Genomic DNA, 47,840 nt, shown 5'->3' on the forward strand with positions numbered 1-47,840 from the left:
CACGGCTGGGGCAAGCGGCCTATGCCGTCGCCCCTGCTCTCACCGAGCATTCGGTCGGGGCGGTCTTTCGTTGGCTGTTGGGAGGAGCAAAGCCGGCGCCCACCACCGACGGCTCCCTGCTGGTCCCGATCCCAGAAGGCGTGGACACCAGCGGTCACTGGCTGGCCAGGAAGAAGCTGCCTTCGGCCCATGTTATCAGCGGCGGCCTTGCGGCGATGGCTTTGGCGGGGCTGGCCGGGCTCACAGTGCGCCAACTCGCCAAGCGCGCGTCGCCCCATGACCCTCGATGACGTCGGGAGACCCAGCGGCCTCCCGAGCTCAACTCAGCGATTGTCCCGGCCGCGCTGGTCCGGATTAGCGCCGCCACCCAACCCGGAGTCGTTCTTAACATCGCCTTCGACGGTGTTGTCGCCTTCAAGAGGCGCCAGCCCCTCGCGGCGGTTCAGGCCAGACGATTGCCCAATGCCAGGATTGCGCTCCAGGTCGTCCGGCGGATTGACGGGCTGGTTGTCAGGGTCAGGGTGCTTGCTCATCTCCAGGGCCTCCGTTCAGGTTCTGCTCTCGTCTGACGTGAACCAGACAGCCGCAGCGAGGTTCCAGCTTCGGCTCCCTCGGCCGCCCTGGACGAGGAACTAGCCTTGAACGATCGGAGGAAGCACCGATGCCGAACGCTTTGTGATCGGCGGGCTGGTCGATGTGAAAGAGCGCTAGCGCGTGCTGGACCAGATTCCGTCACCCTATGCCACGGCCTTGGCCACCACCTCACATTGAAAGTCGGCGCCACAGCGGAAGAAGGCGCGCCTTTCGCCTCCAATCAGGCGGCGTGGGCCGCTGCGCCGCCTTCGATGTCAGTGGGTGCTCGGTTGACTTTAGGGGACGCTAACTGCCGTCCCCCGGACGAGATCTCACCCCTGGGGGGCGTGATCCTGGCAGCGGCGACCGGCCCGCAGTGCGCGTCAAAGGGTCGATTGCTATTGGCGCCGATCGGGCGTCTGATGACGGGCCCACATATGGCGTGACGGAGGCGCTCATGTCGCCTGCTGACCTCAAAAGGCTGAATGTCGAGCACTTCGAGCGCGTTCTTGCGCGGACCACAGACCTGACAGAGCGCGCGAAAATCGCCAGGTTCATTGTTGAAGAACTCGCCGAGCCAGATCGCGCCTACCCCGTCCCTCGTCCCTGACATCCAGCCGTTCAGGTTCATGCATATGTTCAGCGGCGGCCTTTCGTAAGCACGGGCAATCCTGGGCTCTTGCGATCTACAAGACCGCCGCGAGGCACGCCTCAAAGTGCAAGGCGCGCGCACGGCTAGAAAGGCGCGGGCCCGCGCTTATTATTCAGGGAACGCCAGCAATATCATGTATTGCGGACTTCATTTTTTTTCGGAGAGCCGAATTTTATTTAAATAAGAAATCCGTATTTGAATTTTCACCCGTCTACCCGGGGCTCACCCGTCGCTTAATATTGGTGAGAAACGAAATTATCAGGATCCTTCCGCCCGTTTTTTCAGGGCACGATCTATACGATTACTTGCAAATAAACCTGCTGGTGGGCCCGGCAGGACTCGAAACGTCTGGAAATTATGTATTCCACACAGATAGTTAGGGCCTGCGCCCAGTAGACATACCCACACCTCTACCAACCGGGCCAAGAAGGTCGAATCTCGTGGAGCAGAAAACCCTGCCGGCGGCCACCACGAACGGAAGGTCCGCAGCGGGCTCAATGGCGACCTTGGGAGAGTCCGCTTTTCGGCAGTCTGCGCAGTCGCTCCGAGAGGAGGCCAATCGATCCACAGCTCAGGGCGATGGTGACCGTCTGGCCTCGTGGTGAAGAAGCTCGGCCACCGTCGGCGTGGCTTCACCCACTCAGCACGAGAGATTTAGGCGCTTTCAACCTTTGCGAGCGACATCATCCGCGCTGACCTTATCAGATATGGAGGCCGAACATGCACTTCGGCAAACGCGTTACCCGTCCGGAAACAATCGCGCCCAATTTGACCAAGAACCGAATGTCGCTGCTGTCCTGCTTAGCGGGTACCGCCGTTTGTTGCGCAAGCTATATTGGGTTCTCGCCAGCAGTACTTGGCCTTGAAGCCCTCACAGCCGACACGGTCGAAAGTTACAACCTTGGGCGGTTAATCTTATCCATGGCGGGTAGCCTGCCTATAATGGCGGTTGTATTTTTCGTTTCTATGCTCACCTCACAACTGCTACATATAAAATCACGCAACAGTACGGTGATTGTTTTTATCGCATTTCCCGCTCTTGTTGCTGTTCTAATTGTCTCAGCGATGCTGACAATTCTGACGGGCAACCCTCCCGATGATCCATGGCTACCCATATTGGTCGCTATAGCTGCATCATCAGGCGGGTTGGCGATGAAGGTCACCCTCCTTCTTCGCGACACTCGCGGGTGAAACCCAATTTCCGGAAGGTTGCCAAGAGGCGGTGCCTGGAAATGGCGCGAGATCGACCAAACGCCCAGTACTCCGAGCAGATTCGATGAAATGGGGAGCCCGCGTTGACATGTGTGCTGATTGGCCAAAGCGGCTGCGTGTTTGACTCATCCGCTACGGCTGCGTGGGCGCAAGCTTTCCTGAGCTTCGTGGCCATCGTCGTTTCGGGATATCTCGCCGCAAAGGTCGCGGGACGGCCAACGCTTACGGCCCGACACCAACGGCTTGCAGCGCTCTCTGGCTTGGTTGGCGTGGCCCGGCAGATAATTAAGGCAGCACAGGCGGAAGCAAGCGCTGTGGGCAATAGCACGTCGTCAAGCCCAGCCTTTGATCTCAACCGCTTCGACCGTACGATCGACGCGCTGAAGACGATCCCTATCCTCGAGGTTTCGCCGGGCATTCTCGTAGAAGACCTGATCGAGCTCCAGGAAAACCTGACGTCAGCGCGCGACGAGATGGCAAAGCTGCTCCGTGACGCGCCTTCCGGCATAGGCGTCTACAACACCGCATTGTTCTACGAAGGGGCAAGGCGGCACGCCGAAGAACTTGAGCGCAAACTGATTATCGAAGCGATGGCGGCAGCAAGGGCTGAACGCCGTTGGTGGCAACCCTGAGCAGGTGCGGCGCCAATGCCGGGTTCCTGGAAAGGCCCGAACTTCCGCTAGGGGCGCATCCTTGCTGCCCGGTGCCCACCCCCACCCTCAACGGTAGCGAGGCTTAGGGATCGAGACGACCCTCTATGGCTTACCTCTGGCAATGCCCGTGCACACTATCCCCCCAGAGCGGCCGTCACGAGGTAGCGCGCTGCTGACCCAGGACGGCAGCGGTCGAGCTCTGGGAAGGGGCCGACCCGCAGCACCCGAAATCCCGCACGCCCGAGCATGGCGGCCACCGGCTGCGCGCTGGACAGGGCGGCGAACGGCTGCCGTTGCAGAGCCTCGGAACTCCAGGCCGCTTCGGGCCAAAACCCATCGACGAGCATGAGGCGTCCGTCCGGCGCAATCCACCGCCGCCAAGTTGAGAATGTCTCGAGGGGTTCAGTCAGGTGACACAACACCTGACGGCAGACAATCCAGTCGAACGTGCCCGGCGCGAAGAGATCCGTCGCGTCCGCTGAGCCGGCGACAAAGTCCTCGCGCGCCAAGTCTGGGTGGCTTGCGAGACCCTGTTTGATCATCGCCGATGATGGCTCAAGCCCCGTCACCAGAAGGCCTGCGGCCTTGAGGACACGGGTCAGCAATCCTGTGCCCGCGCCTATGTCGAGTACGCGGCCGGTGAGGTCTGCGTTGGCGAGCCGCCGCAGCTCAGCCAGCCAAAGCGTCCCCTCGCCTTCCGGCAGGGCGTGCTCATCTTCAGCCTCATACTGGGAGGCGACGGCTTGATCATAGCCCATCGCTTGGCCTCGTCTGGATCGTCAAACCGCGTCCCGCCTCACGGAGCGGACGCGGGGGAACGGCTTCGCCACGGCAGGGGTTTGAGCGCCGCCGGATGGCCAGTCGTACCGATGGATCAGCCAAGTCGGCAATAGTCGACGGATCGTTGCCAACTATGGCGGATGACGGTGCACAGCCCATCGGACGTGCTTGTGATTTATATCATAATAAAAAAACAGCCGAGCTTCAGGTCGTCGAGTTGTCTCGCCAGGGTGCGGACCTCGCCAGGACCTGTCTGGCGAACGGTGGCCTAGAACTTCCCGCTTATGGTCAGGCTGATGAACGCGGGCTTCCTTGTGCTCCGCCTCTCTATCCGCAGGGGGGGCCCTGATCGTTCCTCAACGAAGAAGCTTCGCTTGCGCTTTGAACGCTGAACGTCGGCGTTCTTCAGCGCTAAGCGGAGACGAACAGGTTGGACGGCCGTCGTCTCAATGAAACCACCGAAATACCCGTAGGTGGTCGCCTCATCGATCTGGTCAAGAAAGTAGATCGCGCCTTCATTGATCGCCTTGTAGGTGAGGCCCCAGGCAAAGGGCCGGCCCGGCGGGTCATGACGGAACTCCAGGTCGATGTTTGGGGAGTAGACTTCTGACAGGGGACGGATCGCGCCTGTCAGCGGATCATCGAACTCGCTGTCGAATACGGAGCCTGAGCCGGTCAGGCGGGCGCCGGCCAGCAAAGGAGTCAGCGGCACGGTGAAGTTAAACTTGGCGCCGGTGACGACCGCATCGCCGGCATTGGCCAGACCAGGCGCGCCTGAGGGGAGCAAGATGATCTCCAGCACGTCGGAGCGGTGTTCGCGAAAGAGCTCTAGATTGACGGCCGTATCACCAGGCCCTCGCCAGTCCACCGAACCATACCAGCGCGTCGTCTGATCCGGCCCAAGATCTGGATTGCCGGCGTTCGCCGTCTGGTCATTCAGGTCGGCTGAGGCTGCAAAATCGCGGAAGTCGAGCTGTCCCACCGTGCGCCGGACGCCTGCCCTGACGAGGGTACGAGGCTGCGCCCGCCAGGCAATCGCCGCCGAAGGCTTGACGAAAGTGAAGCGCTGACGGCCTGTCGCGTCACCTCTGAGTGAGATCTCGGAGGTTTCCGCCGCCAGTCCGGCCTCGAACGACCAGCGGCGCGAAAGCGTCCAGTTCAGATTGGCGAAGACCTCACCTCGCAACTCTTCAACGACGACATTTGCGGCGGGCAAGGCGATAGGCGTCAGGCCTCCACCGTCGTCGAAAGCCAGATCGAGCTCGCTGTTAAGCCGGTTGTAGGCCAGCTCCCCACCGACTTCGGGCCGCAAGGCGCGAGCTTCGGCGGGCGTCGCCGTTGTCCGAATGATCGCCTCGAAGGCCTTGGTCTCGGCGGCAAGCGTACTCGCTGTCAGGCGGGTCCCGTCCGCAAGGTAGCGACCGTCGAACTGCGCCTCGGAGTCGCCCTGCCCTGACGCCAGGCTGACGAGCTTCCAGTTCCAGCCAGAGACGTCCCTGGCATAGTCTGCGCCGACCTCAAAGGAGAGCCTGTCCCGGCCCAAGGTGGACATGAGCGCTTGGTCGGGGCCGCCCGTCGCCGGGCGGCCAAGCCACACCTCGCCTGGCTGCTCGAAGTGATAGTCATACCACCCGAGCCGCCCGTTGAGGGTCAGGTCACCCGCGGCGAAGGGCCGACGCGCTTCGCCCGCGACATAGGCCTCGGCAAGGGTCGAGGGTAGATTGGTTTTTACTACGGAGGTGAGCTGTCCCGCCGCATCACGCAGCACGCGCTCTCCTCGGAAGGGAAACTCCTCCCAATAGGCCCGCGCGCGAACCGAGGTCTCCCAACCAGCGATACTGCGGGCATAACTGACCTCCCCCCGGGGATAGATCACGTTGTTGCCGTTCCGCTCCAGCTCGAGCGACCAGGTTCCGGAGGCCCCGCCCCGGACACGAACCACGTTCAGGATCAATGACTGCCCCTGCGCCTCGGCGGTAGCGGCGTTGCGGACGACATCGATGCGCTCCACCTGCGCAGCCGGAATGCGGGACAAGGCTTCGGAGATGCTTGACTTGGACGAGGGCCGGGCGCCATCGACCAGGACGTTCCCCCCGCCGGCTCCGAAGCCCCGCAATTCCTGGTCGCCGTCGTCTAGCGCGAAACCCGGGGTCCGCAACACCATGTCGAGCGCGCTCTGCGGACGGAACTGATCGTAGTAGTCATTGGGATAGCCCACCACATCCCGCGACGGGGCCTGGGCCTCTACGGCCGTGCCGTAGTTCATGAGCCCCAGGACAACGGCTGAGACGCCCAGACGACGCATCAGGCCATCTCGCCCAGATAGAGCGCCTCAAGTTCAGTGGCGCTGATTTCGGAGGCCGGGAGCTCTCGGCGCAACACGCCGCCCCGCATGATACCGACCCGGCTGGCTACGTCTCTGGCGCGGAAGATGTCGTGGGTCGCCATCAGCACCGCCACACCCCCTAGCGCCAGTTTCTCGAGGAGGCGGCTGAACTCGTAACTGGCGCTCGGGTCCAAACCACTGGTCGGCTCATCAAGGAGCAGGCCGCGCGCATGTTTGGCGAGGGCGATCGCCACACCGACCTTTTGCCGCATACCTTTGGAGTAGCCGGAGATGCGCTGATCGAAGGCCTGTTCCTGCAAGCCAGCCTCGGTCAGCAGCGAGCGCCTCTCCGCGGCGGTCGTTCTGCGTCCGCCCAGCTCGGCGAAATAGGCAAGATTCTCGTCGCCACTGAGCTGAGGATAAAGGTTCACCTGTTCGGGGATATAGGCGAGCAGGGCGCGCGCGCCCTGAGGGTCAATGGCTGGATCGACGCCATCGACCAGCACACGTCCACCGTCCGGCGTGACGAAACCTAGAAAGCAGTTGACGGTCGTCGTCTTGCCCGCCCCGTTGGGACCCAACAGGGCATAGACCTCACCGGCATCGACCCTGAGATCCAAGGACTGCAGAGCGACGTGGTCGCCGAACCGCTTGTGCAGCTTTTCCGCTATCAGCATCTGTATTCCCCTAAGGCCCCGCCCTGCGAAGGCGCATCCACGCAAGAGCCGCCGCCAACAGGAAGCCGGCCAACAGCCCACCTAAGGGCGTGATCGCCCGCACAAGGCGAACCGCCCCGGCCTCAGACACCGGGCTGGCCGTTGGGAGATCGTCATAGTCAGCCAAGGTGAGCGATCGACGGCTGGCGAGTTTCACATCAAAGCGCTCGCGCCAGGCCGCCTGAAATTGCTCGGTCGCGTCGAAGGCGGCTAGCCGGCGCTCCGGGGCGAATCCTGCAAGATCATCGGTCAACCGTTTGATCATCAGCGGCGGGCTGAGAAAGGCCGCCAACCGGAGGCGGCGCGCCTGGGCTACCTGCCTGACGTGAATCTCCCTGGCGTGTGGGAAGAAGACTTGGTCCAACACCACCTGACGCGGGTAATAGGTCTCTACGAAATACTCCTCGTACTCGCTGAACGGGCCACGGACGGGCCGTCGCTCAGGATTCGCCCCGTAGTAGGTCTCGCGAACCTCGGCGCTGCGTTCGGCGAGGTCGTTCTGTAGGGCGCGGTACTGGAGCACATAGGTTAGGCGGTCTGGAGCCGCCGCCCCGACCGCAACCCATTGGGCCGCCAAAACGGGCGTCACGAGCGAGAGGGTGATCCAGATCGTCAGGAGGGCGACGCCGGCGGCTGCGGCATGCCGCAGCCGCGCATTCAAGCTTGCCGACAGGGCCAGCCAGAAGCCGATATAGAGCCCAAGCGACCCCAGCCAGACGACGAGGTCGGGCAGGTTGTGCACGAGTTGGTCGAGCGGCGCGGCTGCGACGACTCCGGCCGTGGCGATGCACCCGATGACCCCAAACGTCGCCAGAAAGACAACCCCCAGCCTTCCAAGGACGATCTTGCTCAGCGGCGTTCCGCTGCTGGCGATCAAGGGCGAAATCTGAGTCTCGCGATCGCCGGCCAGGACATCGTAGCTGAGGACAAGGAGAACGATCGGCAGCAGCCACGCGACCACGAAGATGAGGTCGAGAGGGCCATCAACCCGGTTGGTTGGGTTTTCAATGGTCTCGTTTTGCTGGCCGTATCGACTGGCCATTGAGACCGCAATGATGTCGTTCCCCTCTCGGGCCGGTCCCGCCGATAGGGGCGCAAGGGCGCCCGGCGGCGTGACGACAGGGGCCTTGTGGCTCATCACCACGAGGTCGGCACGGGCTGGATTGACAAACATGCCCGTCTCGATGCGCCCCGCCTGAAGATCGATGAAGGCTGCACGCTTCTGAGCCCAGGTCTCCGCGTGCTGCTCCAACGCTACAGCCTGATGGGCGCGGGTCTCCAATGTCCGGATCGTGCCCCCAAAAACCGCCCAGCCCGAGATCAACGCAAGCGCAATGATCAGGGCGACGGAAAGCGGCGTCGCCAGAAACGTCCGCGTTTCCAGGACGAGCAAACGGCCAAGTCGGGCGCCGCTCATGGGCGTAGCCTTTGTGCTGCGAATGCAAGAAGCCCCAGGGCCCCAAACAGCCACGCCACCAGGATGGAAACCGCCGGCCACTGGGCGCGAAGCGCCCAGCCAAGCCCTGGCTCCTGATAGGTGAACGGCGGGGCGAGCGCCCATGTCTCCCGCCCGGCATTCATTTCCCAGGCCTGGCCACGGGTCCCCGCCACGATGGCCTCGTTCATCTGGACGTTGAAGGCGCGGCGATACTCTTCCGCAGCCGCCGCAAAATGCTGGTAGTGCGCCCAATCCATCCCGGCAAATCCATGGGATGCCGCTCGCGCCGCCAGATAGGGCGCAAAAACACTGAGCACAGTCCGGATCTGCTGTTGGCGGTCGTAGGTTGCGAGCAGCTGCGCGTGATGCCGGTCGGCGACCTCGTTGGTCCAGGCGTCCATCGCCTGCATCCGTAGACCGGAGAAGCCCACCGGCGCCTCATCGAGCGAGGACAGGCCGTACTCGGCCTTCACGCTGTCTTCGAGCGCCGCGAGTTGGTCGTCCCAGCCTGGTCTCTCGCCATAACCGCCGTTGAACTCGTCGCGAATAACCGACGCGTAAACTGCCGCATCAGGCGTCGGGGCGATCCGCAAGGTCAGAAGCGAGGCGGCCCGCGGGGCTAGAACCGATCCCGCCACCCACAAGCTCAACACGACGACAAGGGCGCCCCGCGACGTGCGAGAAAAGGCCGACACCGCCACGCCGATGGCCAGCAGGCCGAGCAGGTAGACAAGGGTCGCGCCAAGCGCCGCCGCCGTGCGCCCGATCGCCGCCCAGACGGCGCCTTCAGCGGCGGCCCAGGCCGTAGTGGCGATAAGCAAGATGGCGAACGGGACAAGCGGAAGCAGAAGGGCCGCCACCAGCCCAAGACACTTGCCGCCGATCCAGCGGCGCGGGGAGATCCCTTGGGCCAGGATCTGCCGCATGACCCCGGTCTCGCGGTCCCGCGCCACCGACAACGCGCCCAACACCATGGCGAACAGCCCCCCGAGCAATTGCAGGAGGGCGGCGCCGCTCGTCTCCCCAAGGCCAGGGGAAGCGGTCAGATCATCGTCGGCAGGCGCATGCGAGAACGCCGCATTGCTGTGGGCTTGCAGCCAAAGCGTGCGACCGGCGAATGGCCGCAGACCGGGCTCGAAGACCGCCAGTGGGGTCTCTGGTTTGGCGACGTACATGCCGTAGGCGGCGGCCCGGTGCGGGTGCTTTGGTCCTTGGTTCAGCCACTGGGCGTAGGACTCCTCAGCAAACCTCACGCGTTGGGCCTCGCCCTTCTCGTACTGCGCCCAGCCGACAACGGTCGCCGCCGAGAGCAACAGCAAAAGCAACAGAGCCGCTATTGCCAAGCGGCCGTCTCTGAGCTGAAGCTGAAGTTCACGCCGGGCGACGGAGAGCACCGAGCGGGACCCTAGAAGCTGTAGGTGGCGCGAAGCGTGGCCGCCCGCGGTTCCTGCGGCAGGATCGTCGTGCCGGTGAGATCGTAGATCTTCTCGTCGCCGAGATTGCGGATATTGAGCTGCAACTCGACGTCGCCGAAATCGTAGGCCGCCATCACATCGACCCGTGTGTAACTCGGAAGTGTCCAGGCATTGTTGGGGAGCGCTGCCTGACGGTCATCAACATAGTAGGCCCCGGCCCCAACCGCCCAGCCAGTGAGCGGCCCCTCCAGGAACTCATATTTTGTCCAGACGCTCGCGCTCCATTCGGCCGCGCCCGGCAGCTTCGAGCCCACGGCGATGCGGTTGTCCTTTGACACCTCGGCATCGATCCAGGAGGCGCTGGCGATCAGGTCCCAACCGGGCGTCAGTTCGCCCGACACATCCAGTTCGACGCCGCGCGAGCGTTGCTCGCCGGTCTGGACGCGGAACATCGGGTTGGTGGGGTCGGGCGTGGAGACATTCTCCTTTCGGATCTCGTAGAGCGCCACGCTGACCTTCGCCTTGCCGCCCAGAAGGTCCTGTTTGACACCGACCTCAACCTGCTCGCCCGTCTCGGGTTCGAGGTTCTCACCTCCCAGTGTGCGGCCACTGGTGATCGGCACGAAAGAGCGGCCATAACTGGCATAGAGGCTCGTCGCGTCGCTCGGCTGATAGACGACCCCAATCTGAGGACTGATCGCATCATCGCGGCTGTCACGAACCAAGGCGCCTGTCATCAGGTTGACGCTGCGGTTGTCGACCTGATCGTAGCGAACACCGGCCAGGATGTTCCAGCGGGAGCCGATCTTGATAAAGTCCTGAATATAGAGCGCCTTGGCGTCAGCATTCAGCTGATCAGCAAACAGCCGGAAGCCGGGCTCAGGGCGAGCGCCATAGACCGGCGCAAACAGGTCGATCGAGGCAAGGGGCTGAAGCAGGAAGTCATAGGCCTGCTTGGTCCTGTATTGTTCAACACCAACCGTCAGCTTGTGCTGAAGTTGGCCCGTTTCAAATGCGACCAGAAGATCAACCTGAAGGTTGTCAACCATGCTCTTTTCGTCGGTGGCGTAGGCTACTCGGGACACGGTCCGGCCGTTTGTGATCGCCAAGGGCGAGCGCAAATTATAGTCCCCGTCGGTCTCGGAGTGGCCCAACACAGCCCGTAGGCGCAGAGCATCTGAGAAGGCGTGCTCAAGGGTCGCCGAGGTGAAGATCGACTGAACGTCGTTCACGCCGTTGGCCTCGCCCAGGAACCTCTCGATAGGAACCGCAAAGCTGACAGGGCTGCGCGGCAGTCCCAGGTCCCAGACGAACTCGCTCTGCTTGTACTCGGCCTCCAAGGTCAGCTTCGTGCGCTCAGCGATATTGAAGGCCACGACGGGGGCCAGAAATTTGCTGCTGGAAGTCACCTCATCGCGATAGCTGCCATTATCTTCATAAGCGCCGTTGAGGCGAAAAGCTGCGCGGTCACCGAGCGCGCCCCCAAGGTCGACCTCTCCGCGATAGCGCTCGAAGCTGCCCACCAGGGCCCGAACGCGACCGAAGGAATCCGGCGTGGGCTGCTTGGTGACGGTATTGGTGATGCCGCCTGGATTGACTGCGCCGTAAAGAATGGAGGCCGGTCCTTTCAAGACCTCGAAGCGTTCTACATTGGCGATGTCGCGGAGGGTGTAGAAGCCCGGATCTCGCAGACCATTGCGAAGCGTCAGAAATGATTGGTCGAAGCCGCGAATGAACGCGCCAAAATTCTGCGTGCCGCCATAGCCCATCTTGCGCTGAGCGCCCGAGACGTTGTCCAACGCCTCCCCCAGCTGGGTGATTCCGCGGTCCTCGATCAGTTCCTGCGGCACGACGCTGACTGAGAGCGGCAGGTCGTCAAGGAGCACCGGGAAACGAAGGCCGGTCACGGTGTCTGCTGCGCTGTAGTTTTCCACAGGACGCGCGGTGACAAGCAATTCCGCCACCGACGCTACGTCGTCTGCCGCCTGGCTGCCGCTGGCCGTCGCAAGGGTAAACAAACCCGCGCCGATGAACAAACCCGTCCGAAACATTGGAGACCCCCCGAGGAAGCCGGAAGCGTTAAGTTATAACATTACGACTCACAAGCGCCCGATTGTCTCGACCGCCTCTTTTCCCCTCTATGACCCCCTTTGTGCACGGTCGAGACCAAGGTCTGCCCTCCTGGAAGGACTCAGACATGGCCCGCGCGTGGTTGTGGTGACCGATAGATCGGCTTCGGGACCGCGATGATGGCGGGCATGATCGAGCGACAGTACGCGGTCGTATCGACCGTGCCTGGATCGATCACGGCCTCGCCATTAAGCTCACGGCGCCTGGCACCATCGAACCCGCCCCGGCCTGACGGTCGGTGCTCTGTGCCCGCTCGTTCAAAACAGGCGAAGTTGCTTAATCAGCCGCTGATGACGCCGGACGGGCGGTACATTGTGGTTCGAGGCCGGCTATGGCGCGCCATCAATCCGGGGCTCGCATCAGAGGTGCGTGCGCAGCTTGTACAGGATCTGATGACCGCGCGGCGCGATGTCCGATCCGCGCGCCGGAAGCCGACCGTACCGCCCTCGCTGACGCTGGCTTCAGGGTGGAGACCGCGAAGATCGGCTTGGGTGAGCGGGGCCCGGTACGGTGGGAAGACGGCGCGCCCGAGCTTAACCGGCGAATGGCCCGGACGACGCCCTATGCGGAATGGTCTCGGGCGGTCGAGCCCAAGGGAGCAGCGACGGCTTAGGCGTCAAGTATGGCTCCGGGTGGCCGGCCCCCTCAGACGCGCGATAGGGGCAGCAATTTAGCAAGGTGGACAGCTGAGGCCGGAACGGCTCGTGCGGGCAGTCGTTGATCTGGCCAGGCAGGAGCTTCCACATGAAAATTTCTGACGTAATGAGCCGCGCCCCCCAAGTCGCCAAACCCAGCGACACGATCGCGGCCGTTGCGCGCCGCATGTCGGAGATCGACTCCGGCGTGCTGCCGGTCGTTGAGGGCGACGAGATCGTTGGGGTAATCACGGACCGCGACATCGTTATCCGGGTGGTCGGCGAGGACCGCGACAACGAGATCTGCGTCTCGGAGGTCATGACCTCACCAGTCGTGACCTGCGTCGAAAGCGAGAGCCTCAAGGTCGCAACCAAGAAGATGGCGGAGTTGCAGATGCGGCGGATGGTCATCGTCGACGGGGCGGGCAAGCTGGTCGGCATCCTGTCGCTGGGGGACGTCGCGCGCGAGGACTCGGCCAGGACGGTCGGGCACACCCTGGAAGACATCTCCGAAGGCTGAACTGTCGCGGCGTCGCCTACCTCTATTGGCCTCTTTGCGGGGCTCGAGTGTCCCTGGATGGCTAGGTAACGGGGCAGGTCGCCCCGTAGGTCGCCTCAATGAGACAGCGTCTGCAAGGTGTCTGGCGCGGATCTGGAAGTGGGCTCCGGCTGGAGATGGAGGCCATGGCCATTCCTGAGAAGCTTGGCCCCACCTAAGTCAGATCCAGAATGATGGGCGAACAGTTGTCGAGGCCATCCCGGCCGCCGCACCCGCATCGACAGCTGCTCCACCTGCCCCGCCGCTCCAGAGGCTGCTGATGGAGGAGCTCCAGTTGAGGTCGATTCCGCCCGACCGAGCGGGCTCGTCCTGCGCCCGCGTTGGCAGCCTCCCATCGCACTGTAGGATTAGCGCGGGGCGCGCCTGGGCGGCGCTCCCGGGCTGGCGCTCCCGGGCTGGCGCTCAAGCTACCACTGCGGGAGGCGGGTCAAGCCGGTGCTGCACTAAGGACGAATCAAGGGACTTGCCGACACCTACGCCCATCGACACACACTATTAAGATGATTTAATAATTTGGAGCGCGCAGACAATATAATAACAGCATTGTGGCGCACACTATAGATGACCTAAAGTGCAAACATGCGCTCCGCTCGCTTTGTGCAACCGATACTACACTAATTTGCGGACTGTCGTTACTTTTACAATGCGCCGCGTGCAAGTAAGACTTCCGCTGGTGGGCCCGGCAGGACTCGAACCTGCAACCAGACCGTTATGAGCGGCCGGCTCTAACCATTGAGCTACAGGCCCCATCAGCGGAGGGCTTGCGGTTAGCATGGGCTGCACGCAGCTTAAAGCTCCGGTTCAGGTTCAGCTTGCGAGGGTGGAACGTGTCGGCTGTCGCGAGGGTTCTCGCTGTGGCCTATGGTCAAGTTTCAAACGGACTGGGAGATCCCCTATGAAGACCCTATTGCGCGCTGGCGTGCTCAGCCTGAGCCTGGCGGCCCTCGCCCCCGCCGCTCTGGCTCAGACAGCGCCTGCGCCGGCCGCCCCCGCGGCCGACTCCATGTTCCGTGCCACCACTCTCAACCTGTCGGGCATGGGCGAGGTCGATGTGGCGCCCGACATGGCGATGATCAGCCTGGGCGTGCAGACCGAGGCCCCCACCGCCCAGGCGGCCATGCAGGCCAATGCGCAGCAGATGACCCGGGTGATGGCCGCGCTCAATCGGGCGGGCATCCAGGCGCGCGACATCCAGACGTCCAATCTCAATCTGAGCGCACAGTACGACTATGTTCAGAACGAGCCCCCTCGCCTGCGGGGCTATCAGGCCAGCAACCAGGTGACGGTGAAGGTCCGTGACCTGGCCCGCCTCGGCGCAGCCGTCGACGCCACGGTCAATGCCGGCGCCAACCAGATCAACAGCATCAGCTTTGGCCTGAACGACCGCAGCCAGGCCGAGAACCAGGCCCGCCAGGCCGCCGTCCGCGACCTGCAGGCCAAGGCCCAGCTCTACGCCCAGGCCACCGGCTACCGGGTCGGCCGCCTGGTGACCCTGAGCGAGGGCGCGACCTATTCGGCGCCGCAGCCGCCCATGCCCTACATGGCCATGGCCCGGGCCGAGAGCATGAAGGACTCCACGCCGGTCTCCGGCGGCGAACTGACCGTGCGGGTGGATGTTTCAGGTCTCTATGAACTAACCCGTTAGGACGACATGGGCCTTCGCTCGTCTTGAGCGGAGGCCTACTCCACGCCGGCGGCGAAGGCGCCCGCCAGCCGGTCGGCCATGATCATCCCGGGCAGGGCCCGGGGACCTTCCATCACCGCAGCGAAGACCAGATCCTGCCCAGCCACGGGGCCCGCCGCCCAGCCGACGCTGCGGGAGCCGTCGGCGGCGGTGGGGCAGCTGGTCGTCACCGCCGTCGCTGTGGAGCCCAGCGCCTTCAGCAGATCTTCCACGGTTCGCACGGGCGTGTCCTGGCACGCGGGGTAGGACCGCGCGCAGACGGTGTTGGAGCCATAGCGATAGACGATCCGGCCGGAGGCGCGGTCGGCCACCAGCACGCAGGTGGAGGGATCTCCGATCCTTGACCCGATCTCCCGGTCGAGCACGGCGGTGTCGACCCCATCTGGGGCCGTCGGCGCGCAGGCGGCGATCAGGGTGGCGGCGGCCAGGGCAAGGGCGGCGCGCCAGCGGCCCATCAGGCGGCCTGCTTCATCTCATTGCCATCGTCCAACAGCACGACGGTCGGGGCGTAGTTGCGAGCCTCTTCGGCTGGCAGCATGCCGTAGGTCACCACAATGACCTTGTCGCCCTTCTGGACCAGCCGGGCGGCCGCGCCGTTCACGCCGATCACCCGCGAGCCCCGCGGCGCCTCGATGGCGTAGGTGGTGAACCGCGCGCCGGTGGTGATGTTCAGCACATCGACCTGCTCGTGCGGCAGGATGCCAGAGGCGTCCAGCAGGTCGCGGTCGATGGCGATAGAGCCTTCGTAGTCCAGGTCGGCCTGGGTCACCGTAGCGCGGTGAAGCTTGGCCTTCATGAGGGTGACCAGCATGGGCGGAGCGCGTCCTTGCGTTCACGAGAACTGACAGGTCCGCCAGCCCGAAGGCTGATGGGGAAGAGGCATATACGCACTTCAACCCTCCGGTTCAATTGCCGCGTTGCAATAGGCTGACCCAAGGGAAGCGGCGGCTGAGCCTTTACGGCGTAAGGGGTCAGGGTGTCTGGCGCGCCGCAACCTTGTCCCCCGGCCCGGCGACCTGGGTGTGCCGACGCAGGAAGGCGCTCATATCCGCCAGCACCGTCGCCCGCCCCCGCAGGGGCCGGGACAGGGCCAGCAGCACGCCCGCATGGCCAAGACCGGGATAGGTTTTCGTCTCCACGGCCACACCCTGGGCGCGCAGGGCCGCGGCCAGGGCCTCGGTGTTGCGGGGCCGGACGACGCTGTCGCTGTCGCCGGTGGCCAGGAAGGTCGGGGGCGCCTGAGCGTCCGCCAGGTTGATCGGCTGGGTGGCGGCCAGATCCTCGGCGGCGCCGAACACCCCGCGCACCGTTTCCCCCTCCAGGGGCAGGAAGTCATAGGGTCCCGCCAGGCCCGCCACCGCCCGGATGCGGGACGGATCGACGCCGGCCGCCTGCAGATAGCGGCGATCCAGGCCCAGCATCACCGCACTATAGGCCCCGGCCGAGTGGCCGATCAGCACGATCTGGCTGGGATCGCCCCCATAGCGGGCGGCGTTCTCCACCGCCCAGGCGACCGCCGCCGCGCCGTCCTCCAGAAAAGCCGGATAGGCGACCTCGGGATAGAGCCGGTAGTCCGGGGCCAGGGCCAGGAAGCCCTCGGCGGCCAGGGCGCGCCCCACCCAGCCATAGTCCTGCCGACGGCCGTCCTCCCAGGTGCCGCCATAGAAGAACACCGCCACCGGCGCCCCCTTGGCGCCCTGCGGCGGGGCGTAGAGGTCCAGGCGCTGACGGGGTTCGGGACCATAGGCCAGGCCCTGGCCCGTCTGCTGAGCGCGGTCGGTGGGGGTCAGGGTCGCAAAGGCGGTCAGCGGAGAACAGGCGCTCAGCGCCAGGCCGAGACAGGCGAGCGCCAGGGCCTGACGCAGGGGCGGCAAGGTCATGGTCTGGGGTCTCCTGGGTTCGGCTTGACGTCGGCGCGCCGTCCCGGCGCTATGGCGGCCAGCATCACATGAACGACTCTACGAAGGGATGACACCGATGGATGGGGATTTCTCCGCAAGCGGCATGGAGGCCATCGGTCCGGCGCTGCAGGGGGTGGTCGATTCCGGCGACCTGTCGGGTTTCGTCACCCTGGTGTGGCGCAAGGGCGAGGTGGTCCAGGTGGATACGATCGGCCGTCGCGACATCGGCGGCGACAAGCCCATGACCCGGGACACCATCTTCCGCATCGCCTCGATGACCAAGCCGATCACCTCGGTGGCGGCCCTGATGCTGCTGGAGGAAGGCCGTCTGCAGCTGGAGGACCCGATCACCCGCTGGGCCCCGGAATTTTCCGACATGCGGGTGCTGAAGGCCGCCGACGGCCCCCTGGACCAGACGGTCCCGGCGAGCCGCGAGATCACCATCGAGGATCTCATGACCCATCGGGCAGGCCTCGCCTATGGATTCACCTCCGTCGGGCCCATCGCTCAGGCCCATGAGAAGGCCCTGGGGCCGGCGCTCGGCACCCCACTGACCCCCGACGAATGGATGAAGCGCCTGAGCGAGCTTCCCCTCAGCTATCAGCCCGGCGCGCGGTTCCACTACAGCCACGCCACCGACGTCCTGGGCTTCATCGTCGCCCGTATCGAGGGCAAGCCCCTGGACCAGGTGCTGCAGGACCGGATCTTCGGCCCGCTGGGCATGACCGACACCGCCTTCCATGTGCCGCCGGAGAAGCTGGACCGGGGGGCCAAGCTCTACCGGATCAATCCGAAGACCGACGCCATGGAAGAGGTCCCCTTCCCCTACCATCCGGCCCCGCCGGTCTTCGCCGCCGGCGGCGGGGGTCTCGTCTCCACCGCCGACGACTATCTGAAGTTCGCGCGCCTGATGCTGGGCAAGGGCGAGGTGGACGGGGTGCGCCTGCTGAAGACGGCGACGGTCGAGATGATGACCGCCGACCGGCTGACTGATGCCCAGAAGGCCATCCCGTTCATGGGCATTCCCTTCTGGCTGGGCCAGGGCTTTGGCCTCGGCGTCTCGGTGATCACCGATCCGGTGAAACAGGCCTGGATGGGGGCTGGAAACGCCGGCGCCTTTGGCTGGCCCGGCGCCTTTGGCACCTGGTGGCAGGCCGATCCGCAGGCCGACATGGTGCTGATCTATCTGATCCAGAACTCAATCGAGCTTGGACCTGAGGCCGCCGCCCAACTGGCCACAGGCCAGCGCATGGGCGGTCGCGCCGCCCTGCCGGTCTTCCAGAAGATGGTCTACGGCGCCCTGGGGAGCTAATGCCGCCAGGGCGGTCTGCGTCAGCCCCGCGGGGCGACGCAGATCGGCCGGCCCTGGAACGTATCGCCGATCAGGCTTCCGTCCCGGGCGGCTTCGCGACGCGCCATGTTCAGAGCCACCGTTTCGCCAGGCGGGTTCTGGCCAGGCGCGCAGACGGCGACCTTGGTGCGCATCCCCTGCGGGCAGCTGCAGATGTCCTCGCGCTTGTCCAGGCGGCTGGCGGGGACCTTACAGATCACCGGTAATGTCGCCCCACTGACGTCGAGACAGACCTCGGTCGTGGTGGGCGTGAGATAATTTTGGGCCGGCTGCGCCTGGACTGCGCCAGCGCCAAGAGCCAGCAGGGCAAGGGCGGCGACGAGGGATAGGGATTTCATGTCAGAGTCCTCCAGGCCAAGCATAAGCCCTTAAAATACGGCGCGTTTCGGGCGCGCGGCTTTCCCTTGGTGATCGTGTGATGTAAGCGCCCGATCATGAGCCTGCGCCCCCTGTTCGTCACCCAAATCTATGAAGCCTCCCTGGCCGGGGAGGCGGGCTTCGCCGACCTCAACGTCGAGTTGGAAGAGGCCGTCGAAATGCTGGCCGCCGAGGACGGCGCCGGGCGGGCCTGGTGCAAGGCCAATTCCTATGGGGGCTACACCTCCTACGCCTCCCTCGACGACCTGCCGCAGCGGGCGACGGTGTTCTCTCATCTGAAAACCAAGCTGGATCGCCACGCCAAGGCCTACGCCGAGGCCCTGCACCTCGACCTTGGCGCCCGACGACTGAAGCTCGACAGCCTCTGGGTCAATCTGCTGAAGCCCGGCGCTGGCCATAGCGGCCACATCCATCCCCACAGCGTGCTGTCGGGCACGGTCTATGTGCGCACCCCGCCCGGCGCCAGCGCGCTCAAGCTGGAAGATCCCCGCCTGCCCCTGATGATGGCCGCCCCGCCCCGCCTGGCCGAGGCGCCGGAGACCGAGCGCAGCTTCGTCTATCTGCAGCCGCAGCCCGGCACGATCCTGATGTGGGAAAGCTGGCTGCGTCACGAGGTGCCGGCCAACGCCGCCAAGACGCCGCGGATCAGCATCAGTTTCAACTACGGCTGGCGTTAAACGACCGGCGTTCACCATTCTTGCAAGCGGAGCCTTAACCGCAGGGCGCGCAGAGTGTCTGGGCAGGAGAACCGCCCATGGACCCCATCGCCACCGCCAGCTACGGCATGCTCGCCGCCAGCCGCCGCTTCGAAGCCTCCGCCCAGCGCACCGCCACCATGGGCGTCGAAGGCTCGACCTCCAGCTATGAGCGGGAGGCCGTTGAGCAGATCACGGCCAAGCACCAGTTCAAGGCTAACCTCGCCACCATCGGCGCGGCCCAGTCCATGTGGGACGCCCTGCTGCGCCTGCAGGAACGCCGCTAGAGCCGCATCGCCGACAGCTCGGCCCAGCCGGGGCCCGAGGTGATCGTGTCGATATCGCCCCAGCTGTCGCCAACGCGCCGCAGCGGCGAGGTTCCGAGCAGGAGATAGCCGCCGCCGCTGGGATTGGGGGCCTTGGACTCCTGTCCGATCGCGACCTTCTGAAGGGCGGCGGTCAGCAACTGGCCGACACCCCCATGGGACACCACGATGGTGAGGCCAGGCTTGGCCTCCCCTTCGACCCGCTCCATCGCCGCCAGGATTCGGTTCTGGGCGTCCCGGGCGGTCTCCCAACCCAGCACGCTATCGTCTGGATGGGCGAAGAACGCGGCCACCACCTCCCAGAACCGCGGCGGCGCGATATAGCCGGTGGCCGAGCGGTCGTTCTCCCCCAGCCGGCTATCGACCTGGTGGGGCGCCCGTAGCCGTTCCGACAGGATCGCGGCCCCATCCATCGCCTTCTGCTCATCGCTCGACCAGACAGCGCGAACCGGCAGACCGGTAAGCGCCTCAGCCAGGGCTTCCATACGCGCCCGCCCCTTGGCCGACAGGGGCCAACGGGGCACCGGCACGTCGGGATCGATCACGACCTCTGGGTGGGTGACGAAGAGAATTCTGGCCATGACGCGCTCTTGCTGGGACGCGCCTGTTTGCGACAAGGCCGCGCCTGGCGCCAGTCTCCGGCCCGCCCGCAACGGGCCAGTATCCTTGCTCGGGTCCTTTGTTGGAGGCGATCAGCGCACAAGCCGCCTTGCATCGGGCGGTGGGTCATCGGAGGCTGCGCCCCTGGCCCACAGGTGGTGCGATGCAATTGAACAAGCCTCAGCGGACGAAAGCCCTCTATGCGGGCTCCTTCGATCCCGTGACGCGCGGCCACCTCGACATCATCCGCAAGGCGCTCATGACCTTTGACGGCGTACATGTCGCTGTCGGCACCAATGTGCGGAAGCAGCGGGCCTTCAGCGTAGAGCAGAGCACAGAACTCATTCGCCGCTCGGTGCTGGACCTCTGGCCGGACGCCGGCGCAATCCTCGATCAGTCCCTCGAGGTCGGCGAATACGCCCGCCAGAGCCTGGTCCGCTATGCGCGGGCCATCGGGGCCACCCACATCGTGCGCGGCCTGCGCGAGGCGACCAACTTCCATGAAGAATTCAATCTCCACGGCCTGGCCGAGCGGCTCGACCCCACGATCCCGATGGTCCACTTCATCTGCGACGCGCAGTTCCTCCACATCTCCTCCAGCACCGCCAAGGAGCTCGAGTCGGTCGGCGAGGACATCAGCTGGCTGGTCATGCCGTCGGTCGAAGCGGCTTTCCGCGCGCGGCGGGGCCACGGCTAGCGCGTAGCGCAAGAAAAGTCGGGACACGAAGAACACAAAGGGGCGCGAAGGACACGAAGGACCGGCGGCGTCGCCTTTGTGTCCTTCGCGCCCCTTCGTGGCCTTTGTGTCCCCTCTTATTAGGAGGAACCCCTGGATCGCCTGGCGCAACGAAAAACCCCGCCGTTTCCGGCGGGGTTCTGGGGTTTTAGCTGTCGAGGAAGCTGCGGAGTTTTCGCGAGCGGCTCGGGTGCTTGAGCTTGCGCAGCGCCTTGGCCTCGATCTGGCGGATCCGTTCGCGGGTGACGCTGAACTGCTGGCCGACCTCTTCCAGCGTGTGGTCGGTGTTCATGCCGATGCCGAAGCGCATGCGCAGAACCCGCTCTTCCCGCGGGGTCAGCGAGGCCAGCACCCGGGTGGTGGTTTCGCGCAGGTTGGACTGGATGGCCGCATCGATGGGCAGGATGGCGTTCTTGTCCTCGATGAAGTCGCCCAGGTGTGAGTCTTCCTCGTCGCCGATGGGGGTTTCGAGGCTGATCGGCTCCTTGGCGATCTTCAGGACCTTGCGGACCTTTTCCAGCGGCATGGCCAGCTTCTCGGCCAGTTCCTCCGGGGTCGGCTCGCGGCCGATCTCGTGCAGCATCTGGCGCGAGGTGCGGACGATCTTGTTGATCGTCTCGATCATGTGCACCGGGATGCGGATGGTCCGGGCCTGGTCGGCGATCGAGCGGGTGATCGCCTGCCGGATCCACCAGGTGGCGTAGGTGGAGAACTTGTAGCCGCGGCGGTACTCGAACTTATCTACCGCCTTCATCAGGCCGATATTGCCCTCCTGGATCAGGTCCAGGAACTGCAGGCCGCGGTTGGTGTATTTCTTGGCGATGGAGATGACGAGGCGCAGGTTGGCCTCGACCATTTCCTTCTTGGCCTGACGGGCCTCGCGCTCGCCCTTCTGCACGGTCTGGACGATCCGGCGATAGTCATCGATGGCCACGCCGGTCTCGGTGGCGAGCGCGGCGATCTCTGTGCGGATGTCGTTGATCTGGCCCGCGTCGTTCTCGGTGAACTTGGTCCAGCGAACCCCCAGTTCCTTGACCTTGTCTGTCCAGTTGGGATCGAGCTCGGCGCCGAAATAGGCCTTAAGGAACTCCAGGCGGCTGATGCCATAGGAGTCGGCCAGACGCAGCAGGCGGCCTTCCAGGCCCATCAGGCGCTTGTTGATTGCATAGAGCTGCTCAACAAGGGCCTCAATGCGGTTGTTGTTGAGCTTGAGCGTCTTCAGGTGCTGGACGATGACCGTGGTCGCCGCCTCAAAGGCCTTGCGATCAGCGTCGCCAAGGTCTTCGCCGGCCAGCCTGCGGGCCACCAGCTTTTCCTGAAGGCGGCGGAAGGCGTCGAATTCGGAGGCGATGGCGTCGAGGGTCTCCATGACGCCGTCGCGTAGCTCGGCCTCCATGGCGCTGATGGTGGGGCCAGCGCCGTCGTCGAAATCGTCGTCGTCGTCGTCGCCCTCACCTTCGGCCTTGGCCTCACCGGGGACAGGCTCGCCGGCCGGCTTGACCTCGGCGGTCTCTTCCTCGGTCCCGGTGTTCTGGCCGCCATAGGTTTGTTCGAGGTCGATCACCTCGCGCAGGAGAATTCGACCCGAGGCCAGCTCCTCGCGCCAGACCATGATGGCCTCGAAGGTCAGGGCGCTTTCGCACAGACCCCGGATCATGGTGTCGCGACCGGCTTCGATCCGTTTGGCGATGGCGATCTCGCCCTCGCGGGAGAGCAGCTCCACCGAACCCATTTCACGCAGGTACATGCGCACGGGGTCATCGGTACGGTCGTAGGCGGGTTCCTTGGTCGTCTCGACGACGGCGGTCTCCTCGCGGACCGCGACCTCGCCGCCCTCGGCGTCCTCTTCGGCCTCGACGACGTTGACGCCCATCTCCGAGAGCATGGCCAGGGTGTCTTCGATCGCCTCGGAGGTCACTTCCTCCGACGGCAGGACCTTGTTCAGCTCGTCCATGGTGACGTAGCCGCGGGTCTTGGCCTGCTTGATGAACTTCTTGACCGCGGCGTCCGTCAGGTCGAGCAGCGGACCATCGCTGGTCTGGGCTTCGGTCGTTTCCGCTTCGGCCGTATTGGTGCTCATCGAATTCTCCGGTTCGGTCCGCCGCCTCCTGCAAGGAACGGGCCGATTATGACTAACAGGGGCCGAATGGGCCGTATGGAGTACGACCCGAAACCGGCTTCAATCGTTCCACTCTCTGGTCGCGCGTCTGAGTGCGTCGCGTTCCCCCTTGAGACGCTCGAAGGCTTCCATGTCCGAACGACCTCGAAGGTTTCCCTTCGAGGCGTCGAGCGCCTTGTCGAGCGACGCCAGCCGTGAGAGGCGGGCGAAGGCTTGCGACCACTGCGAATTCGCGGCTTCGAGGGAGACATCCGGTTTCAAAAAGGGCGCGCCCGATTTCGCAGCGGCCCGGTCGATGTCTGTCAGCAGCGCATTAAACCCGCATAGTGCGAGATGGCGCGTCAGGCTGTCGGAGTCAAGGTGGTCAGACTCCAGTCGCAGGCGAATGATTTCCTTGACCAATTCGCAGAGCGCCGGTTCGCCGAAGCCATCCGTGGCGAAAGCGTCCTCAAGATGGTCCTCCAGGACGGCTGGCCGGGCCAGGGCAAACGCGGCCAGGGCCGCCGCCGCCGGCTCAAGGCCCCGGGCCAGCTGACCTGCCGCCGCCTTGCCCCGGGCGGTGGGGGGTTGGGCCTGTTCCCAGGCGTTGTCGCGCCCCTTCCAGCGCCCCTGGCGCGGACCCGCAGGCCGCCAGGGCGGCCGCTGGCCGGGGGCGCTGTCGGCCTTGCGGAACAGGCCATCATAGCGTTCCAGCAGGTCCTGCCGGTAGGCCTGTTGCAGGTCGCTGTCGGCGATGGATGCGGCGGCTTGTCGCAGACGGCCCTTCAGCCCCGCACGGCGTTCGGGCGTGTCCAGGGGTTCGAGGTCGCGTTCACGCTCGAACAGAGCCTGGGCGAAGGGCGTGGTCGTGGCCAGCTGCTGGCGCAGGGCGACTGGCCCCTGCTCACGGAGCACGTCATCGGGATCCTTGCCGCCCTCGACCAGAGAGAACTGGAAGCTCTTGCCGGGCTTCAGGATCGGCAGGGCGCGATCCATGGCGCGGAAGGCGGCCTGCCGGCCGGCGCGGTCACCGTCGAAGCACAGGGTCGGCTCGGGGTGGAGCCGCCAGAGCATCTCCATCTGCTCTTCGGTCAGGGCCGTGCCCATGGGCGCCACCGCCGCGACGCCCGCCCGATGGCAGGCGATGGCGTCCATATAGCCTTCCACCACCACCAGGGAGGGGTTCTCGCCCGATGGCGCGGCCCCCAGGATCTTGCGCGCCTCGCCCATTCCATAGAGCACATGGCCCTTGTGGAAGACCGAGGTCTCCGGGCCGTTCAGATATTTGGCCCGGGCCTTGGGATCCATGGCCCGGCCGCCGAAGGAGACGAAGCGCCCTCGCCCATCGGCGATGGGAAACATGATCCGATCGCGGAAGCGGTCATAGGGCGCCCCGCCGTCCTCGGGCGCGATCAGCAGGCCCGCCTCCACCAGCTCCCCCGGGCGCGCGCCCTTGGCCACCAGATAGTCCTTCAACGCTGTGCGCCCGCCCGGCGCATAGCCGATGCCGAACCGCGCCCATTCCGCCTCTGGCAGGCCGCGGGCGGCGAGGTAGTCGCGGGCCTCCCGGCCAACGGGGCGCCTAAGCTCGGCCTGGAACCAGGCCCCGGCCTGCTCCAGCCATTCGGCCAGGCCCTGGCGCACCCGGTCGCGCTCAGCCGATTGCGGATCGGGCGCCGGCATGGGCACCCCAGCCTCTGCGGCCAGACGCTCGACGGCCTCGACGAAGGTCAGCCGCTCGGTCTCCTGCAGGAAGGTGATCAGGTCGCCGGTCTTGCCCGAGGAGAAGTCGAAGAACTGGCCCTTGTCGTCGTTGACGAAAAACGACGGGCTCCGCTCCTTGGTGAAGGGCGACAGGCCGACGAACTCCCGGCCCTGCTTGCGCAGTTTCACCGTGCGCCCGATCACGTCGGAGGGGCGCAGGCGGGCCTTGATCTCGTCGAGGAACCGTTCGTCAAACTTCACCCCCGACATATGCGCCAGGGTCCGGCCGCCGTCACCCTTCAGCGGCTGAGGTGCGCCAGCTTTTCGGGATTGCGGGTGATGTAAATGGCGGCCAGGCGCCCGGCCTCGTCCGGCTGAAACGCCATGGTCATGGGGCCATCATCCGGTTCCAGGATAAGGCCCGGAAGGCCGTTGATACGGACGGCCCGGTAGCGCAGCGCCCCGTCGGTCGAAATGGGCCAGGCGCGACCTCGCCAGGCCAGCCCCTGGATCATCGCAACGATGTCCGTCGCGCCCACCAGCGGCCGCAGGGCGGCGCTGCGCTTCCCGCCGCCATCCGTGATCATCACGGCGTCCTCGGCGAGGAGATCGCGCAGACCGGCCAGGTCGCCCTTTGCCGCAGCCGCCATGAAGGCGTTGGCGAGACGCCCCGCGGCGGCCTGGTCGACGGCGAAGCGCGGCTTCGCCGCCTTCAGATGCGCCTGCGCCCGGCTCGCCAGCTGGCGCACCGCCGCCTCGCTGCGGCCGAGCGCTCGGGCGACGGCCGCGTAGTCCTCGTCAAATACCCCGTGCAGTAGGAAAACCGCCCGCTCCAGGGGCGACAGGCGCTCCAGCGCCAGGAGGAAGGCCACCGAGACGTCCTCGGCTCGTTCAAGGGGATCTTCGCTCAGGTCTTCGATCAGCGGCTCAGGCAGCCAGGGACCACGATAGGTCTCGCGGCGCACCTTGGCCGCCCGCAGGCGGTCAATGCAGAGCCGGCTCGTCGTGCGCACCAACCAGGCGGTGGGGTCCTCGACCTCCCCCCCGGTCTGACTCCAGCGGATCCATGCGTCCTGCACCACGTCCTCCGCCTCGGTCACCGAGCCCAGCATACGGTAGGCGAGACGCCGCAGCCGCGGACGCGCGGCCTCGAAGGCGGCGAGATCGGGGGGCGCCGTCACAGGCTGCTCCGCCTCGGCGTCAGGACCAGCGGTCCGTCGCCGACGGCCACCTGCGTGCAGGTCCTTCCGTATCCGAGCGCATATTTCAGCGTCGGATAGAGCCTGGCGGTGGTCAGAGCGAGCGCAATGGCGGCGAGGCCCCGCTCTCCCCACAGCCGCACGATGTCGTCCCGATGACGGTCAGCCGCCTCGAGGTCGCGATCCAGGGTGGCCCGCGCGAACCGACAGGCGATCGCCGCCTCCTCTCCCATGGCCTCCAGATCTCCGTCGAGAATGGCGCGCAGCACATCTGGCGAAAGCCCTTCGGCCATGGCCCTGTCGACAACGATCTGGACACAGGAGCCGCAATCCTCGGACAATGTGGCGACAATCTCCGCCGCCGCTACGGCGCCAAGGGGCGCGGCGCGCCTTGGCGCCATTCCGCTCACCAGACTGAACTTCAGGACACTCACAGGATTGGCCGCCAGCAACCGACGTAGGTAGCTCGCATCATAGGACCAGGCTTGCTCGAAACGGTCGAGCTGCCGTGCCAGAATTGCCTTCAGCATTCAGGCCTCCGTCGCCGCGCGCAGGCCAAGCCCGACCGTCAGGAGCGCCGGCAGGAACACGCCCGGCAGGTCTCGGGCGAGGTCGCCAAGGCTGGAGCGACCGCAGATCGTGTCCGACAGATGAACCCCTGCATGCAGGCTCAGGAACCCTCCGGCGGCCAGCAGGGCCGGCCAAGCCTTGCGTGGCTTCCAGGCGGAGACCGCCAGCGCGACGGCGCAAACCAGATAGGCCGCGCCGACGTCGCGCACGAAGTGGCCATTGAACGGCCCGGTCTTCACCACCCCAGGCGTCGCCTCATACCAATCGAAGGGCGCCCACAGCATAAAGAGCCCGTTGGCCCCGAGGCCCAGACCCAACAGCCCCGCTACGGCCCCTTCCCAATGTCGCAACATCCCGCGCCTCCCGCATGATGCGACAAGGACGCGCGGCGGTGGCCGTGTGTGACACGGGAGGACCTTCAGCTCACTTTTTCCAGCCAGGCCGGCAGTTCCGAAATGCTGGCCAGCTCGGCGAAGCGCGGATGGCCCTTGGGGGTTTCGGCCATCTCGTGGGCCCAGGTCACGGGATACGGCACGTGGGCGGCCCAGGCCCCGGCCTCCAGGGCCGGCAGGATGTCCGAACGCAGGGAGTTGCCCACCATGGCGGCCTGCGCCGCCCCGGTTCCGTAGCGGGCGAAAACCCGCTCATAGGTCGAGGCGTCCTTCTCGCTGACGATCTCCACCGCCACAAACAGGTCGCCGAGGCCTGAGGCGGCCAGCTTCTGCTCCTGGTGCAAAAGGTCACCCTTGGTGATCAGGACCAGCCGATAGCGTTCCGAAAGCTGCGCCAGGGCGTCGTCCACGCCAGGCAGGGGCTCCACCGGCTCGGTGAGCATGGCCCGGCCCGCCGCCAGGATCTCGCGGACAATGTGCGGCGGCGCCTCCCCGCCCGTCAGGTCCATGGCGGTCTCGATCATCGACAGGGTGAAGCCCTTCACCCCATAGCCGTAGAGCCGCAGGTTGCGATGCTCCACCTCGGCCAGGCGGGCGCCCAGGGTGTCGATATCAGCGACGTCGGACAGCAGATCAAACAGCCTGGCCTGGGTCAGGCGGAAGATCGTCTCGTTGTGCCAGAGGGTGTCGTCGGCGTCCAAGCCGAGGGTGGTGATGGTCATGGCCGCCTCTTAGCGCCAACACCGCGATTTGCGAACCACGCCCGCCCACGGGGCGCCCGCGCGTCTGGGCGCCCATTATCCGAGCGCACCGTCCCCAAGACCACACTGTGACGTCCCTGGCAGGACTTTCGCAACAACTGTGAGGTCCTGTTGGCACACGTCAGGGGTGTTGGAGTTGCGTATGTCAGGGGTGGGGATCGGCGCGGTCGGGCGCGCCTTGGTCCGAACGCTGGATCGGCTGATTGGCGGCGGCGCGCTGACGCAGCTGCGAAGCGAGGGTGAAGCCGCGCAGGCGCGCCTGCAGGCGGCCATCGACGCCTTCCCCGAGGGCGTCGTGTTTCTGGACGCCGAGGGGCGCTACATCCTCTGGAACCAGCGCTACGCCGAGATCTATCACCGGTCGGCCGACCTGTTCGAGCCTGGGCGGCTCCTGGCCGACACCCTGCGGATCGGCGTGGCGCGCGGAGACTATCCTGAGGCCGTCGGCCGCGAGGAAGCCTGGCTCGCCGAGCGCCTGGCGAAGCTGGAGCATCCCACCGGCGAACGGCTTGAGCAGCAGCTCTCCGACGGCCGCTGGCTGATGGTCGAGGACCGACGCACCGCCGATGGCGGCCTCATCGGTCTTCGGGTGGACATCACCGAGATGAAGGCCCAGTCCGACGCCCTGGCCCAGGCTCTGTTGCGCGAGGCCGCCGCCAGCCGGGCCAAGAGCGAGTTTCTCGCCGATATGAGCCACGAATTCCGCACGCCCCTCAATGGGGTGATGGGCCTGGCCCAGGCCCTGGAGGCCACCCCCCTCAACGAGTCGCAGCAGGCGATTCTCGCCGAGCTGTCAGCTTCAAGCGCGCGCCTGGAAAGCCTGGTGGCCGGCTTGCTGCAGTACGAACTGGGACCGGTGAGCACGCCCCAGGCGACGGCCGATTCGGTGAGCACGGGGGGGCTTAGGGTCCTGTTGGCCGATGACAATCCCACCAATCGAAGGGTTGTCGAGCTGATGCTGGACGCCGCCGGCGTGGAGGTGGTCAGCGTGGAAAATGGGGCCGAAGCCCTCACCGCCCTCGCCGCCAGCGCGTTTGATCTGGTGTTGATGGATCTGCGGATGCCGGTGATGGACGGGTTTGAGGCGATCCGCGCCATCCGTCAGGCCGAGGCCAAGGGGTATCGCCTGCCGATCATCGTGTTGTCGGCCAATGCTGGCCCTGAGGACAGGGAGGCCAGCGCCCAGGCGGGGGCTGACCGCCATATCGCCAAGCCCATCCGGGCCGAGAACCTGTTCGGCGCCATATCCCAGGTGCTGGAGCGCTAGCCCCCCTGGCCAAAGCCTCCGCCCGGGGATTGAGGCGCCATCCGGATCAGCCGGGAGTCTGCGACAGCTGCGGTCCGGTGGGCGACCAGGACCTGATATTCTGGGTCTCTGACCATCGCGATGAAGGCCTCGGCATTGGGATAGGCGGCGATGAAGGCCAGGTCCCAGGCCTCATTCCGTGGGCCGGTGAGGGTCACCTCTGGCCGCCCCACCCAGACCTGCGCGCCCCCGAGCCGCTGGAAGATCGGCGCGGTGGTGCGGCCATAGGCCTGATAGGCCTGCAGCCCTGTTAGACCCTTGCCGTGGTCGGGATGATCCTCGGGATAGTCCGCCAGCCCCTTGAGGCGAATGAGGTTCAGCATGTGGATCGGCTGATCCCGTGGCAGGGACTTAAACAGGCCCCAGGCGTCGCGGTCGGGATCGACGTGACCTGGCGATGTCATGGGCGCCCCTTGCTTTTGATCGGCTTATGGGTGGAAAGCCTAGTGCGACGCGCCGGCCGGGTCACCTGCATTGACCCGGATGGCGGGACTGGAGTACCTACGCCGCCGTTTGCACGGCGGGCGGGGTTCACCCTGGCCCGCCTTTTTGCGACCATAGCCCGCCCTCAAAGGAGTCCCCCATGACGAGCCAACTTCTCTCCGGCGCGACCGGCGTGCTGGCCCTGGCGGACGGGACTGTTCTTCAGGGGATCGGCGTCGGCGCCGTGGGCGACGCCGTCGGCGAGGTCTGCTTCAACACCGCCATGACCGGCTATCAGGAGATCCTCACCGATCCCTCCTACATGGCCCAGATCGTCGCCTTCACCTTTCCGCACATCGGCAATGTCGGAACCAATATCGAGGACATCGAGCAGATGTCCGGCGCGGCCGAAACCTCGGCCCGGGGCGCCATCTTCCGCGACGTCCCCACAGCCCCGGCCAACTGGCGGTCTGATTCCGATCTCGCCGGCTGGATGGCCCGGCGCGGCGTCGTCGGTCTGGCCGGCGTCGACACCCGGGCGCTGACCCGTCGCATCCGTGAGCGGGGCATGCCCCACGGGGTGATCGCCCACGATCCGCAGGGCCGCTTCGATCTGGAAGCCCTGGTGGCCAAGGCGCGGCAGTGGAACGGGCTGGTGGGGCTGGACCTCGCCAAGGAGGCGTCTTGCCTGCAGCCCTTCGTCTATGGCGAGGGTCTCTGGAACTGGCCCGAGGGCTATGCCCAGCCGGCGCCGGAAGCGAAGTTCGAGGTCGTCGTCATGGACTACGGGGTCAAGCGCAACATCCTGCGCGCCCTGACCAGCGTCGGCGCCCGGGCGACCGTCGTGCCCGCCTCGACATCAGCGGAGGATGTTCTGGCCCGCAAACCGCAAGGCGTTCTGTTGTCCAACGGTCCGGGCGACCCCTCGGCCACCGGCGCCTACGCTGTCCCGGAGATCCGCAAGCTCGTCGACAGCGGCGTGCCGGTGTTCGGCATCTGCCTGGGCCACCAGTTGCTGTCCCTGGCGCTCGGCGCCCGGACGGTGAAGATGGACCAGGGCCACCATGGCGCCAATCATCCGGTCAAGGACCTGACCACCGGCAAGGTGGAGATCGTTTCCATGAACCATGGCTTCACCGTCGATCGCGACAGCCTGCCCGAGCCTGTGGTGGAAACCCATGTCTCGCTGTTTGACGGCACCAACGCCGGCGTCGCCCTGAAAGACCGGCCCGTCTTTTCGGTCCAGCACCATCCGGAAGCTTCGCCTGGCCCCACGGACTCCCTCTACCTGTTCGACCGCTTCGCCAAGATGATGGCGGACGCCGGCTGACCGGTTAGATTTGGCCGAGGGCCCCGATAGCGGCCACCGGTCCGCTCGGGCCGGGCTGCGGCGAGCCGCCCAGGGGCTCCACCGAGACGGCGATCTCCGTGCCCTCGTGGGCCAGCTGTGAGATGGAGGCGTCCAGAGGAACGGTCTTGGCCGTGCCCGGCTCCACCATCCCCAGCGACCGCGGCACGCCGTCCTCCGGCGCGATCAGCCAGACCTGGTGGACGTGCAGCGGATCGGTTCCGGGCGGCACCAACGAGGTGATGATCAGGGCCTGCCGAACCGGGTCATAGGACGCCACGAACAGGGGCTGGCCCCCTTCCGTATTCAGACTGGCGTTCAGCATGGGCACGGCCGCGGGCGCCTGCGCCGGGATCACCACCGGCGGGCGATTGCCCAGATAGACAGCCGCCATCAGGCTCGCCGCCGCAAGGCCCATGGCGCCCACCGTAGCCCCCCGCCAGAAGACCAGCCGCCGCGCCAATTGCGGATTGTTGTCATTGACCGGCAAGGCGCGCTCGATCCGCGGCCAAACCTCATTGGAGGGCGTGACCGGAGCGATCTCCATGACCAGGGGGGCGAGACGTCGACGCCAGGCGTCCACCGCTTGGGCGAAGGCGGGCTCCGCCGCCATGCGACGCTCGGCGGCGGCCCGCTCGGGCGCCGTCAGGACGCCCAGGGCGTGCTCCGCGGCCAGGGCTTCTGGCTCGTTCAATTCAGGACCCGTGTCGCTCATGGCTCCAGGCACCCTTTCAGCTTCATCAGCCCCCGCCGAATCCAGCTCTTGACCGTGCCCAGGGGCGTATCCAGCCGTTGGGCCAGGGCCTCGTAGGTGACGCCCTCAAAAAAAGCGGTGCGGATCGCCTGTTCAGTGCGGTCGTCCAGTTCAGAGAGACAGCGCTGGAGAGCTCCGACCTGCTCGGCCGATTCCAGGAGGGCCGTGGCGCTCGGGGCCCCATCGGCGATCTCCATCTCCTCGATCTGCTCGGCGTGGGCCAGCGGCCCCCGGGCGCGGAGCCGGTCGATGGCGCGATTGCGAGCGATGGTGGAAATCCAGGTCATCACACTGGCCCGCCCGGCGTCAAACCGGTCAGCGCGCCGCCAGATCGTGACATAGACCTCCTGCAAAACGTCCTCACTCTCATCCTTGTCGGAGAGGATACGCAGGCAGACGCCGAATAGCTTCGATGAGGTGGCCTGGTAAAGTTGTCGCAGCGCCTCGCGATCGCCGTCGGCGATCTTGGACATCAGGACGGAGAGGTCGTCGGCGGTCACGGCGGGCACGGCGTCTCTTCGGAATGAGCGGCAGGTGGAATCTGCGCTGGCCAACCTGCCGGGCTGGCCAGCCTGGGGCAAGACTCTATGCGTCGATGCGAACGGCTCGCGCCAGGCCGCTAGCCTCAAAGGTCGGCGGGGGCCTGTTCGATCAGGAGAATTTCGGCCGGTTCGGCGCCCATGGCCTTGCCGGTGTGCCATTGGCCGGCGGACTCCACCGCGAACTCCCCGGCCTCGACATCCTGCCGGTCGCCGGTGACCAGGTTGGAGACCTGCAAACGACCGGACTTCACGTAGATGTAGCGCAGGGCGGTGCGGGCGTTGTCGGGGAGGCTCTCGCCAGGCGCGAGGGTCGTCTGAACAACGGTCATGCGGACCTTGTCCCCTTGCCCAGGCTCATCATCCTGCGGGAGGGCGAGGCTCAGCGGCGAGCTTGGCTGGGCGTTCAGGGCGGGCCCGGCGCTCGGCGCGGCCATGGCCAGCCCCGGAAGCGTCGCGGCAAGCATGCTGACAAGGATTAATTTTCTCATAATGGTCCTCCCGCATGACCCCGTAGCACGCGGCGGGCCAACCCAGCCATTCCTAACTGGCGAGGCGCGTTCCCGTCGCACGGGAACCGGCAACATCGTCGCAGCCGCCCTGCCCGTCCCGGAGCGGGACCCGAGACAGGGGGGCGGCGCGAGGGGATTCGACTTGCCGGTCTGCGAATTTTCGGCGAGATTTTTCAGGTCAGGTTCGCAAGGCGATGGTCGACGTCTCCCGTGTCTGTTTGGACGGAATTCGTTACGCCACAAGCCTCTGCGGCCATTGATCCCCCGCAATGAAACGGTTCGCGGGCGGCTGATTTCTCCAAGGACTGATACCTCCATGTCTACCGGCACCGTAAAGTGGTTCAACGGCCAGAAGGGCTTCGGCTTCATCACCCCCGATGAGGGCGGCCCCGACGTTTTTGTGCATATTTCCGCCGTTGAGCGCGCTGGCCTGCGCACGCTCAATGAGGGCGACAAGATCACCTTCGAGCTGGAGCGCGATCGCCGCAGCGGCAAGATGGCGGCTTCAAACCTGCAGGTCTGATCCGCCGCGGGGGCCGATGGGGCCCTGCCGTCAGGACCTCTCAGGGGCCGACGTTTCGGCGTTGGCCCCTTTTCATTGTCGGGCTCACCTGGCGCCAGTTAACCTCCTGGGCGCATGAGGCGCTTGCACGCCCCCGACTCCGTCTCTAAACGGGCGCCTTAACCTGCATTCTGATCGGTGTCGGGCGCGCTCAGCGCGCGGCCGTCCTTGCGCGCGGAAGAAACATGCCCAAACGCTCCGACATCTCCTCCATCCTCATTATCGGCGCCGGGCCGATCGTCATCGGCCAGGCCTGCGAGTTCGACTATTCCGGCGTCCAGGCCTGCAAGGCCCTGCGGGCTGAGGGCTATCGGATCATCCTGGTCAATTCGAACCCGGCCACGATCATGACCGACCCCGATGTGGCCGATGCGACCTATATCGAGCCGATCACCCCTGAGATGGTCGAGAAGATCATCGCCAAAGAGCGCCCAGACGCGCTGCTGCCGACCATGGGCGGCCAGACGGCCCTGAACACCGCGCTCGCCCTCGAAGCCTCCGGCGCCCTGGCGAAGTACAATGTCGAGATGATCGGCGCCCGGGCCGATGTCATCGACAAGGCCGAGGACCGCCAGAAATTCCGCAACGCCATGGACGCCATCGGGCTGGAAAGCCCCAAGTCCAAGGCCGCCCACAGCATGGCCGAGGCCCTGGAGGGGCTGGAGTTCGTCGGACTGCCGGCCATCGTCCGGCCGTCCTTCACCCTGGCCGGCACCGGCGGCGGCATCGCCTACAATGTCGAGGAGTTCCGCGAGATCGTCGAGCGCGGCCTTGACCTCTCGCCCACCACAGAGGTGCTCATCGAAGAGAGCGTCCTGGGCTGGAAGGAGTATGAGATGGAGGTCGTCCGCGACAAGGCGGACAACTGCATCATCGTCTGCTCCATCGAGAATATCGACCCGATGGGGGTCCATACCGGGGACTCCATCACGGTCGCCCCGGCCATGACCCTGACCGACAAGGAATACCAGTGGATGCGCCGCGCCTCGATCGCGGTGCTGCGTGAGATTGGGGTCGAGACCGGCGGATCGAACGTGCAGTTCGCCGTGAACCCCGCTGACGGCCGCATGGTGGTCATCGAGATGAACCCCCGGGTCTCGCGCTCCTCGGCCCTGGCCTCCAAGGCCACTGGCTTCCCCATCGCCAAGGTCGCCGCCCGCCTGGCCGTGGGCTACACCCTTGATGAGCTGATGAACGACATCACCGGCGCCACGCCAGCCGCGTTCGAGCCGTCCATCGACTATGTGGTCACCAAGATCCCCCGCTTCGCCTTCGAGAAATATCCAGGCGCCGAGGCGACCCTTTCCACCTCCATGAAGTCGGTGGGTGAGGTGATGGCTATCGGCCGCACCTTCGCCGAGAGCCTGCAGAAGGCCCTGCGCGGCCTGGAAACCGGGCTGAACGGCCTGGACGAGATCGCCATCGAGAATGCTGACGATCCTGAGATGGGCCATGCGGCCATCGTCCGGGCCCTGGGCCAGCCGACGCCAGACCGCCTCCGGGTCATCGCCCAGGCCTTCCGGCATGGCTTGAGCGTCGAGGACGTGCAGGCGGCCTGTTCCTATGAGCCGTGGTTCCTCCGGCAGATCGAACACCTTGTCGCAGAAGAAACCCGGGTGGCCCGCGACGGCCTGCCCGGGACCGCGGAGGCCTTCCGCGCCCTGAAGGCTCAGGGTTTCGCCGACGCCCGCCTGGCGGCCCTGACCCACACTACCGAGGCTGAGGTGCGTGAGCAGCGGCGGGGCCTGGGGGTTCGCCCGGTCTTCAAGCGCATCGACACCTGCGCCGGCGAATTCCGCGCCGAGACGCCCTACATGTACTCGACCTATGAGACTGGGGCGCTGGGCCAGATCCCCGAGTGTGAGAGCGATCCCAGCGAGGCTCGCAAGGCCATCATCCTGGGGGGCGGTCCCAACCGGATCGGCCAGGGAATCGAGTTCGACTATTGCTGCTGCCACGCCGCCTTCGCCCTGGCCGACATCGGGGTGGAGTCGATCATGGTCAACTGCAATCCCGAGACGGTCTCCACCGACTACGACACCTCCGACCGCCTGTACTTCGAGCCCCTGACCGCCGAGGACGTGCTGGAGCTGATCGAGGTGGAGCGCACGCGGGGAACCCTGCTGGGCGTCATCGTCCAGTTCGGCGGCCAGACGCCGCTAAAACTCGCCAAGCCGCTTGAGGACGCCGGCATTCCGATCCTCGGCACCAGCCCCGACGCCATCGACCTGGCCGAGGACCGCGAGCGTTTCCAGCAGTTGCTGCACCGGCTCAAGATCGCCCAGCCGATCAACGCCATCGCCCGCTCCGACGAGGAGGCCTTCAAGGCCGCCCACCAGGTCGGCTATCCAGTGGTGATCCGTCCGTCCTATGTGCTGGGCGGCCGGGCCATGGAGATCATCCGCGACGACGAGCAGTTGGCCCGTTACGTCCGCGACGCCGTGCAGGTCTCAGGCGACAGCCCCGTCCTGCTCGACCAGTACCTGTCCCGCGCCACCGAGGTGGATGTGGACGCCATTTGCGACGGGGAGGCTGTCTTCGTCGCCGGGGTGATGGAGCATATTGAGGAAGCCGGCGTCCATTCGGGCGACAGCGCCTGTTCCATGCCGCCCTTCTCGCTGAAGCCCGAAACCATCGCCGAGCTCAAGCGCCAGACCGAGGCCATGGCGCACGCTCTGCAGGTGCGCGGCCTGATGAATGTGCAGTTCGCCATCGAAGAACCGCACAGCGAAAATCCGCGGATCTATGTGTTGGAGGTCAATCCCCGGGCCAGCCGCACCGTGCCCTTCGTGGCCAAGACCATCGGCCGACCACTGGCGGCCATCGCCGCCAAGGTCATGGCGGGTTGCAAGCTGTCGGACTTCGATCTGGTTGAAGCGCCCTACGACCACGTGGCCGTCAAGGAAGCGGTCTTCCCCTTCGCCCGGTTCGCCGGCGTCGACACGGTGCTTGGCCCGGAAATGCGCTCCACCGGCGAGGTCATGGGTCTGGACTGGCGTCGGGAAGGCGAGCCCGACTCCTCAGCGGCGTTCGCCCGGGCCTTCGCCAAGAGCCAGCTTGGCGGCGGGGTCGTGTTGCCCAAGTCCGGAGCGGTCTTCGTGTCGGTCAAGGACAGCGACAAGCCGTGGATTCTGGAGCCTGTGCGCCTGTTGCTGGAACAGGGCTTCACCATTCTGGCCACCAGTGGCACCAGCGACTATCTGGCCGAGCAGGGGCTGAGCGTGCAGCCTATCAAGAAGGTCCTGGAGGGGCGCCCCCACATCGTCGACGCGATGAAGAACGGTGAGGTGAAGCTCGTCTTCAACACCACCGAGGGCAAACAGTCCCTGTCGGACTCTTTCGAGATCCGCCGCACGGCCCTGATGATGAAGACTCCCTACTTCACCACGGCCGCCGGGGCCTTGGCCGCGGCGCAGGCCATTGTGGCCACGGCGACCGACAGCCTCGATGTGCGTCCGCTTCAAAGCTACAGCCACGGGTGAGGCCGCTCCCGCGACGCTTTTTTATCAATTATGTCAGAAATGACGCTTTTTTGCCTTTGTCGGCAAAAACAACGTTCGGTTGACGTTGACGCCGGCCTGAGTCGGGCGCAGGCTTTTTTCAGTCGCCTGGCTTAAACAGGCACGGGCGCTTGAGGGCGGCCCAGTACAGACTACGCGGTCGCCCGCAATACAGTGTCTTCCCGTGACCCTGTCACAGTCCGGCATCGAGCCCTGGCCCCCTGGCCAAGGCTCGCAACCAGAAGACTGTTTAGGGAGCACGCCATGCATATGGATGAAGGTCACGAAACCGACCATCCGCCGCGGCGCCGTCATCTGCTGCAAAGGTTCGAGGGCGCCACCGACCTCATGATTGTCGCGCTGATCGTCCTGCTGGGAGGAGCCATGCTGTTTGGCTTGCTCACGGCCGGGGGCAGTCCGTCCTATATGCGGTGAGTTGAAGGGGTTTCCGGGATAGCCTGAGCGGTTCCGCCTCTGAGGTTTTCCCTGGATTCACCTCCAGGTCCGTCAGCCCATCACTATGCCGGATGGGCCTTGAACCTCGCCAATCGAGGCGAGGGTTCAAGCCGTCGACCATCGATCTGTCGCCTTCCACCGCCGCCTTGATCCACAAGGCCAGGCTTCCCTCTCTGGCGCGCCTGGGTTAGGCCCGTCCTCAAAGCGCACTCAGACGCAAGGGACGGAGACGATCATGGCGGGACGGGTTGAGGGCAAGGTGGCCCTGGTTACAGGCGCGGCCAGTGGTATTGGGCGAGCCTGCGCCGAACGGTTGGCGGCTGAAGGCGCACATGTCGTCCTGACCGATCTTAGCGACGGGGCCGGTCACGAGGTCGCCGCCGGGATCGCGTCCCGAGGCGAAAATGCGAGCTATCTGCACCAGGACGTCACCGATGAGGCTCAATGGGCCGAGGTGATCGAGGCTGTGCGCAAGGCGCACGGCCGGTTGGACATACTGGTCAACAACGCCGGCATCGGCCTGGGCGGCTCGGTGATCGAGATGAGCCTATCCGACTTCCGCCGCCAGATGGCGGTCAATGTCGAGGGCGTCTTCCTGGGCGTGAAGCATGCCCTGCCGCTGATCCGCGCCAGCGGCGACGGCGGCAGCATTATCAACATGTCGTCGGTGGCGGGCCTGAAGGGCGCCGCCTCCCTGGCCGGTTACTGCGCCAGCAAGGGCGCGGTGCGCCTGTTCACCAAGTCCGTAGCCCTGGAGTGCGCGGCGGCCCAGGACAAGGTGCGGGTCAACTCCGTCCATCCCGGAATCATCGAGACGCCCATCTGGGACACCATCATCGGCACGGGCGGGCCGGGCGCCAACGTCGCTCCGCAGCGGGCGGCGACCCTCGACGCCATGGCTGGAGCAGCCACCCCCCTGGGCTTCAAGGGCGATCCCTCCGATATCGCCGAGGGGGTGCTCTGGCTGGCCAGCAACGAGTCCCGCTATGTGACCGGCGCTGAACTGGTCATCGACGGCGGGCTTTCGGTCCGCTAAGCCCCCCTGATGACCGCCACGCTGCATGTGATCTTCGGGCCCCAGGGGGCCGGCAAGTCCACCTATGCCCGCGACCTTGCGCGCAGGCTTCCAGCCGTCGCCTTCGCCATAGATGACTGGATGGGCCGACTGTTTGGCCCCGACATGCCCGAACCGCTGGAATTCCAGTGGATGATGGAGCGGGTCGATCGCTGCGAAGCGCAGATCTGGTCGACGGCCGCTGCGGTGCTGGCGGCGGGAACCTCGGTTATTTTGGACCTCGGCCTCATGCGTCGCAGCGACCGCCAGCGGGTGGCGCAGATCGCCGAGGCCGTCGAGATTCCTCTGCAGTTCCACTTTGTCACCGCCCCGGCTGAGGTGCGTCGGGAACGGGTTCTTGGGCGGCAGGAAGTGAGTGGCGAGGGGTTTCGCCTTCTGGTGACGCCGGAAATGTTCCATTTCACCGAGAAGGCCTATGAGGCGCCCGACGAGGCCGAACTCCGCGGCTGCGTCGTCAGCGAGAGCGCCTGACCGGCCGGTCCCGGGGACCGCTCACAACCGCTCCGCCGCGTCCGCCACTTGCGTTTCGCAGCGCACACTCATATCGTCTCCCCCCCGGACGTTGGCGCCCGCGGCCGGAGAATTCCCTTAGGCGCACTACCCGAGTCCTCATCCGCCATGGAAAAAGTCCCGATGACCGTCGGGGGCTATCAGGCTCTCGACGAAGAACTGAAGCGTTTGAAGACGGTCGAGCGGCCGTCTGTAATCGCTGCGATCTCTGAGGCCCGCGAGCACGGCGACCTCTCGGAGAATGCTGAGTACCATGCCGCCAAGGAGCGGCAGGGCTGGATCGAAGGCCAGATCGCCGAGATCGAGGACAAGCTTGCCCGCGCTCAGGTGATCGACGTTTCCAAGCTGTCTGGCAAACAGGTGAAGTTCGGCGCCACGGTCTCCCTGGTGGACGAAGACACCGAGGAAGAGGCCCGCTACCAGATCGTTGGCGAGCACGAGGCCGACGTGAAGGCCGGTCGCATATCGATCTCCTCTCCGATCGCCCGCGCCATCATCGGCAAGGAAATCGGCGACGTGGTCGAGGTCAATGCGCCGGGCGGCGTCCGCTCCTATGAGCTGCTCAGGGTCGACTGGATCTGAGTTCGCCACGTCGGCGCCGCAATGATCCGACATCTCCCGATCCGCAGCGCCCCTGAGGCGCTGGGATGGAAAGTCCTGTGAACGCTCTTCCTGCGTCCCCTCTCCGGGTCTGGGTGGTTTCCGATGGCCGGGCGGGCATCGAGAACCAGGGTCTGGGCCTCGCCGAGGCCCTGGGGGCTCTGCGCCCCATCGCGCTGTCGGTGAAGCGCATCGGTTGGCGCGGCCAGATGGGCGCCCTGCCCTGGTGGCTGAACCCGGCGCCCCTCAGGGCCCTGGCGCCCGGCGCCGACATCGCGCCACCCTGGCCCGACATCTGGATCGCCGCGGGCCGGGCCACCCTGCCCCTGTCCCTTCGGATGCGCCGCTGGAGCAAGGGCCAGACCTTCGTCGTTCAGTTGCAGGACCCCCGGGTGCCCGCCGGCGCCTTCGACCTGGTCATCCCGCCCAAGCATGACCGCCTGCAGGGCGAGAATGTCGTCCCCATCGTCGGCGCCCCGCACCGGGTCACCCCCGCCCGCCTGGCGGCCGACTACGCCCGTTTTGAGGATCAGCTCGCGCTGCTCCCCCAGCCGCGGGTGGCGGTGCTGATCGGGGGCAAGTCAAAGGCCTTCGGCCTGTCCGCCGAGCGGGCCGCGGCCATGGCCCACGAGATCGAACTGCCCGTCGCCCAGGAGGGCGGGTCGGTCATGGTGACATTCTCCCGCCGCACACCCGACGACGCCAAGGCCCTGCTCAGCGCGCGTCTGCGGCACCTGCCTGGATTGATCTGGGATGGCGAGGGGGACAATCCCTATTTCGCCTTCCTGGCGGCGGCCGACTATGTCCTCGTCACCGAGGAATCCACCAATATGACCACCGAGGCGGCGTCCACCGGCAAGCCGGTCTTCATTCTCAAGATGGAGGGCGAGAGCCTGAAGTTCCGCCTCTATCATGAGGAGCTGGAACGGCTGGGCGCCGCCCGGCCCTTTGGCGGGGCCTTCCACAGCTGGACCTACGAGCCCCTGGCCGAAACCGAGCGGGCCGCCGCGGAGGTTCTGCGCCGCTTTGATGACCGTGCGGGGAACGGGTAGACAGTCCGGCCCTGGCGCGATACCCGCCACCGGCTGATCAACCCGAGGTGAGACATGAGCACGACCAATCTGGCCGCCTTCCTGTCGCGTGCGTCTGTTGATCCGCGCCTGAGCGCCATCGTCGGCGTGGTCGCCGAGGCCTGCGTCGCGATCAACCGCCACGTCCGCCGCGGCGCCACCGGCCAGGCCATGGGCGCCCTGGGCAGCCAGAACGTCCAAGGGGAGGTCCAGCAGAAGCTGGACGTCCTGTCCAACGACATCATGCTCGAGATCTGCGCCCGGGCCCCAGGGCTCTGCGCCATGGCCTCAGAGGAGATGGAGACCATCCATCCGGTGCGCATGGTGGAGCCCGAGGGCGGCTACCTGCTGCTGTTCGACCCCCTGGACGGGTCCAGCAACATCGCGGTGAATGTCTCCATCGGCACCATTTTCTCGATCCTGCCGACCCCGGAAGACGCCGCGGGCCGGGCGGTGACGGAGGCAGACTTCCTGCAACCCGGACGTCGGCAGCTCGCCGCGGGTTACGTGGTCTATGGGCCTCAGACCCAGATGGTGCTGACCCTGGGGGCCGGCGTCAGCGCCTTCACCCTTGATCCCGAAAACGGCGACTGGGTGCAGACCAGCGCGACGATGACCATTCCCGCCGAGACGCGGGAATTCGCCATCAACACCGCCAACACCCGCCACTGGGCGGCCCCGGTGAGCCGCTATGTGGACGAGTGCCTGGCCGGCGTCGAAGGTCCGCGGGGCAAGGACTTCAACATGCGCTGGGTCGCCTCCATGGTCGCCGACGTCCACCGGGTGATGAGCCGCGGCGGGGTCTTCATGTACCCGTGGGACAAGCGCGAGCCGAACCGGGCGGGAAAACTGCGCCTGATGTATGAGGCCAATCCCATGGCCTTCCTGGTGGAGCAGGCTGGCGGCGCCTCCTTCGACGGCCAGGGCGACACCCTCGACGCCCCTGTCATCGCCCTGCACCAGCGGGCCTCGGTCATGCTGGGCTCCTCGGCCGAGATCGCCCGTCTGCGGGCCTATCACGCCCCCTGACGACCTTACGACCTGATCAGCCAGGCGGCTTCGGGATCACCACGACCACGCGGCGGTTGAGCGCCCTGCCCTGAGGATCGTCGGCGCCGCTGGCGGTTTCATTGGGGGCGACGGGTTCGCTCTCGCCTCGCCCCGACGCCGCCAGCCGCGAACTGGGGACGCCGCCGGCCTGGCTAAGCCAGTCCGCCACGGCCCTCGCCCGGCGCAAGGAGAGCGCGAAATTGTAGTCCGCCTCTCCAACCGAGTCGGTGTGTCCGATCACCTGGATAGCGGTCTCCCCCGGGGCGACAAGCGCCGCGGCGCGGCGCAACTGCTCAGGGGCCTGCGGGGAAAGGTCCGCGCTGTCGAAGTCGAACAGCACGTCGGCGGCTAGTTCGACGATGAAGGCCGTGGCGGTCCCCTGCACCTTGAACGCCGTCACCGCGCCGGTGAGACCGCCCACCGACCCCGCAAGACCCGCCCCAGAGCCCAGGGGCGAAGCCGCAGGCGCAGCGGCGACCGGGGGCGAGGCGATGGCCGGGTCGGGCGGCGGCGCACCTGCACCGTCCTGGCGCTGCTCAGGCGGCGCCCCGCAGGCGGTGAGAACCAGCAGGCCCAATCCCCACGCCGCCTGGGCCGACGGTCTGATCACCGCTGAACCACCACCCCGTCAAAGGGGCTGACATTGGGAATATTGATCGACACCGTGGGAGAGCTTGCGGGCGGCGCGGGGAATTTGAACCAGACCACGCCGGGGCGACCACCCCGAAGCTGCACCGACAGCCGGTCACGGGAGGCCGACTGCAGGGGCGCGGCCATCCACTGGTTGGCGTCGTCCCGCAGCACGCCATAACGCTGGGAGGTGGTGTCGTCGATCACGCTCACCTCGTCCGCGTCCAGATAGACCCACTGGGTGGCGTTGCCGACCGGCCGGTAGCTGAGCTCAACGGTCAGGACATTTCCGGTCACACGAACACGGGTCAGGTCCACCTGGGCGCCGTCCGGGCCGGCGGCCGTCTGGATGGCGCCAGCCACGGGCCCCTGAACCGGCGGCGAAGTCGTCTGAGCGGCCAGGGTGGAGGGGGCCGCCCGGGCCGCGGCGGCCTCGGCGACCGGATCGACAGGCTCGGCGGGTTCATCACGGCCGCCGCAGCCCGCCAGAAGTAAGACGCAGGCCGCGCCAAACAGGGTCGGTCGGATCATCACGCATCCCTCGCTGGTTGGTTGTCCCAGAAAAGCGCCGCCATGACGGCTCTGGTTCCCAGGCCCGACTTTGACGCCGGCAGGTACGGTTAACAGTTGCTTAGAGGCGCCGCCCTAGCCTGGGGGGGTTGTTCCAAGCGCCGGAGCCCGCCTTGACCGCCCACCCCCTCGTCAAAGAGCTGAAGGGCCTGCTGCCCTCGTCGCTCGTGGCCGAGGCGCTGGAGACCTTCTTGGACATGCTCCGGGCCCGGGGCGCGGTGGAATCCGCCGACGCCGACGTGGACGCCCTGGTCGACGCCCTCAGGGCCAGCGACCGCGGCGCCCTCGCTCAGGTCTATGACGCGATGCGAGAGACCGACGTCTTCCGTCGCATTGTCACCGCCGAGCCGCTCCGCCAAGCCGCCCAGACCATGACCGGGGCCAAACGCCTGCACAGTCCGTTCCAGCACGCGGTGTTCCGCATGGACCTGGCCGGCGAACCCTGGCGCGGCTTCGACTGGCACCAGGACTATCCCTACAACATGCTCTGCGACCGCTCGGTCACCGCCTGGACGCCGCTGACGCCCTCCGGGGCGGTCAATGGCGGGGTGGACGTGGTCGAGACGGCTGAAGGCCGCCTCTATCCGGTCGATGTCCGCCTCAAGCGCGACGCCGAGGGCCGCCCCCTGGGGGGCCGGGACGCCTTTATCGCCGAGGCCTTCCACGCAGGTTTCGAGGCCCAGAGCCGCAAGCCCGAACTTCAGCCCGGCGACGTGCTGATGTTCCACAACACTGTGCCGCACCGGTCGGGACGCAATCCCGGCCCGCGGCATCGCTATTCCATCCAGGTCCGGTTCGGCGACCTGCTGGCGCCCGAGGTCATCTCGCGCGGCTGGCGCAACCGCCGGGCCGACGGGTTCGAGGCCTTCGCCGCCCTGCATCCGGACCTGATCGCCTCTGAGGAACGCCCATGAGCCCCGCCCCCAAGATCCCCGCTGACGAGACTCTGCGCAGCCTTCTGAAGGCCCATCTGGATGATCACGACCTGATCGCCAACCTGGCCTCCTTCGGCCGCCGGATGCACTTCATGAAGGCCTTCGCCCACTACGAGGTCTTCAAGCTGATCGAGGACATGCCCGGCGATATCGTCGAGTGCGGCGTCTATAAGGGCGCCTCGCTGCTGACCTTCGCCCGCTTCCTGGAGACCTTCAGCCCAGGCGACCGCACCCGCAAGGTGCTGGGCTTCGACCACTTCAAGGGTCTGGCCGATCGCTCGGAGAAGGATGGCCTGGATGCGCGGGTCGGCAACACCGCCGAGGGCTGGAACCCGGCCCAGTTCCGCGACACCCTGTTTTCCCTGGTGGACGCCTTCAACGCCGACTCCTTTGTCCCGCAGCGGCCCCGGGTGGAGCTGATCGACGGGGATGTGCGCCAGACGGCGCACGCCTATGTGGCCGAGCATCCCGGCCTGCGCATCGCGCTCCTGCACCTGGACATGGACCTCTATGAGCCGACCCTGGAGGCCCTGAAGGCCTTCTGGCCGCGCATCCTCACCGGCGGCGTGGTGCTGCTGGACGAATACGCCATCCGCGAATGGCCCGGCGAGAGCGAGGCGCTTGAGGAGTTCTTCGATGGCGACCCGCCGCGGATCGAGAAATTCGGCTGGGCCTCGGCCCCAGGCGGCTTTTTCGTCAAGGAATAGACCCCATCCCGACGCAGGGCGGCGCCTTGCCGCCGCAATGAGGGCTACCCTGCGCGCACAGGAGCCCACTATTGATTCTTGCCCTTCTTCAGGCCCGCCTCAGTTCCACCCGTCTGCCCGGCAAGGTGTTGCTGCCTCTGGCCGGCGCGCCCATGCTGCTGCGCCAGATCGAGCGGGTCAGGCGCGCCCGGCGTATTGACCAGATCGTGGTGGCCACCAGCCTGGAGGCCAGCGACGATCCCCTGGTCCAGATCCTGGAAGCGGCCGGCCTGGCCGTCCATCGCGGCCCCCTGGCCGACGTCCTGGCCCGCTTTGTCGGCGCCCTGGAGGTCTGGCCCGCCGACCATGTGGTGAGGCTCACCGGCGACTGCCCGCTGATCGACCCTGAGGTGATCGACGCCACCATCGACCTGCATCTGGCCAAGGGCGCGGACTACACCCACAACCGCTATGACCCCTCGGGCTACCCGAAGGGCCAGGACGTGGAGGTGATCGCCGCTGCAGCCCTGCGGCGCACGGCGGCTGAGGATCAAAGCCCTGAGGCGCGGGAGCATGTCACCTGGGCGGTGCGCAACGCCTCGGACCGCTATCGTATCGCCCGACTGGATCCGCCGGCAGACGAGGGCCAGGTCCGCTGGACCGTCGACACCCCAGACGACTATGAGTTCGTCCGCAGGGTCTATGAGGGGCTCTACCCGGCCAATCCGGCCTTTTCCTCCGACGATGTCCGCGCCTACGTGCGGGCCAGACCGGATCTGATCACCTTTGGCGGAGCGCCACGCCTATGACCCCGCGGGTTCTCTTCATCGCCAATGCCGGCCCCCAGGTGGGTGGCGGCCACGTCATGCGCAGCCTCACCCTGGCCGCGGCCCTGACCGAGCGCGGGGCGCGGTGCGAATTCATGGCCGACGCCCATGTGGAGGCCATCCTGGCGGCCTACGCCCCGGACCTGCCCCGAAGGGCGGTGGCCTCAATGGCGCCAGAGATACTGTCCGATCTGACCAGTCGACAGGCCTTCGAGGCGGTGGTGTTCGACCATTATGGGTTGGGTCGCCCAGAGCATCAGGCGATCGCTGATGGGCGACCGGCCCTGGTCATAGATGACCTGGCTGACCGCGCGCTGGGGGGAACCCTGGTCCTGGACTCCGGTCCGGACCGCACCGCCACCGACTATCGCGGCCTGACGGAAGGCGCGCGCCTCCTGCTCGGACCCAACTACGCGCCGGTGCGACCGGCCTTCGCCGCCCTGCGCAACGCCGCCCTGGCCCGGCGCCAGGGATCGCCACGGCGGGTGTTGGTCTCCATGGGCCTCACAGACCTGGACGGGATCACCAGCAAGGTGGTGGAGCAGCTAAGGCGGCGCTATGGCGAGACCGAGCTCGATGTGGTGATCGGCGGGAGCGCCCCCAGTCGCAAGGGGCTCACTCGGATCGCCGCCCATGACCCGCGCCTGACCCTGCATGTGGACACCCCGATGATGGCCGAGCTGGCCATGGCCGCCGACCTGGCCGTGGGCGCTGCGGGTTCGGCCATGTGGGAGCGCTGCGTCCTGGGCCTCCCCAGCGTGGTCGTCACCATCGCCGACAATCAGGTCCCCGCCGCGGCTGCCCTGGCCAAGGCGGGCGCGGTCCTGACCGTGGACGGGCGCGCCGAGAGCTTTGGGCCAGACTTCGACCGGGCGATGACGCGCCTCTTCATTGATGAGGAATTGCGCGCCAGCCTGGCTGAGCGCAGCGCCGAACTGTGCGACGGCCAGGGCGCCGCCCGGGTGGCCGACGCCTTCTGGCCCCTGCTCGTCCAGGCCGCGACCGTCTGACGCAGACGCCTTAACCGAGTTTTCTGACCTTCACCTGCAGTCTGCCCGCTCACAGGCAGGTCGGGGAGGCCGAGGGTGACCAGGGTTCGTATTATCGGCGGGGGACTGACCGGCATTCTCGCCGCCTTTGAGGCCCATCGTCTGGGCGCCCGCGAGATCGTCCTGGAGGACGCCCTCGACCGGCTCGGCGGCTGGAGCCTGCCCCGGGTCTCCCATGGGGTCGAGCTGCGGGACGGCGAGTTCGCCTTCGGCCCGGCCCAGGACCCCATCCGCCAGGCCTTGGAATGGCGTGGGGTGGCCTTCGATGAGGTCGACCTCCATGCCGGCGCCATCAGCCCCTCCCCCTCCGGCGCCCGCGCGACCTGGGGCGAGGGCCCTGTCCTCGCCGCCGAGATGGCGCCCCCTCCGTCCGGCCCGGCGCCCGAAACCCTCAGTGACATCCTGCGCGCCTATCCCCGCGCCGCCGCCGACCCCCTGGCCCACTACTGCCAGTGGCGGCTGGGCGTGTGGCTTGATCAGGTTCATGCCAGCGCGGCCCCGGCGCTCGGTCTGCATCAGGTCCGCCTCGTCCCGGTGAGCGAGGGCGCCGCAGCCAATGTCTCCGCCCCCCGGCGTGGCGCTGTGCCCCGGGACGGCCTGAACGGCCTCTTCTCCTCGGCCAGCCGCGCCCTGGCCCGCCTGGGCGTCGAGATCCGCCTGCACAGCCTGGTCTCCCCGCGGGAGGCCGCCCAGGCCTGCGCCGATGACGCCTTGGTCGTCTGGGCCGCCGACCCGATGCCCCTGTTCGACCTGGCGACCCAGAAGGCGCCCAAGCCCCGACTGATCGGCGAGCGGGTGGCGAGCTATGTCTTCCGAGCCCGGCTGGAGGCGCCCCTGCCGCTCACCGTCCGCAACTATACAGGCGAGGGCAAGGTCAGCGCCCTGCGGGTCTATCAGAGCCGCGGTGAGACCCTGGTCAGCGTCGAATGCGTCGATGAGGTGGGCGACGAGCCCCTGCGCGCCGAGGTCCTGCGCCTGCTCGCCCCCTTCGCAAGGCGCCCCATGATCCTCGACGCCTGCGTCCTGACCAATATGCGCACACGCTTCGCCTGCCCCTCGGTGGAGGCCGTACAGCGACTGGGGCGGCTCGAAGCCGAACTCGATCACCTCCACCAAGGCCGCTTCATCGTGGCCGGCTGGGAGTCCGCCGACACCGACGCCCGTATCGGCGCCCTGACAGAGCGGATGGCCAGGAGCCTCGGCCCGGCGGCCAGGATCTCGGCGGTCGCCTGATGGCTAGCCCGCAGGTCCAGCTGCGCGAGGTCACCCCGGCCGATCGCGAGCGCCTGCGCGCCTGGCGCAACCAGCCCGACGTCGCCCAATGGATGTATACCGACGCCGCGATCAGCGAGGCTGACCACGCCCGCTGGTTCGCCGCAGCGCTGTCAGACCCGACCCGCCGCTACTGGATCATCGCGCTGGACGGGGAGCCCGTGGGACTCGCCAATCTGGCCGACATCTCACCGACGAACCACCGGTGCGCCTGGGCCTACTACCTCGCCTCGCCCTCGGTGCGCGGCAAGGGCGTCGGCGCCTATGTGGAGTACTGGGTGATCGAGCACGTCTTCGGCGCGCTGGGCCTCTCCAAGCTCTGGTGCGAGGTGCTGGTGGAGAATGAGGCCGTGTGGAAGCTGCACGAGTCTTTCGGCTTCCGGCGCGAGGCCCTGCTGCGCCAGCACGTCTGGAAGAATGGCGAGCCCCGCGACGTGGTGGGCCTCGGCCTCCTGGCCGCCGACTGGGCCACCGTGCGGGAGGCGAGTCGCGAGCGCCTGCGGGGCAAGGGCTACGTCCTGGACTAGGACTCTTCCAGCATATCCCAGGCCAGGGGCTCGCCCCGCTGGAGGTCCCTCACGGCGACACGCCCGATCGCCGCCTCCCTGTATTGCGGCGCCAGGCCATGGCCAGGACGGATGGAGCGAACGTCATCAGAGGTGAGCTGCGCCCCGGCCTTCAC

51 protein-coding genes and 1 tRNA gene are annotated in these 47,840 nt (G+C 66.4%); 26 read left to right on the forward strand and 26 right to left on the reverse strand.

The features are described 5' to 3' along the window. The coding region (locus Q7V15_RS14315; RefSeq protein WP_304756399.1) for a hypothetical protein at nt 1-290 on the forward strand (290 nt) is incomplete at its 5' end. 33 nt (nt 291-323) lie between these two features. On the opposite strand, the gene Q7V15_RS14320 is transcribed toward Q7V15_RS14315, so the two are convergent. Further along, the gene (locus Q7V15_RS14320) at nt 324-533 is read right to left on the reverse strand and encodes a hypothetical protein (RefSeq protein ID WP_304756400.1); all 210 of its coding nucleotides are present in this window, start codon (nt 531-533) and stop codon (nt 324-326) included. 497 nt (nt 534-1,030) lie between these two features. On the opposite strand from Q7V15_RS14320, the gene Q7V15_RS14325 reads away from it, so the two are divergent. From Q7V15_RS14325 to Q7V15_RS14335, 3 genes are all read left to right on the forward strand, one after another. Continuing rightward, complete coding sequence (locus tag Q7V15_RS14325) at nt 1,031-1,183, forward strand: hypothetical protein (RefSeq protein ID WP_304756401.1); 153 nt, start codon at nt 1,031-1,033, stop codon at nt 1,181-1,183. Nucleotides 1,184-1,945: 762 nt separating this feature from the next. Next, entirely contained in the window at nt 1,946-2,416 is a 471-nt protein-coding gene (locus Q7V15_RS14330; protein WP_304756402.1) for a hypothetical protein, read from the forward strand. Nucleotides 2,417-2,553: 137 nt separating this feature from the next. Further along, nucleotides 2,554-3,069, forward strand: a complete 516-nt coding sequence (locus tag Q7V15_RS14335; RefSeq protein ID WP_304756403.1) for a hypothetical protein — start codon at nt 2,554-2,556, stop codon at nt 3,067-3,069. 155 nt (nt 3,070-3,224) lie between these two features. Here Q7V15_RS14335 and Q7V15_RS14340 read toward each other — a convergent pair whose 3' ends face one another. The 6 genes from Q7V15_RS14340 to Q7V15_RS14365 all read right to left on the reverse strand — a co-directional run bounded on the left by Q7V15_RS14340 (nt 3,225) and on the right by Q7V15_RS14365 (nt 11,816). After that, complete coding sequence (locus tag Q7V15_RS14340; protein WP_304756405.1) at nt 3,225-3,848, reverse strand: class I SAM-dependent methyltransferase; 624 nt, start codon at nt 3,846-3,848, stop codon at nt 3,225-3,227. 290 nt (nt 3,849-4,138) lie between these two features. Beyond that, nucleotides 4,139-6,175, reverse strand: a complete 2,037-nt coding sequence (locus tag Q7V15_RS14345) for a TonB-dependent receptor domain-containing protein (RefSeq protein WP_304756407.1) — start codon at nt 6,173-6,175, stop codon at nt 4,139-4,141. Beyond that, nucleotides 6,175-6,873, reverse strand: a complete 699-nt coding sequence (locus Q7V15_RS14350; protein WP_304756409.1) for an ABC transporter ATP-binding protein — start codon at nt 6,871-6,873, stop codon at nt 6,175-6,177. The genes Q7V15_RS14345 and Q7V15_RS14350 overlap by 1 nt, the downstream gene beginning before the upstream one ends. Before the next feature lie 10 nt (nt 6,874-6,883). After that, nucleotides 6,884-8,329 carry a DUF3526 domain-containing protein gene (locus tag Q7V15_RS14355; RefSeq protein ID WP_304756410.1) on the reverse strand — a complete coding sequence of 482 codons (1,446 nt, stop codon included), beginning with the start codon at nt 8,327-8,329 and terminating at the stop codon, nt 6,884-6,886. Beyond that, a complete protein-coding gene (locus tag Q7V15_RS14360) occupies nt 8,326-9,744 on the reverse strand; it encodes a DUF3526 domain-containing protein (protein ID WP_304756411.1) in 1,419 nt (472 codons plus the stop codon). Before Q7V15_RS14360 ends, Q7V15_RS14355 begins: the two co-directional genes overlap by 4 nt. Before the next feature lie 11 nt (nt 9,745-9,755). Next, nucleotides 9,756-11,816, reverse strand: a complete 2,061-nt coding sequence (locus Q7V15_RS14365) for a TonB-dependent siderophore receptor (protein WP_304756412.1) — start codon at nt 11,814-11,816, stop codon at nt 9,756-9,758. Between the two features lie 823 nt (nt 11,817-12,639). On the opposite strand from Q7V15_RS14365, the gene Q7V15_RS14370 reads away from it, so the two are divergent. Next, nucleotides 12,640-13,050, forward strand: a complete 411-nt coding sequence (locus tag Q7V15_RS14370; RefSeq protein WP_304756413.1) for a CBS domain-containing protein — start codon at nt 12,640-12,642, stop codon at nt 13,048-13,050. A gap of 710 nt (nt 13,051-13,760) precedes the next feature. On the opposite strand, the gene Q7V15_RS14375 is transcribed toward Q7V15_RS14370, so the two are convergent. Continuing rightward, nucleotides 13,761-13,836 (reverse strand) — tRNA-Ile (locus Q7V15_RS14375). A 148-nt stretch (nt 13,837-13,984) separates the two neighbouring features. On the opposite strand from Q7V15_RS14375, the gene Q7V15_RS14380 reads away from it, so the two are divergent. Next, nucleotides 13,985-14,734: an SIMPL domain-containing protein gene (locus tag Q7V15_RS14380; protein WP_304756414.1), complete on the forward strand. Its 750-nt coding sequence runs from the start codon at nt 13,985-13,987 to the stop codon at nt 14,732-14,734. A gap of 35 nt (nt 14,735-14,769) precedes the next feature. Here the strand turns inward: Q7V15_RS14380 and Q7V15_RS14385 are convergent, their stop codons facing one another. From Q7V15_RS14385 to Q7V15_RS14395, 3 genes are all read right to left on the reverse strand, one after another. After that, a complete protein-coding gene (locus Q7V15_RS14385) occupies nt 14,770-15,228 on the reverse strand; it encodes a hypothetical protein (protein ID WP_304756415.1) in 459 nt (152 codons plus the stop codon). Then, nucleotides 15,228-15,584, reverse strand: a complete 357-nt coding sequence (panD, locus tag Q7V15_RS14390; RefSeq protein ID WP_304756417.1) for an aspartate 1-decarboxylase — start codon at nt 15,582-15,584, stop codon at nt 15,228-15,230. Before panD ends, Q7V15_RS14385 begins: the two co-directional genes overlap by 1 nt. A 160-nt stretch (nt 15,585-15,744) precedes the next feature. After that, nucleotides 15,745-16,653 carry an alpha/beta hydrolase gene (locus Q7V15_RS14395; protein ID WP_304756418.1) on the reverse strand — a complete coding sequence of 303 codons (909 nt, stop codon included), beginning with the start codon at nt 16,651-16,653 and terminating at the stop codon, nt 15,745-15,747. Between the two features lie 97 nt (nt 16,654-16,750). Here Q7V15_RS14395 and Q7V15_RS14400 point away from each other — a divergent pair, with 97 nt between their 5' ends. Beyond that, nucleotides 16,751-17,986 (forward strand): serine hydrolase, encoded by a 1,236-nt coding sequence (locus Q7V15_RS14400; RefSeq protein ID WP_304756420.1) that lies wholly within the window; start codon nt 16,751-16,753, stop codon nt 17,984-17,986. A gap of 20 nt (nt 17,987-18,006) precedes the next feature. On the opposite strand, the gene Q7V15_RS14405 is transcribed toward Q7V15_RS14400, so the two are convergent. Next, entirely contained in the window at nt 18,007-18,363 is a 357-nt protein-coding gene (locus tag Q7V15_RS14405; RefSeq protein ID WP_304756422.1) for a hypothetical protein, read from the reverse strand. 96 nt (nt 18,364-18,459) lie between these two features. Between Q7V15_RS14405 and Q7V15_RS14410 the strand changes: the two genes are divergently transcribed. Both Q7V15_RS14410 and Q7V15_RS14415 read left to right on the forward strand, forming a co-directional pair. Beyond that, nucleotides 18,460-19,080, forward strand: a complete 621-nt coding sequence (locus tag Q7V15_RS14410; RefSeq protein WP_304756423.1) for a TIGR02466 family protein — start codon at nt 18,460-18,462, stop codon at nt 19,078-19,080. A 77-nt stretch (nt 19,081-19,157) separates the two neighbouring features. After that, nucleotides 19,158-19,385 (forward strand): flagellar hook protein FlgE, encoded by a 228-nt coding sequence (locus Q7V15_RS14415; protein ID WP_304756424.1) that lies wholly within the window; start codon nt 19,158-19,160, stop codon nt 19,383-19,385. Here the strand turns inward: Q7V15_RS14415 and Q7V15_RS14420 are convergent. After that, nucleotides 19,382-20,005: a histidine phosphatase family protein gene (locus Q7V15_RS14420; RefSeq protein WP_304756425.1), complete on the reverse strand. Its 624-nt coding sequence runs from the start codon at nt 20,003-20,005 to the stop codon at nt 19,382-19,384. The genes Q7V15_RS14415 and Q7V15_RS14420 overlap by 4 nt on opposite strands. Before the next feature lie 182 nt (nt 20,006-20,187). On the opposite strand from Q7V15_RS14420, the gene coaD reads away from it, so the two are divergent. Beyond that, a complete protein-coding gene (coaD, locus tag Q7V15_RS14425) occupies nt 20,188-20,721 on the forward strand; it encodes a pantetheine-phosphate adenylyltransferase (protein ID WP_304756426.1) in 534 nt (177 codons plus the stop codon). A 187-nt stretch (nt 20,722-20,908) separates the two neighbouring features. Here coaD and rpoD read toward each other — a convergent pair whose 3' ends face one another. From rpoD to Q7V15_RS14455, 6 genes are all read right to left on the reverse strand, one after another. Beyond that, nucleotides 20,909-22,840: an RNA polymerase sigma factor RpoD gene (gene rpoD, locus Q7V15_RS14430; protein ID WP_304756427.1), complete on the reverse strand. Its 1,932-nt coding sequence runs from the start codon at nt 22,838-22,840 to the stop codon at nt 20,909-20,911. A gap of 99 nt (nt 22,841-22,939) precedes the next feature. Continuing rightward, nucleotides 22,940-24,823 (reverse strand): DNA primase, encoded by a 1,884-nt coding sequence (gene dnaG, locus Q7V15_RS14435; RefSeq protein WP_304756460.1) that lies wholly within the window; start codon nt 24,821-24,823, stop codon nt 22,940-22,942. 38 nt (nt 24,824-24,861) lie between these two features. Continuing rightward, nucleotides 24,862-25,743 (reverse strand): RNA polymerase sigma factor SigJ, encoded by an 882-nt coding sequence (sigJ, locus tag Q7V15_RS14440; protein ID WP_304756428.1) that lies wholly within the window; start codon nt 25,741-25,743, stop codon nt 24,862-24,864. Then, nucleotides 25,740-26,291, reverse strand: a complete 552-nt coding sequence (locus Q7V15_RS14445) for a hypothetical protein (protein WP_304756429.1) — start codon at nt 26,289-26,291, stop codon at nt 25,740-25,742. Before Q7V15_RS14445 ends, sigJ begins: the two co-directional genes overlap by 4 nt. After that, nucleotides 26,292-26,684, reverse strand: coding sequence for a hypothetical protein (locus Q7V15_RS14450; protein WP_304756430.1), 393 nt, complete (start codon nt 26,682-26,684; stop codon nt 26,292-26,294). A gap of 65 nt (nt 26,685-26,749) precedes the next feature. After that, nucleotides 26,750-27,445: an HAD family hydrolase gene (locus tag Q7V15_RS14455; protein ID WP_304756431.1), complete on the reverse strand. Its 696-nt coding sequence runs from the start codon at nt 27,443-27,445 to the stop codon at nt 26,750-26,752. A 181-nt stretch (nt 27,446-27,626) separates the two neighbouring features. On the opposite strand from Q7V15_RS14455, the gene Q7V15_RS14460 reads away from it, so the two are divergent. Then, on the forward strand, nt 27,627-28,751 hold the full coding sequence (locus Q7V15_RS14460; RefSeq protein WP_304756432.1) for a response regulator: 1,125 nt from the start codon (nt 27,627-27,629) through the stop codon (nt 28,749-28,751). Here the strand turns inward: Q7V15_RS14460 and Q7V15_RS14465 are convergent. Next, the gene (locus tag Q7V15_RS14465; protein ID WP_304756433.1) at nt 28,748-29,194 is read right to left on the reverse strand and encodes a DUF1330 domain-containing protein; all 447 of its coding nucleotides are present in this window, start codon (nt 29,192-29,194) and stop codon (nt 28,748-28,750) included. The two genes, Q7V15_RS14460 and Q7V15_RS14465, sit on opposite strands and share 4 nt — an antisense overlap. A 179-nt stretch (nt 29,195-29,373) precedes the next feature. On the opposite strand from Q7V15_RS14465, the gene carA reads away from it, so the two are divergent. Continuing rightward, nucleotides 29,374-30,543 carry a glutamine-hydrolyzing carbamoyl-phosphate synthase small subunit gene (carA, locus tag Q7V15_RS14470; protein ID WP_304756434.1) on the forward strand — a complete coding sequence of 390 codons (1,170 nt, stop codon included), beginning with the start codon at nt 29,374-29,376 and terminating at the stop codon, nt 30,541-30,543. Between the two features lie 4 nt (nt 30,544-30,547). Here the strand turns inward: carA and Q7V15_RS14475 are convergent, their stop codons facing one another. From Q7V15_RS14475 to Q7V15_RS14485, 3 genes are all read right to left on the reverse strand, one after another. Next, nucleotides 30,548-31,276, reverse strand: coding sequence for an anti-sigma factor domain-containing protein (locus Q7V15_RS14475; RefSeq protein WP_304756435.1), 729 nt, complete (start codon nt 31,274-31,276; stop codon nt 30,548-30,550). Next, nucleotides 31,273-31,824 carry a sigma-70 family RNA polymerase sigma factor gene (locus tag Q7V15_RS14480; protein ID WP_304756436.1) on the reverse strand — a complete coding sequence of 184 codons (552 nt, stop codon included), beginning with the start codon at nt 31,822-31,824 and terminating at the stop codon, nt 31,273-31,275. Before Q7V15_RS14480 ends, Q7V15_RS14475 begins: the two co-directional genes overlap by 4 nt. 116 nt (nt 31,825-31,940) lie before the next feature. After that, nucleotides 31,941-32,291, reverse strand: coding sequence for a cupin domain-containing protein (locus Q7V15_RS14485; RefSeq protein WP_304756438.1), 351 nt, complete (start codon nt 32,289-32,291; stop codon nt 31,941-31,943). A 391-nt stretch (nt 32,292-32,682) separates the two neighbouring features. On the opposite strand from Q7V15_RS14485, the gene Q7V15_RS14490 reads away from it, so the two are divergent. The 8 genes from Q7V15_RS14490 to Q7V15_RS14525 all read left to right on the forward strand — a co-directional run bounded on the left by Q7V15_RS14490 (nt 32,683) and on the right by Q7V15_RS14525 (nt 41,168). Further along, nucleotides 32,683-32,889 carry a cold-shock protein gene (locus Q7V15_RS14490; RefSeq protein ID WP_293322384.1) on the forward strand — a complete coding sequence of 69 codons (207 nt, stop codon included), beginning with the start codon at nt 32,683-32,685 and terminating at the stop codon, nt 32,887-32,889. A gap of 224 nt (nt 32,890-33,113) precedes the next feature. Next, complete coding sequence (gene carB, locus Q7V15_RS14495) at nt 33,114-36,410, forward strand: carbamoyl-phosphate synthase large subunit (RefSeq protein ID WP_304756439.1); 3,297 nt, start codon at nt 33,114-33,116, stop codon at nt 36,408-36,410. Between the two features lie 282 nt (nt 36,411-36,692). Next, entirely contained in the window at nt 36,693-36,863 is a 171-nt protein-coding gene (locus Q7V15_RS14500; protein WP_304756440.1) for a hypothetical protein, read from the forward strand. Between the two features lie 256 nt (nt 36,864-37,119). Beyond that, a complete protein-coding gene (locus Q7V15_RS14505) occupies nt 37,120-37,920 on the forward strand; it encodes a glucose 1-dehydrogenase (RefSeq protein ID WP_304756442.1) in 801 nt (266 codons plus the stop codon). 9 nt (nt 37,921-37,929) lie between these two features. Next, nucleotides 37,930-38,430 (forward strand): ATP-binding protein, encoded by a 501-nt coding sequence (locus Q7V15_RS14510; RefSeq protein ID WP_304756444.1) that lies wholly within the window; start codon nt 37,930-37,932, stop codon nt 38,428-38,430. A 147-nt stretch (nt 38,431-38,577) separates the two neighbouring features. Then, nucleotides 38,578-39,051 (forward strand): transcription elongation factor GreA, encoded by a 474-nt coding sequence (gene greA / locus Q7V15_RS14515; protein ID WP_304756446.1) that lies wholly within the window; start codon nt 38,578-38,580, stop codon nt 39,049-39,051. Nucleotides 39,052-39,116: 65 nt separating this feature from the next. Beyond that, complete coding sequence (locus Q7V15_RS14520) at nt 39,117-40,121, forward strand: mitochondrial fission ELM1 family protein (protein ID WP_304756447.1); 1,005 nt, start codon at nt 39,117-39,119, stop codon at nt 40,119-40,121. 54 nt (nt 40,122-40,175) lie between these two features. Next, a complete protein-coding gene (locus Q7V15_RS14525) occupies nt 40,176-41,168 on the forward strand; it encodes a class 1 fructose-bisphosphatase (protein ID WP_304756448.1) in 993 nt (330 codons plus the stop codon). Between the two features lie 16 nt (nt 41,169-41,184). Here Q7V15_RS14525 and Q7V15_RS14530 read toward each other — a convergent pair whose 3' ends face one another. Both Q7V15_RS14530 and Q7V15_RS14535 read right to left on the reverse strand, forming a co-directional pair. Beyond that, nucleotides 41,185-41,799, reverse strand: coding sequence for an OmpA family protein (locus tag Q7V15_RS14530; RefSeq protein ID WP_304756449.1), 615 nt, complete (start codon nt 41,797-41,799; stop codon nt 41,185-41,187). Next, entirely contained in the window at nt 41,796-42,350 is a 555-nt protein-coding gene (locus Q7V15_RS14535) for a hypothetical protein (protein WP_304756450.1), read from the reverse strand. The genes Q7V15_RS14530 and Q7V15_RS14535 overlap by 4 nt, the downstream gene beginning before the upstream one ends. Nucleotides 42,351-42,502: 152 nt before the next feature. On the opposite strand from Q7V15_RS14535, the gene Q7V15_RS14540 reads away from it, so the two are divergent. The 6 genes from Q7V15_RS14540 to pseH all read left to right on the forward strand — a co-directional run bounded on the left by Q7V15_RS14540 (nt 42,503) and on the right by pseH (nt 47,685). Continuing rightward, complete coding sequence (locus Q7V15_RS14540) at nt 42,503-43,303, forward strand: phytanoyl-CoA dioxygenase family protein (RefSeq protein WP_304756451.1); 801 nt, start codon at nt 42,503-42,505, stop codon at nt 43,301-43,303. Further along, complete coding sequence (locus Q7V15_RS14545) at nt 43,300-44,031, forward strand: TylF/MycF/NovP-related O-methyltransferase (RefSeq protein ID WP_304756453.1); 732 nt, start codon at nt 43,300-43,302, stop codon at nt 44,029-44,031. Before Q7V15_RS14540 ends, Q7V15_RS14545 begins: the two co-directional genes overlap by 4 nt. Nucleotides 44,032-44,102: 71 nt before the next feature. Next, the gene (locus Q7V15_RS14550; RefSeq protein WP_304756455.1) at nt 44,103-44,819 is read left to right on the forward strand and encodes a glycosyltransferase family protein; all 717 of its coding nucleotides are present in this window, start codon (nt 44,103-44,105) and stop codon (nt 44,817-44,819) included. Then, entirely contained in the window at nt 44,816-45,847 is a 1,032-nt protein-coding gene (pseG, locus tag Q7V15_RS14555) for a UDP-2,4-diacetamido-2,4,6-trideoxy-beta-L-altropyranose hydrolase (RefSeq protein WP_304756457.1), read from the forward strand. The genes Q7V15_RS14550 and pseG overlap by 4 nt, the downstream gene beginning before the upstream one ends. Nucleotides 45,848-45,922: 75 nt before the next feature. After that, nucleotides 45,923-47,119 (forward strand): NAD(P)-binding protein, encoded by a 1,197-nt coding sequence (locus Q7V15_RS14560; protein ID WP_304756458.1) that lies wholly within the window; start codon nt 45,923-45,925, stop codon nt 47,117-47,119. Next, a complete protein-coding gene (pseH, locus tag Q7V15_RS14565) occupies nt 47,119-47,685 on the forward strand; it encodes a UDP-4-amino-4,6-dideoxy-N-acetyl-beta-L-altrosamine N-acetyltransferase (RefSeq protein ID WP_304756459.1) in 567 nt (188 codons plus the stop codon). Before Q7V15_RS14560 ends, pseH begins: the two co-directional genes overlap by 1 nt. Here the strand turns inward: pseH and Q7V15_RS14570 are convergent. Next, entirely contained in the window at nt 47,682-47,840 is a 159-nt protein-coding gene (locus Q7V15_RS14570) for an SAF domain-containing protein (protein ID WP_304756461.1), read from the reverse strand. The genes pseH and Q7V15_RS14570 overlap by 4 nt on opposite strands.

It is taken from the genome of Phenylobacterium sp. (genome assembly GCF_030651755.1).
Taxonomy (GTDB): domain Bacteria; phylum Pseudomonadota; class Alphaproteobacteria; order Caulobacterales; family Caulobacteraceae; genus Phenylobacterium.

What these genes read in the sequence shown, in the direction of transcription:
- Q7V15_RS14320 (WP_304756400.1), bottom strand. Translation starts at nt 533, where the DNA reads ATGAGCAAGCACCCTGACCCTGACAACCAGCCCGTCAATCCGCCGGAC.
- Q7V15_RS14325 (WP_304756401.1), top strand. Translation starts at nt 1,031, where the DNA reads ATGTCGCCTGCTGACCTCAAAAGGCTGAATGTCGAGCACTTCGAGCGC.
- Q7V15_RS14330 (WP_304756402.1), top strand. Translation starts at nt 1,946, where the DNA reads ATGCACTTCGGCAAACGCGTTACCCGTCCGGAAACAATCGCGCCCAAT.
- Q7V15_RS14340 (WP_304756405.1), bottom strand. Translation starts at nt 3,848, where the DNA reads ATGGGCTATGATCAAGCCGTCGCCTCCCAGTATGAGGCTGAAGATGAG.
- Q7V15_RS14345 (WP_304756407.1), bottom strand. Translation starts at nt 6,175, where the DNA reads ATGCGTCGTCTGGGCGTCTCAGCCGTTGTCCTGGGGCTCATGAACTAC.
- Q7V15_RS14350 (WP_304756409.1), bottom strand. Translation starts at nt 6,873, where the DNA reads ATGCTGATAGCGGAAAAGCTGCACAAGCGGTTCGGCGACCACGTCGCT.
- Q7V15_RS14355 (WP_304756410.1), bottom strand. Translation starts at nt 8,329, where the DNA reads ATGAGCGGCGCCCGACTTGGCCGTTTGCTCGTCCTGGAAACGCGGACG.
- Q7V15_RS14365 (WP_304756412.1), bottom strand. Translation starts at nt 11,816, where the DNA reads ATGTTTCGGACGGGTTTGTTCATCGGCGCGGGTTTGTTTACCCTTGCG.
- Q7V15_RS14370 (WP_304756413.1), top strand. Translation starts at nt 12,640, where the DNA reads ATGAAAATTTCTGACGTAATGAGCCGCGCCCCCCAAGTCGCCAAACCC.
- Q7V15_RS14380 (WP_304756414.1), top strand. Translation starts at nt 13,985, where the DNA reads ATGAAGACCCTATTGCGCGCTGGCGTGCTCAGCCTGAGCCTGGCGGCC.
- Q7V15_RS14385 (WP_304756415.1), bottom strand. Translation starts at nt 15,228, where the DNA reads ATGGGCCGCTGGCGCGCCGCCCTTGCCCTGGCCGCCGCCACCCTGATC.
- panD (WP_304756417.1), bottom strand. Translation starts at nt 15,584, where the DNA reads ATGCTGGTCACCCTCATGAAGGCCAAGCTTCACCGCGCTACGGTGACC.
- Q7V15_RS14395 (WP_304756418.1), bottom strand. Translation starts at nt 16,653, where the DNA reads ATGACCTTGCCGCCCCTGCGTCAGGCCCTGGCGCTCGCCTGTCTCGGC.
- Q7V15_RS14400 (WP_304756420.1), top strand. Translation starts at nt 16,751, where the DNA reads ATGGATGGGGATTTCTCCGCAAGCGGCATGGAGGCCATCGGTCCGGCG.
- Q7V15_RS14405 (WP_304756422.1), bottom strand. Translation starts at nt 18,363, where the DNA reads ATGAAATCCCTATCCCTCGTCGCCGCCCTTGCCCTGCTGGCTCTTGGC.
- Q7V15_RS14410 (WP_304756423.1), top strand. Translation starts at nt 18,460, where the DNA reads ATGAGCCTGCGCCCCCTGTTCGTCACCCAAATCTATGAAGCCTCCCTG.
- Q7V15_RS14415 (WP_304756424.1), top strand. Translation starts at nt 19,158, where the DNA reads ATGGACCCCATCGCCACCGCCAGCTACGGCATGCTCGCCGCCAGCCGC.
- Q7V15_RS14420 (WP_304756425.1), bottom strand. Translation starts at nt 20,005, where the DNA reads ATGGCCAGAATTCTCTTCGTCACCCACCCAGAGGTCGTGATCGATCCC.
- coaD (WP_304756426.1), top strand. Translation starts at nt 20,188, where the DNA reads ATGCAATTGAACAAGCCTCAGCGGACGAAAGCCCTCTATGCGGGCTCC.
- rpoD (WP_304756427.1), bottom strand. Translation starts at nt 22,840, where the DNA reads ATGAGCACCAATACGGCCGAAGCGGAAACGACCGAAGCCCAGACCAGC.
- Q7V15_RS14445 (WP_304756429.1), bottom strand. Translation starts at nt 26,291, where the DNA reads ATGCTGAAGGCAATTCTGGCACGGCAGCTCGACCGTTTCGAGCAAGCC.
- Q7V15_RS14450 (WP_304756430.1), bottom strand. Translation starts at nt 26,684, where the DNA reads ATGTTGCGACATTGGGAAGGGGCCGTAGCGGGGCTGTTGGGTCTGGGC.
- Q7V15_RS14455 (WP_304756431.1), bottom strand. Translation starts at nt 27,445, where the DNA reads ATGACCATCACCACCCTCGGCTTGGACGCCGACGACACCCTCTGGCAC.
- Q7V15_RS14460 (WP_304756432.1), top strand. Translation starts at nt 27,627, where the DNA reads ATGTCAGGGGTGGGGATCGGCGCGGTCGGGCGCGCCTTGGTCCGAACG.
- Q7V15_RS14465 (WP_304756433.1), bottom strand. Translation starts at nt 29,194, where the DNA reads ATGACATCGCCAGGTCACGTCGATCCCGACCGCGACGCCTGGGGCCTG.
- carA (WP_304756434.1), top strand. Translation starts at nt 29,374, where the DNA reads ATGACGAGCCAACTTCTCTCCGGCGCGACCGGCGTGCTGGCCCTGGCG.
- Q7V15_RS14475 (WP_304756435.1), bottom strand. Translation starts at nt 31,276, where the DNA reads ATGAGCGACACGGGTCCTGAATTGAACGAGCCAGAAGCCCTGGCCGCG.
- Q7V15_RS14485 (WP_304756438.1), bottom strand. Translation starts at nt 32,291, where the DNA reads ATGGCCGCGCCGAGCGCCGGGCCCGCCCTGAACGCCCAGCCAAGCTCG.
- Q7V15_RS14490 (WP_293322384.1), top strand. Translation starts at nt 32,683, where the DNA reads ATGTCTACCGGCACCGTAAAGTGGTTCAACGGCCAGAAGGGCTTCGGC.
- carB (WP_304756439.1), top strand. Translation starts at nt 33,114, where the DNA reads ATGCCCAAACGCTCCGACATCTCCTCCATCCTCATTATCGGCGCCGGG.
- Q7V15_RS14500 (WP_304756440.1), top strand. Translation starts at nt 36,693, where the DNA reads ATGCATATGGATGAAGGTCACGAAACCGACCATCCGCCGCGGCGCCGT.
- Q7V15_RS14505 (WP_304756442.1), top strand. Translation starts at nt 37,120, where the DNA reads ATGGCGGGACGGGTTGAGGGCAAGGTGGCCCTGGTTACAGGCGCGGCC.
- Q7V15_RS14510 (WP_304756444.1), top strand. Translation starts at nt 37,930, where the DNA reads ATGACCGCCACGCTGCATGTGATCTTCGGGCCCCAGGGGGCCGGCAAG.
- greA (WP_304756446.1), top strand. Translation starts at nt 38,578, where the DNA reads ATGGAAAAAGTCCCGATGACCGTCGGGGGCTATCAGGCTCTCGACGAA.
- Q7V15_RS14520 (WP_304756447.1), top strand. Translation starts at nt 39,117, where the DNA reads ATGGAAAGTCCTGTGAACGCTCTTCCTGCGTCCCCTCTCCGGGTCTGG.
- Q7V15_RS14525 (WP_304756448.1), top strand. Translation starts at nt 40,176, where the DNA reads ATGAGCACGACCAATCTGGCCGCCTTCCTGTCGCGTGCGTCTGTTGAT.
- Q7V15_RS14535 (WP_304756450.1), bottom strand. Translation starts at nt 42,350, where the DNA reads ATGATCCGACCGACCCTGTTTGGCGCGGCCTGCGTCTTACTTCTGGCG.
- Q7V15_RS14545 (WP_304756453.1), top strand. Translation starts at nt 43,300, where the DNA reads ATGAGCCCCGCCCCCAAGATCCCCGCTGACGAGACTCTGCGCAGCCTT.
- pseG (WP_304756457.1), top strand. Translation starts at nt 44,816, where the DNA reads ATGACCCCGCGGGTTCTCTTCATCGCCAATGCCGGCCCCCAGGTGGGT.
- pseH (WP_304756459.1), top strand. Translation starts at nt 47,119, where the DNA reads ATGGCTAGCCCGCAGGTCCAGCTGCGCGAGGTCACCCCGGCCGATCGC.